This window comes from Micromonospora cremea, from assembly GCF_900143515.1.
Lineage (GTDB): Bacteria > Actinomycetota > Actinomycetes > Mycobacteriales > Micromonosporaceae > Micromonospora > Micromonospora cremea.
Window position 1 is genome coordinate 4,599,953 of record NZ_FSQT01000002.1, and the last position, 57,671, is coordinate 4,657,623.

Annotated in this window: 43 protein-coding genes, 3 rRNA genes and 4 pseudogenes (1 of these 50 cut by a window edge); 31 read left to right on the top strand and 19 right to left on the bottom strand. The window is 70.0% G+C overall.

Going from position 1 to position 57,671, the window contains the following annotated elements:
* Positions 1 to 427 (bottom strand): annotated as a pseudogene (locus BUS84_RS36890) (universal stress protein); its annotated part reaches 67 nt to the left of the window's first position; the annotation flags it as partial.
* 212 nt (positions 428 to 639) lie between these two features.
* Between BUS84_RS36890 and BUS84_RS35070 the strand changes: the two are divergent.
* Positions 640 to 1,119 carry a GNAT family N-acetyltransferase gene (locus BUS84_RS35070; protein ID WP_074318612.1) on the top strand — a complete coding sequence of 160 codons (480 nt, stop codon included), beginning with the start codon at positions 640 to 642 and terminating at the stop codon, positions 1,117 to 1,119.
* 175 nt (positions 1,120 to 1,294) lie between these two features.
* Here the strand turns inward: BUS84_RS35070 and BUS84_RS35075 are convergent.
* The 4 genes and pseudogenes from BUS84_RS35075 to rfbA all read right to left on the bottom strand — a co-directional run.
* A pseudogene (locus BUS84_RS35075) lies at positions 1,295 to 1,981 on the bottom strand (SDR family oxidoreductase); the annotation flags it as partial.
* A gap of 134 nt (positions 1,982 to 2,115) precedes the next feature.
* Positions 2,116 to 2,530: pseudogene (locus BUS84_RS36895) on the bottom strand (GDP-mannose 4,6-dehydratase); the annotation flags it as partial.
* A 55-nt stretch (positions 2,531 to 2,585) separates the two neighbouring features.
* Positions 2,586 to 3,155 (bottom strand): annotated as a pseudogene (locus tag BUS84_RS35090) (dTDP-4-dehydrorhamnose 3,5-epimerase family protein); the annotation flags it as partial.
* Positions 3,152 to 4,039 carry a glucose-1-phosphate thymidylyltransferase RfbA gene (gene rfbA / locus BUS84_RS35095; protein ID WP_074318615.1) on the bottom strand — a complete coding sequence of 296 codons (888 nt, stop codon included), beginning with the start codon at positions 4,037 to 4,039 and terminating at the stop codon, positions 3,152 to 3,154. The pseudogene BUS84_RS35090 and the gene rfbA, both read right to left, overlap by 4 nt.
* A gap of 481 nt (positions 4,040 to 4,520) precedes the next feature.
* Here rfbA and BUS84_RS35100 point away from each other — a divergent pair, with 481 nt between their 5' ends.
* From BUS84_RS35100 to BUS84_RS35115, 4 genes are all read left to right on the top strand, one after another.
* Positions 4,521 to 5,915, top strand: coding sequence for a sugar transferase (locus BUS84_RS35100; protein WP_342199403.1), 1,395 nt, complete (start codon positions 4,521 to 4,523; stop codon positions 5,913 to 5,915).
* Positions 5,916 to 5,986: 71 nt separating this feature from the next.
* Positions 5,987 to 7,339 (top strand): UDP-glucose dehydrogenase family protein, encoded by a 1,353-nt coding sequence (locus BUS84_RS35105; RefSeq protein ID WP_074318616.1) that lies wholly within the window; start codon positions 5,987 to 5,989, stop codon positions 7,337 to 7,339.
* A 170-nt stretch (positions 7,340 to 7,509) separates the two neighbouring features.
* Positions 7,510 to 8,586: a GNAT family N-acetyltransferase gene (locus BUS84_RS35110; protein ID WP_074318617.1), complete on the top strand. Its 1,077-nt coding sequence runs from the start codon at positions 7,510 to 7,512 to the stop codon at positions 8,584 to 8,586.
* A gap of 30 nt (positions 8,587 to 8,616) precedes the next feature.
* Positions 8,617 to 9,549 (top strand): glycosyltransferase, encoded by a 933-nt coding sequence (locus BUS84_RS35115; RefSeq protein WP_074318618.1) that lies wholly within the window; start codon positions 8,617 to 8,619, stop codon positions 9,547 to 9,549.
* Between the two features lie 5 nt (positions 9,550 to 9,554).
* Here BUS84_RS35115 and BUS84_RS35120 read toward each other — a convergent pair whose 3' ends face one another.
* From BUS84_RS35120 to BUS84_RS35135, 4 genes are all read right to left on the bottom strand, one after another.
* Positions 9,555 to 10,247: a polysaccharide deacetylase family protein gene (locus tag BUS84_RS35120; protein WP_074318619.1), complete on the bottom strand. Its 693-nt coding sequence runs from the start codon at positions 10,245 to 10,247 to the stop codon at positions 9,555 to 9,557.
* On the bottom strand, positions 10,228 to 11,094 hold the full coding sequence (locus BUS84_RS35125; protein WP_074318620.1) for a glycosyltransferase family 2 protein: 867 nt from the start codon (positions 11,092 to 11,094) through the stop codon (positions 10,228 to 10,230). The genes BUS84_RS35120 and BUS84_RS35125 overlap by 20 nt, the downstream gene beginning before the upstream one ends.
* A complete protein-coding gene (locus BUS84_RS35130) occupies positions 11,091 to 12,422 on the bottom strand; it encodes a glycosyltransferase family 4 protein (protein ID WP_244298824.1) in 1,332 nt (443 codons plus the stop codon). Before BUS84_RS35130 ends, BUS84_RS35125 begins: the two co-directional genes overlap by 4 nt.
* A gap of 183 nt (positions 12,423 to 12,605) precedes the next feature.
* Entirely contained in the window at positions 12,606 to 13,238 is a 633-nt protein-coding gene (locus tag BUS84_RS35135; RefSeq protein WP_143728609.1) for a hypothetical protein, read from the bottom strand.
* A gap of 241 nt (positions 13,239 to 13,479) precedes the next feature.
* Here BUS84_RS35135 and BUS84_RS35140 point away from each other — a divergent pair, with 241 nt between their 5' ends.
* The 7 genes from BUS84_RS35140 to BUS84_RS35170 all read left to right on the top strand — a co-directional run bounded on the left by BUS84_RS35140 (position 13,480) and on the right by BUS84_RS35170 (position 23,823).
* Positions 13,480 to 14,460: a YveK family protein gene (locus BUS84_RS35140; RefSeq protein ID WP_074318622.1), complete on the top strand. Its 981-nt coding sequence runs from the start codon at positions 13,480 to 13,482 to the stop codon at positions 14,458 to 14,460.
* A complete protein-coding gene (locus tag BUS84_RS35145) occupies positions 14,435 to 15,802 on the top strand; it encodes an O-antigen ligase family protein (protein WP_143728610.1) in 1,368 nt (455 codons plus the stop codon). The genes BUS84_RS35140 and BUS84_RS35145 overlap by 26 nt, the downstream gene beginning before the upstream one ends.
* Positions 15,799 to 17,274 carry an oligosaccharide flippase family protein gene (locus BUS84_RS35150; RefSeq protein WP_074318624.1) on the top strand — a complete coding sequence of 492 codons (1,476 nt, stop codon included), beginning with the start codon at positions 15,799 to 15,801 and terminating at the stop codon, positions 17,272 to 17,274. Before BUS84_RS35145 ends, BUS84_RS35150 begins: the two co-directional genes overlap by 4 nt.
* Before the next feature lie 14 nt (positions 17,275 to 17,288).
* Complete coding sequence (locus BUS84_RS35155) at positions 17,289 to 18,092, top strand: glycosyltransferase family 2 protein (protein WP_074318625.1); 804 nt, start codon at positions 17,289 to 17,291, stop codon at positions 18,090 to 18,092.
* Positions 18,093 to 18,118: 26 nt separating this feature from the next.
* The gene (locus tag BUS84_RS35160) at positions 18,119 to 19,309 is read left to right on the top strand and encodes a hypothetical protein (protein WP_074318626.1); all 1,191 of its coding nucleotides are present in this window, start codon (positions 18,119 to 18,121) and stop codon (positions 19,307 to 19,309) included.
* A 399-nt stretch (positions 19,310 to 19,708) separates the two neighbouring features.
* Positions 19,709 to 22,702: a N,N-dimethylformamidase beta subunit family domain-containing protein gene (locus BUS84_RS35165; RefSeq protein ID WP_244298825.1), complete on the top strand. Its 2,994-nt coding sequence runs from the start codon at positions 19,709 to 19,711 to the stop codon at positions 22,700 to 22,702.
* Between the two features lie 89 nt (positions 22,703 to 22,791).
* Entirely contained in the window at positions 22,792 to 23,823 is a 1,032-nt protein-coding gene (locus BUS84_RS35170; RefSeq protein ID WP_208869980.1) for a glycosyltransferase, read from the top strand.
* Positions 23,824 to 23,846: 23 nt separating this feature from the next.
* Here BUS84_RS35170 and BUS84_RS35175 read toward each other — a convergent pair whose 3' ends face one another.
* From BUS84_RS35175 to BUS84_RS35185, 3 genes are read right to left on the bottom strand one after another with little or no spacing between them, the layout of a single operon-like run.
* Positions 23,847 to 24,971: a biotin/lipoyl-containing protein gene (locus tag BUS84_RS35175; RefSeq protein WP_074318628.1), complete on the bottom strand. Its 1,125-nt coding sequence runs from the start codon at positions 24,969 to 24,971 to the stop codon at positions 23,847 to 23,849.
* Between the two features lie 25 nt (positions 24,972 to 24,996).
* The gene (locus tag BUS84_RS35180; protein ID WP_074318629.1) at positions 24,997 to 26,007 is read right to left on the bottom strand and encodes an alpha-ketoacid dehydrogenase subunit beta; all 1,011 of its coding nucleotides are present in this window, start codon (positions 26,005 to 26,007) and stop codon (positions 24,997 to 24,999) included.
* Positions 26,004 to 26,846, bottom strand: coding sequence for a thiamine pyrophosphate-dependent dehydrogenase E1 component subunit alpha (locus tag BUS84_RS35185; RefSeq protein ID WP_244298827.1), 843 nt, complete (start codon positions 26,844 to 26,846; stop codon positions 26,004 to 26,006). Before BUS84_RS35185 ends, BUS84_RS35180 begins: the two co-directional genes overlap by 4 nt.
* 616 nt (positions 26,847 to 27,462) lie before the next feature.
* Between BUS84_RS35185 and BUS84_RS35190 the strand changes: the two genes are divergently transcribed.
* Genes BUS84_RS35190 through BUS84_RS35200 form a run of 3 tightly spaced genes read left to right on the top strand, consistent with a single transcriptional unit; the run spans position 27,463 to position 30,884 of the window.
* Entirely contained in the window at positions 27,463 to 28,578 is a 1,116-nt protein-coding gene (locus BUS84_RS35190) for a DegT/DnrJ/EryC1/StrS family aminotransferase (protein WP_074318630.1), read from the top strand.
* A gap of 12 nt (positions 28,579 to 28,590) precedes the next feature.
* Positions 28,591 to 29,871 carry an MFS transporter gene (locus BUS84_RS35195; RefSeq protein WP_208869804.1) on the top strand — a complete coding sequence of 427 codons (1,281 nt, stop codon included), beginning with the start codon at positions 28,591 to 28,593 and terminating at the stop codon, positions 29,869 to 29,871.
* Positions 29,868 to 30,884, top strand: coding sequence for a TolB-like translocation protein (locus BUS84_RS35200; protein WP_074318631.1), 1,017 nt, complete (start codon positions 29,868 to 29,870; stop codon positions 30,882 to 30,884). The genes BUS84_RS35195 and BUS84_RS35200 overlap by 4 nt, the downstream gene beginning before the upstream one ends.
* Here BUS84_RS35200 and BUS84_RS35205 read toward each other — a convergent pair.
* Positions 30,847 to 32,103 (bottom strand): acyltransferase family protein, encoded by a 1,257-nt coding sequence (locus BUS84_RS35205; RefSeq protein ID WP_074318632.1) that lies wholly within the window; start codon positions 32,101 to 32,103, stop codon positions 30,847 to 30,849. The two genes, BUS84_RS35200 and BUS84_RS35205, sit on opposite strands and share 38 nt — an antisense overlap.
* Positions 32,104 to 32,300: 197 nt before the next feature.
* On the opposite strand from BUS84_RS35205, the gene BUS84_RS35210 reads away from it, so the two are divergent.
* A complete protein-coding gene (locus tag BUS84_RS35210) occupies positions 32,301 to 34,091 on the top strand; it encodes an asparagine synthase-related protein (protein WP_074318633.1) in 1,791 nt (596 codons plus the stop codon).
* Between the two features lie 429 nt (positions 34,092 to 34,520).
* Positions 34,521 to 36,236: a DUF4082 domain-containing protein gene (locus BUS84_RS36900; RefSeq protein WP_084757733.1), complete on the top strand. Its 1,716-nt coding sequence runs from the start codon at positions 34,521 to 34,523 to the stop codon at positions 36,234 to 36,236.
* A 75-nt stretch (positions 36,237 to 36,311) separates the two neighbouring features.
* Here the strand turns inward: BUS84_RS36900 and BUS84_RS35225 are convergent, their stop codons facing one another.
* The 3 genes from BUS84_RS35225 to BUS84_RS35235 are packed head-to-tail and all read right to left on the bottom strand — an operon-like array spanning position 36,312 to position 39,549.
* The gene (locus BUS84_RS35225) at positions 36,312 to 37,451 is read right to left on the bottom strand and encodes a DegT/DnrJ/EryC1/StrS family aminotransferase (protein WP_244298828.1); all 1,140 of its coding nucleotides are present in this window, start codon (positions 37,449 to 37,451) and stop codon (positions 36,312 to 36,314) included.
* Positions 37,448 to 38,413, bottom strand: coding sequence for an NAD-dependent epimerase/dehydratase family protein (locus tag BUS84_RS35230; protein WP_074318634.1), 966 nt, complete (start codon positions 38,411 to 38,413; stop codon positions 37,448 to 37,450). The genes BUS84_RS35225 and BUS84_RS35230 overlap by 4 nt, the downstream gene beginning before the upstream one ends.
* Positions 38,410 to 39,549, bottom strand: coding sequence for a Gfo/Idh/MocA family protein (locus BUS84_RS35235; protein ID WP_084757734.1), 1,140 nt, complete (start codon positions 39,547 to 39,549; stop codon positions 38,410 to 38,412). The genes BUS84_RS35230 and BUS84_RS35235 overlap by 4 nt, the downstream gene beginning before the upstream one ends.
* Positions 39,550 to 39,826: 277 nt before the next feature.
* Between BUS84_RS35235 and BUS84_RS40385 the strand changes: the two genes are divergently transcribed.
* From BUS84_RS40385 to BUS84_RS35250, 4 genes are all read left to right on the top strand, one after another.
* Positions 39,827 to 40,147 carry an LbetaH domain-containing protein gene (locus tag BUS84_RS40385; protein WP_244298830.1) on the top strand — a complete coding sequence of 107 codons (321 nt, stop codon included), beginning with the start codon at positions 39,827 to 39,829 and terminating at the stop codon, positions 40,145 to 40,147.
* The gene (locus BUS84_RS40390) at positions 40,096 to 40,248 is read left to right on the top strand and encodes an LbetaH domain-containing protein (protein ID WP_244298941.1); all 153 of its coding nucleotides are present in this window, start codon (positions 40,096 to 40,098) and stop codon (positions 40,246 to 40,248) included. The genes BUS84_RS40385 and BUS84_RS40390 overlap by 52 nt, the downstream gene beginning before the upstream one ends.
* A gap of 283 nt (positions 40,249 to 40,531) precedes the next feature.
* Entirely contained in the window at positions 40,532 to 41,158 is a 627-nt protein-coding gene (locus BUS84_RS35245) for a hypothetical protein (protein ID WP_074318635.1), read from the top strand.
* 127 nt (positions 41,159 to 41,285) lie between these two features.
* Positions 41,286 to 42,611 carry a hemolysin family protein gene (locus tag BUS84_RS35250; RefSeq protein WP_074318636.1) on the top strand — a complete coding sequence of 442 codons (1,326 nt, stop codon included), beginning with the start codon at positions 41,286 to 41,288 and terminating at the stop codon, positions 42,609 to 42,611.
* A 32-nt stretch (positions 42,612 to 42,643) separates the two neighbouring features.
* On the opposite strand, the gene BUS84_RS35255 is transcribed toward BUS84_RS35250, so the two are convergent.
* A complete protein-coding gene (locus tag BUS84_RS35255; protein ID WP_208869982.1) occupies positions 42,644 to 43,027 on the bottom strand; it encodes a PaaI family thioesterase in 384 nt (127 codons plus the stop codon).
* 105 nt (positions 43,028 to 43,132) lie between these two features.
* Here BUS84_RS35255 and tyrS point away from each other — a divergent pair, with 105 nt between their 5' ends.
* The 4 genes from tyrS to rrf all read left to right on the top strand — a co-directional run bounded on the left by tyrS (position 43,133) and on the right by rrf (position 50,272).
* Positions 43,133 to 44,425 (top strand): tyrosine--tRNA ligase, encoded by a 1,293-nt coding sequence (gene tyrS / locus BUS84_RS35260; RefSeq protein ID WP_074319357.1) that lies wholly within the window; start codon positions 43,133 to 43,135, stop codon positions 44,423 to 44,425.
* A 641-nt stretch (positions 44,426 to 45,066) separates the two neighbouring features.
* Positions 45,067 to 46,583 (top strand): 16S ribosomal RNA (locus BUS84_RS35265).
* 378 nt (positions 46,584 to 46,961) lie between these two features.
* Positions 46,962 to 50,070: ribosomal RNA gene (locus BUS84_RS35270) — 23S ribosomal RNA — on the top strand.
* An 85-nt stretch (positions 50,071 to 50,155) separates the two neighbouring features.
* A 5S ribosomal RNA gene (gene rrf, locus BUS84_RS35275) occupies positions 50,156 to 50,272 on the top strand.
* The 16S, 23S and 5S rRNA genes sit together here, the layout of an rRNA operon.
* Before the next feature lie 90 nt (positions 50,273 to 50,362).
* Here rrf and BUS84_RS39205 read toward each other — a convergent pair.
* Positions 50,363 to 52,378: a hypothetical protein gene (locus BUS84_RS39205; protein WP_208869806.1), complete on the bottom strand. Its 2,016-nt coding sequence runs from the start codon at positions 52,376 to 52,378 to the stop codon at positions 50,363 to 50,365.
* On the opposite strand from BUS84_RS39205, the gene BUS84_RS35280 reads away from it, so the two are divergent.
* Both BUS84_RS35280 and BUS84_RS35285 read left to right on the top strand, forming a co-directional pair.
* A complete protein-coding gene (locus BUS84_RS35280) occupies positions 52,313 to 53,320 on the top strand; it encodes a hypothetical protein (RefSeq protein WP_244298831.1) in 1,008 nt (335 codons plus the stop codon). The genes BUS84_RS39205 and BUS84_RS35280 overlap by 66 nt on opposite strands.
* On the top strand, positions 53,317 to 54,342 hold the full coding sequence (locus BUS84_RS35285) for an HAD-IIA family hydrolase (RefSeq protein WP_074318638.1): 1,026 nt from the start codon (positions 53,317 to 53,319) through the stop codon (positions 54,340 to 54,342). The genes BUS84_RS35280 and BUS84_RS35285 overlap by 4 nt, the downstream gene beginning before the upstream one ends.
* Before the next feature lie 27 nt (positions 54,343 to 54,369).
* Here BUS84_RS35285 and BUS84_RS35290 read toward each other — a convergent pair whose 3' ends face one another.
* On the bottom strand, positions 54,370 to 54,708 hold the full coding sequence (locus tag BUS84_RS35290; protein WP_074318639.1) for an SCP2 sterol-binding domain-containing protein: 339 nt from the start codon (positions 54,706 to 54,708) through the stop codon (positions 54,370 to 54,372).
* 111 nt (positions 54,709 to 54,819) lie between these two features.
* Here BUS84_RS35290 and BUS84_RS35295 point away from each other — a divergent pair, with 111 nt between their 5' ends.
* The 4 genes from BUS84_RS35295 (at position 54,820) to BUS84_RS35310 (ending at position 57,625) form a co-directional block, all read left to right on the top strand.
* On the top strand, positions 54,820 to 55,434 hold the full coding sequence (locus tag BUS84_RS35295; RefSeq protein WP_074318640.1) for a phasin family protein: 615 nt from the start codon (positions 54,820 to 54,822) through the stop codon (positions 55,432 to 55,434).
* Between the two features lie 40 nt (positions 55,435 to 55,474).
* Positions 55,475 to 55,735: a hypothetical protein gene (locus tag BUS84_RS35300; RefSeq protein ID WP_074319359.1), complete on the top strand. Its 261-nt coding sequence runs from the start codon at positions 55,475 to 55,477 to the stop codon at positions 55,733 to 55,735.
* Between the two features lie 38 nt (positions 55,736 to 55,773).
* Positions 55,774 to 56,634, top strand: coding sequence for a TlyA family RNA methyltransferase (locus BUS84_RS35305; RefSeq protein ID WP_074318641.1), 861 nt, complete (start codon positions 55,774 to 55,776; stop codon positions 56,632 to 56,634).
* Between the two features lie 106 nt (positions 56,635 to 56,740).
* Positions 56,741 to 57,625: an NAD kinase gene (locus tag BUS84_RS35310; protein ID WP_074319360.1), complete on the top strand. Its 885-nt coding sequence runs from the start codon at positions 56,741 to 56,743 to the stop codon at positions 57,623 to 57,625.
* The last annotated feature ends 46 nt before the right edge of the window (positions 57,626 to 57,671 follow it).

Here is a 57,671-nt window from a genome sequence, read left to right on the forward strand (position 1 = left end):
GCGTGGCTGACCGAGCCGAGCAGCAGCCCGCCCAGGCTGCCCCGGCCGTGCGCGCCAACCACGGCCAGCCGCGCGTCGGCGGACTCCGGGACCAGCGCCGCCACCGGGGCGGCGGCGACCAGCCTCCGCCGTACCCGGACCTCGGGGTGGCGCTCGGCCCAGCCGGCGACCTCGGGGTGGCGCTCGGCCCAGCCGGCGACCGCCTCGGCGAGCACCCACTCCTCCTCCGCGCGCAACTGCTCCGGGTCGTACGCCAGCGGCACGATGTCGCCGTGCCGACCGGGGCCGGGTAGCGCCAGGCGTGCACCGCCACCAGGTCGGCGCCGCGCTGCGCTGCCGCGGCGAACGCGAAGCCGATCGCCTCGGTGGAGAGCGTGGAACCGTCCACCCCGACCACGACCGGGCCGTCGGCGGGCGGTGCCGCTCGCGTGCGCCCCGGTGGCGGAGGCGGCCAGGGCGCGTGCCGGCGGACGGGACCGGCGACGGGTCCGGGGAAGGGTCATCTCCCGATGGTCCAACCTGGCACGCCCGCCCGGGCCGCTCCGGGCAACATGTCCACCGCCCGGGTGAAGCCCGGACCGCCGCCGCGGCGATCCGGCGACCGCGCCCGACGTCGGTGGGCGCGCGTATCCTCCGGCGGTGACCAGTGAGGTGCGGCTCCGCCCGGTACGCGACGATGACCTGCCCGCGTTCTTCGCTTACGAGCAGGATCCGCAGGCCAACTGGATGGCCGCCTTCGGCCCGGAGGACCCGGCCGACCGGGCCGCCTTCGACGCCCACTGGGCGCGCATCCGGGCCGACCCGCGCATCGTTCCCCGCACTGTGACGGTCGGCGGCGAGGTGGTCGGGCACGTGATCGCCTTCCCGGTCGGAGAGCGCACCGAGGTCAGCTACTGGATCGACCCGCGCCGCTGGGGCCGGGGACACGCGACCGCCGCGCTCGGCGCGCTGCTGCGCGAGCTGCCGCAGCGGCCGGTGCACGCCCGCGCCGCCAAGGACAACGCCGCATCCCTCGCCGTGCTGCGCAAGTGCGGCTTCGTGGTGGTCGGCGAGGACTACGGGTACGCCAACGGCCGCGGCGCCGAGGTCGAGGAGTATTTGCTGGAGTTGCCCGCCTAACAGGTCCGACCGGTGGCCAATGCCTCAGCCAGGGCCGATCGCCAGTCCGCCAGCGGCCGCAGATTCGCCGCACCCCCGCGGCCGTGGCCCAGGACGCTGTACGCCGGACGTGGCGCGGCCGCCGGTAACCGTCGCTAGCTGTCGGCCCGATGCGGTCCGGGTCGAGGCCGCGTACGGCGAACACGGCGCGTGCCAGGCCGTACCAGGTCGTCTCGCCCGAGGCGGTGCCGTGGTAGACGCCGGGGGCGGCGTGGCCGGCCAGCGCCGCGCCGGTCAGCGCGACGAGCTACTCTGCCAGCCGGTATGACCAGGTGTGCTGCCCCCGCTGGTCGTTCACCACGTCGAGCCGCTCGCGTTCGCCGGCGAGCCGCAGCATGGTCGCGACGAAGTTAGGCCCGTGCGCGCCGTAGAGCCAGGCGGTGGCACGACATAGCCGGCGTCGGGGAGCAACCAGGTCACGGCGAGCTCTCCAACGGGTTTGGTGCGCCGTACGCGTTGACCGGACAGGTCGGGGCGTCCTCCGGGTACGGCTCGGTGGCGTCGCCCGGAAGACGTAGTCGGTGGAGATGTGGATCATCCGCGCCCCGGTCGCGGCGCAGGCGCTGGCCAGGTTGGCGACCGCGTCGCCGTTGACGGCGGTGGCGGCCTGCTCCCGGGCCTCGGCTCCGTCGACGTCGGTCCACGCCGCAGTGTTGATCACGAGGTCGTGCCCGGCGACGGCGTCCCGCACCGCGTCCGGGTCGATGATGTCGAGGTCGGCGCGGGTGGTGGCGGTGACCGACAGGTCGTCCCGCGACCGCAGCACGGCCAGCAGATCCCGCCCCAGCACGCCGCCGGCGTCGGTGACCAGCAGGCGACTCACGCGGCGACGGCCGGTCCGTTGGCCGCTTCAGCGGCTCCCACCAGGCCCCTTTGTCCCGGTACCAGCGCACCGTCTGCGCCAGACCGCGCTCGAGGTCGACGCTGGGGGCGTACCCTAACTCGGCGCTGATCTTGGCCGTACACCTCGTCGATGGAGACGTGCACGAACCGCTGCGTGCCGTGCCGCAGTGCGGTGTCGAGCAGGGTCTGGGTGCCCAGCACGTTGGTGACGACGAACGGCGCGGCGCCCGCGATGGGCCGGTCTACATGGGACTTGGCGGCGAATTGGACGATCACGTCATGGTCGGCGACGATCGTCGTCGACGAGGGCACTGTCGCAGATGTCACCCGGCACGAGCCGCGGCCGTCGGCCATCCCGCACCGGCGCCAGGTTCTGCGGCTTTCCGGAGTAGGCCAGCTCATCCAGCACCGTGACGGCGGTCGCCTCAACCTGCGGGCCCCTCGGACCGGTGCTGCCCGGGCCGGCCAACCGCATGCGCACGTACTCCGACCCGATGAGTCCGACTCCGCCGGTGACCAGGATTCTCATCAGTGACTACCTTCCGTCGAGGCGGGGGTCGTACCGGGTTCCGGCCGGCCAGCTGGGACCGGCAGGTCGGGTAGTCCGGGATCTGGCCCGCTGCCCGAGCTTCGGCCACGGTCGGCGCCGCGGTGTCCCGCGCCGACAGCAGCGGCGGCTCGGTCGGCCAGCTGATCGCCAGCTCCGGGTCGAGCGGGTGCATGGCGTGCTCGGCGGCCGGGTTGTACCTGGTGGAGCAGAGGCAGCTGAGGGTGGCACCGTAGGTCAGCGCGCAGAAGCCGACCCCAAGCCCTCGCTCAGGTAGACCGCGCGACGGTCGTCGTCGTCGAGATGGACCGCCTCCCACCGCCGGAACGTCGGAGAGCCCAACCGGACGTCCACCACCACGTCGATGACCGCCCCCGGACGCACGTCACGTACTTGGCCTGGCCGGGGGCACGTCGGCGAGGTGGATGCCACAGACGACGCCGTGCGCGGAGATCGAGAGGCTGGCCTGAGCGAGCCGCAGCGGATGGCCGACCACGGCGGCGAGCCGGCCGAAGTGGTACCACTCCAGGAACAACCCGCGCGGATAGCCGTGCTGCTGCGGGCTGATCTCCCAGGCCCCGTCGATGCTCAACGGCCGGATCTTCATCGTCGCACCTCCCGGCCGTGCTGCTGGTCCAGCAGGCCGAGCAGGTAGTCGCCGTATCCACTCCTGGACAGTGGCTCGGCCAACGTCCGCAGCTGGTCGTCGTCGATCAGCCCTGCCCGCCAGACGACCTCCTCGACGCACCCGATCTTCATGCCCTGGCGCTCCTCGACGACCCGAACGAACTCGGCGGCCTGCATCATCGACGTGAAGGTGCCGGTGTCCAGCCAGGCGGTGCCCCGGTCCAGCACTGTCACGGACAGCTCGCCCAGCTCCCGGTAGATCTCGTTCACCGCTGTGATCTCCAGCTCGCCACGTGCGCTGGGCGTGAGCTTGCGGGCGAAGTCGACCACCCGGTTGTCGTAGAAGTACAGCCCGGGCACGGCGTAGCGGGACTTCGGCCCCGCCGGCTTCTCCTCGATCGAGAGCACTCTGCCGTCGGCGTCGAAGTCAACCACTCCGTACGCCCCGGGGTCAGCCACCTGGTAGGCGAAGATTCGACCGCCGACGAGGTCTGCGTGACCGGCGAGCTGCCGGCCGAGCCCGACGCCGTGGAAGATGTTGTCGCCGAGCACCAGGGCCACGGATTCGGCGCCGATGAAGTCGGCGCCGACGAGGAAGGCCTGCGCGATTCCCTCCGGGCGTGGCTGTACGGCGTACTCCAGCCGCAGCCCCAGTTGGGCCCCGTCACCGAACACGCGGCGGAACTGGTCCTGATCCTCGGGTGTGGTGATCATCAAGATCTCGCGTACGCCCGCCATGATCAATGTGGACAGGGGGTAGTAGATCATCGGCTTGTCGAAGATTGGCATGAGTTGCTTGGACACTGCACGGGTGATCGGCCACAGCCGCGTTCCGGTGCCGCCGGCGAGAAGTATTCCGCGCATGGCGCGAGGCTACCGGCCGCGAAGGGTCACCTGGGGACCGAAAACCGAACGATTCTGACAACGTCCGAAAGTGTCACCGCCGCCTCGTTCGGTTGACCAGGGCAACTGGACGGCCATTGTGAAACGCCGGTTCGGTATGCGGCCGGCCGCCAGTCAGCGCGTGCGTAGTCGGCAATTCGACTTTGGCTCAGAAATGCCGAACACGATGCTGGCGCATTGAGTCCGTGGTCAGCATGCTCACCTCAGTCGGTCCCGCTTACGCCTCTGGGAAGGGGATCCCGGACGCACAGTCTTCGCGGGTACCACCAACTCGAGCCGGACGACGAGCCGCAGGGGTGTGGCTGGTCGGCCCGTGTACGTGGGGCGGTGTGCATTGGTAGAAATCGCGCAAGTCATTGACGACACGACTAGGCGGCAGGGTGAGTGGGCGCCGATAGGCCATTCGGTCAATCCACTGCGGACTGGCTGGCAGTCCCGTTACGTGGCCAAACTCTGCCTCGTCGACCTCGCGGCAAGTGCCGGGTCGGCCGGGGTGGCGCTGAGCCTTAGATTCGGCCCGGCGACGGCGGAGCCGTACAACCGTGGCCATCTCTGGCTCACCCTTGCGCTGCCGTTCGCCTGGGTGCTGGCGCTCACCCTCAACCGAGCGTATGAATCGCGCCATCTATTCGTAGGAAATGATGAGTACGTCCGGGTCTTCCAAACCGGTCTCGCCGTTACCGCCACGTTGGCGGTCGTCTCCCTCGCGTTCGACTTCCGACTCGCCAGAGGCTACGTGATCATCGCGATGCCACTGGTCACCGTCGCCGGCGTCGCGATGCGCTACCTGGTCCGCCAGCAGCTCCACCGGTCGTGGGCCCGCGGTGAGCGGCTGCACCGGGTGATCCTGGTCGGGCACGAAACCGCCGTCGCGGAGATGACCAGGAGGCTGCGCCGCGAGTGCTACCACGGGCTCGGCGTGGTCGGCGCCTGTCTCCCGCATCTGCCGGTGGGAACCGCGGAGCCACGCGCCAGCGGGCTGCCGCCGATCCTCGGCACCTTCGCGGACGTTCCGGCGGCCGTCACGGGCGCGGGCGCGGACACGATCGTCGTGCTCTCCTGTCCCGAGATGGCGGGATCCGCCCTGCGCCGGTTGGGATGGCAACTCGAACGCGACGAGGTCGACCTGATCGTCGCCAGCAACCTCGTGGACGTGGCCGGCGACCGCACCACCGTCCGACCCGTCGACGGCCTGCCGATGCTGCACGTCGAGCACCCTCGGTTGAAGGGCGGCCGGCGGGTCGTCAAGGCGGTCTTCGACCGGGTGTCGGCGCTCCTGCTGCTGATCGTCGCCGCCCCGGTGCTGCTCGCGATCGCCGTGCTGGTCCGGATGAGCCCGGGTGCCGGTGGGCCCGCCATCTTCCGTCAGGTGCGGGTGGGCAAGAACGGCCGGCCGTTCCGCATCTACAAGTTCCGGACCATGTACGTGAACGCCGAGGAACGCCTGGCGGAACTGCTCGACCGCAACGAGACCGACGGGGAGCTGTTCAAGATGCGCCAGGACCCCCGGGTGACCCGGGTCGGGCGCTGGCTGCGCCGGCTCTCGCTGGACGAGGTCCCGCAGCTCGTCAACGTGCTCAGGGGCGACATGTCGCTGGTCGGACCGCGGCCGCCGCTGCCGCGCGAGGTGGCCAACTATCCGTCGGACATGCGCCGGCGTCTGGTCGTCAAGCCCGGCCTGACCGGGCTGTGGCAGGTTTCCGGCCGGTCCGACCTGTCCTGGGAGGAGTCCATCCGACTCGACCTGTCGTACGTGGAGAACTGGTCGCTGACCATGGACCTGGTGATCCTGGTCCGCACGCTGAGCGCCGTCGTCCGCAGTTCCGGAGCCTACTGACCGCCCGCACCCCGTCATCGCACGACTGGCGCACGCGCTGTCGGTCGCGTCCTGATCCGTCTGGAGGAACCATGAACACCGGGTGTACCGAACCGGTGGATGGCGCTGCCCACAGGCTCACCGTCATCGGCACCGGCTACCTGGGGGCCACCCACGCGGTGTGCATGGCCGCGCTCGGCTACCAGGTGCTCGGCGTCGACGTCGACGCGAACAAGATCGAGCGGCTGGCCGCGGGCGAGGTGCCCTTCTTCGAACCCGGGCTGCCCGAGTTGCTGGCGAAGGCGCTGGATTCGGGGCGGTTGCGCTTCACCACGTCCTTGGCCGAGGCGGCCGACTTCGGCGACGTCCATTTCCTCTGCGTGGGGACCCCGCAGCGGGCCGGTTCGTACGCGGCTGACCTGCGGCATGTCGAGGCAGCGCTGATCACGTTGGCCCGTGGCCTGCACCGACGTGCGCTGGTCGTCGGCAAGTCCACGGTTCCGGTCGGCACCGCCGCCCGGCTCACCGACCTGATGCACGCCGTCTCGCCGGCCGGCGACGCCGTGGAGCTGGCCTGGAACCCCGAGTTCCTCCGGGAGGGCTTCGCCGTCGACGACACGATGCGTCCCGACCGGTTGGTGTTCGGCGTTTCCTCCCGGTGGGCCGAGCGACGCCTGCGCGAGGTGTTCGCTCCGGTGGTCGACCAAGGCTGCCCGGTGCTGGTGACGGATCCGCAGACCGCGGAGCTGGTCAAGGTCGCGGCGAACGGCTTCTTGGCCACCAAGATCTCGTACATCAACGCCATGGCAGAGGTGTGCGAGGCCAGCGGCGCGGACGTCCACGACCTGGCCACGGCCCTGGGACTCGACGAGCGGATTGGCAGCCGGTTCCTGCGGCCGGGGCTGGGCTTCGGTGGCGGGTGCCTGCCCAAGGACATCCGCGCGTTCATGCACCGGGCCGAGGAGTTGGGCGTGGGGCGGGCGGTGGCCTTCCTGGGCGAGGTGGACGGGATCAACCAGCGCAGCCGGGAACGCATGGTGGACCTGGTACGCGATCTTGCCGGCGGGGACCTGCGCGGGGTCCGGGTGGCGGCCCTGGGCGCGGCGTTCAAGCCGAACTCTGACGACATCCGGGACGCGCCCGCGCTCGACGTCGCGAGCGCCCTGCACCGGGCGGGGGCACGGGTGTGGGTCTTCGACCCGGTGGCCATGGCCAACGCGCGCCGGGCGTATCCGGCGCTCGAATACGGTGACAGCGCCTTCGATGTGGCGACCGGCGCGGACGTGGTGGTGCTGCTGACCGAGTGGTCGCAGTTCCGGGAAATCGACCCGGCGGCGCTGCGTACGGTGGTGGCGAGGCCGCGTATCGCCGACGGCCGGCACGCCCTGGACCCGGCCCGATGGCAAGCGGCGGGTTGGGAGTACCGGGCCCTTGGCCGCCCGTGAAGCGCCGGAGCGTACCGACGGCTGGGCCCGGCCGTCCGAACGGTGCCGACGGGCCACCACAGGTCCACATGCACAGACGGCTAACCGACACCGGCCCCGGTTCACCTTTGCTTCGGAAGCGGGCACGATGAACCGCGGCGAAAACAGCGTTGTCCCGGGAAAGGCGACCGATGCAGATCTCCGTTGTCCGTCCGAGTGACCTCGGCCCGGCCGAGGTCACCGAGTGGCGGCAGATGCAGGAGTCCCAGCCGAGGCTGCAGAATCCCTTCCTCGCCCCGGAATTCGCCCTCGCGGTCGGTCGTAGCCGCCCCACTGCCCGGGTGGCGGTGCTGCAGGACGGCCCGAAGATCGTCGGCTTCTTCCCGTATGAGGTGAGGCATCGGGTCATCGGAGTGCCGATCGGCTCCGGCATCTCCGACTGCCAGGGCCTGGTGCACCGTCCCGGCCTGGACTGGGACCCGGTCCGGCTGTTGAAGGCGTGCGGGCTGGCCGTGTGGGAGTTCGACCATCTGCTGGCCGATCAGGCACCCTTCGCGCCGTACCAGGCTCGGGTGGCCGGGTCTCCCATCATCGACCTGTCGAAGGGCTACCAGAGCTACGTCGACGACCGGATGACCGACGGGAACCTGATCCGGCAGGCGCTGCGCAAGCAGCGCCGCATGGTGCGCGAGCTCGGCGAGGAGCGGTTCGAGTGGGAGGACCGCAGCGAGGGCGTGATGCTCGCGCTGCGGCGCTGGAAGTCGGACCAGTACCGCCGGACGCAGCAGTACGACCGGTTCCGAACGCCGTGGATCCAGGCGGTGCTTACGGAGTTGTCCCAGTCGTCCGCAGCCGACTGCCGGGCCGTGGTCTCCACGCTCTACGCCGGAGACCAGCCCGTCGCCGCCCATCTCGGGCTGCGGAGCCGGTCGGTGCTCGCCTACTGGTTCCCCGCGTACGACGTCGACCTGGCGCGGCACTCCGCCGGCATCCTGCTCTGCCTCCGCATGGCCGAGGCCGGTGCGGCCGATGGGATCGAGCACATCGACCTCGGCAAGTCTGAGGCGCTCTACAAGAGCCGGCTGACAAATGACGAGGTGCCGGTGGCCGAGGGACGCGTTGGCCGATCGTGGGCGGTGGCCGGCGCCCGGCGGGCACAATTCGCGCTGGCGCGCTCGGTGCGCACCGGCGCCGTCGGGGCTCGACTCCGCAGCGGCGGGACGGGCCGAGTCCTGCGCGGTATTCGCGCCCGGCTGCACGAGCGGTGACAGGCGGCATTTCATGGCTGGGAGCACCTGATGAGCGTTACCGAGGTGAGGGTTGCCGTCGTTGTGGTGACCTACAACAGCGAGCGGCTGCTGCCTGATCTCCTCGCGGCACTGGGCCCGGGGCTGGGCGCGTTGTCCTGGCACCTGACGGTCGCCGACAACGCCTCCGCCGACGGCACCGTGGCCGCCTTGCGTCGCCTGGCGCCCGAGGCGACCGTGGTCGAGATGGGACGCAACGCGGGCTACGCCGCCGGTATCAACGCGGCCGTGGCCGTAGCGCCGCCGCACGCGGCGGTGCTCGTGCTCAACCCCGACGTCCGGCTCCGGCCGGGCTGCGTCGAGACCCTGCTGGCCGCCCTCGGCACGAACGGCACCGGCATCGCGGTGCCGCACATCGTGGATGATGCAGGCGCGCTCATCCCGACCCTGCGCCGCGAACCCACCATCCTCCGTGCCCTCGGGGACGCCATTCTCGGGGCCCGGAGAGCCGGCCGTTACGCCGTGATCGGCGAGGTGGTGACCGACGATCGCCGGTACGCCCGGGAGTCGGTCACCGACTGGGCCGAGGGTTCCACGCTGCTGATCAGTCGAGAGTGTTGGCAGCGATGTGGCCCCTGGGACGAGTCCTTCTTCCTCTACTCAGAGGAGACCGACTTCGCCCTGCGGGCCCGGGACGCGGGTCTCGTTACGCGCTTTGTACCCGGTGCCCACGCCGTGCACCTGGAGGGTGACTCCCGGCACTCACCGAAGCTGTGGGCGCTGCTCACCCTCAATCGGGTACGCCTCTACCGCCGCCGGCACGGCCTGGCGTGTACCGCGGCCTACTGGTTCGTGCTCCTGGCTCGTGAGGGCAGCCGCGCCCTGCTCGGCCGGCAGACCAGCCGGGCAGCAGTGCGGGACCTGCTCAGGCCCGCGAAGATCCGGGAGGTGCCGGGGCCGGCGACCGTGCACTCCGCCAGGTGAGCCAGCTACCGCCAGCGCTTGGCCACACTCACCAGCTCGCCCCGGATTCGTCGGGGCCAGCCTCGGCTGGCCTCGACGGCAGCCCGCAGGGTGGCGGGCGTGTCGTCGCGGCGGACGCTGAACCTCGGCTGGAGCCACGCCGTTCGCTTGGCCGGCCGGCGGTCACTGGTGAAGACTGCGGTGTAGCCCAGCCGCCGGAGCTCGCCGAGCGCCCTGCGGTCGTACTGCCCAAGCGGGCAGGCGGCCGTCGTGACGTCCTGCTGGACCACCTCGACGAGACGGTACCGGGCCGCGACGAGCTCGTCGTACGTGGTCTGCTCGTCCATTCCGCGCCACGAGCGGTGGTGCATTCCGTGCGTGCCGATCGTCATGCCGTGACCCTGCAGTTCCCGTACGTCGTCTGCGTCCAGGCTGCCGGCCGTCCCGAGGCGCCCCGCCAGGACGAAGAACTCGGCCGACAGGCCGCGGGTGGTGAGCCCGGGCAGACCGATCCGCACGTCGGAGAGGTTGCCGTCGTCGAAGCTGATCCGCGCCGCCGGCCAGCTGAGCAGGTCGTCCAGGATGGCGTGGAACTGGTCCGGCCGGATCCAGTAGCGCTCCTCGCCGGGCTCGAGGTCCCGGCGCGGCTCGCCGATGCCGTGGAAGCAGATGTTGACGGTGGTGCCGGTCGGCACGTGCCTACCGTCGGACTCGGGCATGCGCCTCTTCCTGTCGGGACGAGTCGTCGCGCCCCCAACCGGCCGCGCCTTCAGCGTGGCTCCGGGCGGACAGCGCGGCGAGGACCGTGATCGCCACATAGCAGAGCGCCGCCGGGGCGAGCCAGGGCCGGGGGAGGACCACGTCACGGAGCCAGGAGAGGCGGGCCGCGGGGTGGACGCGCGCCCCGACCTGGCCCTGGCCGGCGGCGGCACGCATGGCCGAGTTGCCTCTGCGGACCCGGCTTAGCCGGCGCACCAGGTCCCCGGTGCGCCGCGGGGTCGCCACCCGTGAGCTCACCGTGTCGACCTGCCGTTTCTCGGCCGCCCCGAACAAGGAGTCGAGGAAGAGGTCGTCGGCCACGAGCGCCGGGAACCGGTCAAAGCGATGCCGACCGGCCTCGGACAGTCCGATCACGCCGCGCCCGAAGAGACCGTCCCGGAAGACCGGCAGACGGCGGTGGACGCTGAAGTAGGCGCGCACCAGTATCGGCCGGCCGGTCAGGTCGAGCTCCCGGCGGACCGTCGCGGCCAGGTGCGGTCCGTCAAGCGCCGCGGCGACGGCCCGTACCCCCTGTGTGGAGAGCACGATGTCGGCGTCGAGATAGATGCGCGGGAATCCGCGCGTGGCCTCGTCCCCCGCGTTCAGGGCGGCCGGCTTGCCGGCCTCGGCGAGTTCGACGACCCGTACCCCCGGTCGCTCGGCGGCGACGGCGGCGGTCTCATCGGTGCAGCCGTTGGCGACGACGGTGACCTCGAACTCGCCGGGCGCGGCCTCGGCCAGCAGGGCATCGAGGCAGCGGCCGATGACGGCGCGCTCGTTGTGGGCGGCGATGACGATGCTGGTCACCGCGCCGTTACCCGGTCCTCGGTCGCCGCCGACGGGTGGTGCTCGGCCGGCGCCGCGTCGCCCGCCCGCGTGGCCGGTCCGGCGACCGCGCCGGCGGGGGAGACGGGCGTGGCAACGCCGTCGGGGAGTCGCTTGGCGAGGAGCCGGCGCCACACCGCGACGTAGGCGTCGGCCTGGTGCTCCCAGGCGAGGGTCTCCCGGAAGCGGGCCAGCCCGACGGCCCGCATCTGCGCCCGGCGAGCCGGATCGTCCAGCAGTTCGTCGATGGCCTCGGCGAACTCCTCCGGTGCACCGGAGGGGACGTAGGCGCCGGCCTCACCCACGCTGCGACGGGTCTCGAGGAGGTCCACCGCCACGACCGGCACACCACGGCCGAGGTACTCGACGGTCTTGGCCATGGTGGACAGTTCGTTCATCCGGGTCGGCAGGTCGGGCTGGATCGCGACCGTCGCGGTGCGCAGCAGTTCGTCGACGGCCACGCCGTCGAGCCAACCGGTGAACTCCACGACGTCCGTCAGGCCCCGGTCCGTGGCGAGCCTGGTCAGCGCCGGCATGCTCTCGCCGTCGCCGGCGAGCACCATGCGCCAGCCGGTACGCCCGCGGCGACGGATCAACTGCTCGGCGGTCAGCACGGCTCCCTCTACATTGTCCTGTGGTCCGAAGACACCGAGATAGACCACCTTCTGGTCGGCCTGGCGGCCATCCGCCGGGTCGGTGGTTTCGCCCGGCTCGGCGACCTCCCCCCGGGTCGGACCGTTGCGGACCACCGTCACCCGTGCCGGCGAGACGCCACGCCGTACGGCGTTGTCCCTGAACGACTCGTTGGTGGCCACGACCTCGGTGGCCGTATGCAGGGTCAGCCACTCGAAGGCCCGGAGAACCCGGAAGGCCCACTTGTTCGGGGTGCCGACGCGGGACGCGTAGACCTCGGGGCATAGGTCGTGGTGGTCGAAGACCCAAGGGCGGCCCAGGGCCCGCAGCAGCAGCGCCAGCGGCCAGTAGACATCGGGCGGGTTGCACACCTGCACCGCGTGCGCCCGTCCACCGAGCACCTCGGCCAGCAGGCGGACGGCGATCCAGAGGAACGACCAGGCGAATTCGACGCCGTACGAAAGTACCCCGTGGCCGTAGACAAAGGTTGGATAGGGGCGTAGCCGAGTGTTCCGACTGCCCGGCAAAGTGCGCAGGCTTTTGTCGCCACGTGGCGCGATGACGGTGACGTCGAAGCCATTTGCCTCGAGGCTCAGGCATTCCCTGATGACTCGGCGATCGCGTTCGGCGGGAAGGTTGGCCACGAGGATGGTGATGTGGGGCCGGGAATTGATCACGTCCGGGTCACCTCGGTTCACGTTCGAGCTGATTCCCTGCGTACGCTCCCCGCCGCTGATTGAGTAAACAATCAACCGTTGGGTCGCCCGGCGTGTCGGGATGTTTACAGAGGACTCACCGAATGTGCCCGTTTCCTGGCCCTGACCTGCGGCAACGTCGGCAACTCTGATGCGGACGATCGGTCACCGGGTCACGTTCACCGATCGGCGCGTGCCGCGGCGGCGGAAAAATTCGTCGGTCCAGAGGGTCACCGCCAGGGTCGCGATGACGCCGAGCAGCCCGGCGCCGACCAGGGCCCGTGACGGCGAGTGGGGCTGCAACGTCGCGCTCGGCGGGACGAGGACGGCGGTGGTGATACGCAGTTGCCGAGCCACCTTCCACCGGTCCTGCAAGCTCTTGAGCTCCTGCTCGAAGGCGTCCCTGAGGACGGCGAGCGCGCGTAGCCCACTCTCCTCGTCGGATGCGATCGTCGTCATGGTCATCGAGCCGATCACGTACCGGGGCTCCTGGTTGGTGCCGGTGTTGCGGGGCTGGAAGGCGTACGGACCGGTCACTCCCGCCGTCCGCAGGCGCGCCTTCGCGTCGGGCGTGCTCAGCCGCTCCGCCACCGCCGCTCCGGTGATCGAAATGGACGGGTAGAGCCCGGTCATCGGGTTGGGCGCGTAGGGCGAGACCGGCGGCTGCATCACGACGACCTCGGAGGCGAGGTAACGCGGCGTGACCTGGGGCGCGCCCAGGCCGGCCAGCGCGGTGACCACCAGGCCGGTGGCGGCGAGATACCACCGCCGACGCAGCGTCGCCAAGACATCAGACATATACACGCCCTTCGGGTCCTTTCTGGTCCGCTCGCCGCTTATGCTGTGTGACGACTCAGGCGTGGAGGATGCCACGGGGCATGGACGAATGCAGCAAGCAACTCGACCGGATCGGCGGTAGCCGTCGTGCCTCCGGTCTGTATAGCTTGACTTCGACCTTCGGCGCGGAACCGTCCCCGGTGTCGAGGAATGCTCTTTCAATTACCGACGACTGACGTCCTAGAGAAGTTGGAGGGGCGTCGTGGACCTAGGCGAGATCCTCTCGGTGGCTCGCGCCCGCTGGTACATCCTCCTGCCAATGATGGTCCTGGCGGTCGGGCTCGGCATTGCCGCCTTCGTGCTGGTGCCGACCTCGTACCAGTCGACCACCACCGTCAGCCTGCTCAGCTCGCCGGTCGCGACCGATGCAGCCACGCCGGGCGAGCACAACGACAACCCGTTCCTCAACTTCAACGGTTCCCTGGTAGCCACCGCCGACTTCCTCGGTCGCAGCCTCCAGTCCACCGATGCCCAGGCGGAGCTACTTAAGATGGGGGTGACCGAGGACTTCGAGGTCGGGCTGGCTGAGGGCGCGCAGGGACCCTTCCTGACCTTCACCGTCACCGGCACGGACCAGGCCCATCTGCTTGCCTCGACCGCGACGATCGCGCGGTACGCCGAGGCCAAGCTGGCGAAGATCCAGTCGAAGAACGACGTCAAGGAGCGGGACATGGTCCGGATGACCGAGATCATCCCGCCGCAGAAGCCCGAGCCGCAGCTCAAGGACAAGCTCAAGTTGGTGATCGCGGCCGGTGGCGGCACCGCCGCGTTCGCCCTGCTGCTGACGTTCGTGGTGGAGAGCCTGGCGCGGTCCCGCCAGCGACGTCAGGAGCTGGCCACCGCTGCCGCCGCGCCCGCCCCGGTCGCTGCCGGCGGCTCCGCCAACGTGCCCGGCCGACCGGCCCCGGCCCGGCGCCCGCAGCCGCCGCCGAACCCGGAGCGGGACGACCGTGCCGTCCTGGGAAAGCCCGCGGTGGTCACGAACGGCGTCGAGGGTCGCGGCAGTCGCGGCGGAGCCGAGGAGACGGTGATCCTCAGCGTGCGGCCCGGGACGGGTCCGGCTCCGCGGCAGGAGAGCGGGGCGTGGAAAGCCTCGCCGTCGGGGGCGCCGTCCACCACGTACCGGTCCTCTGAGAGGTCCCACCACAGAGGCCAGAATGTCGACCGACGTAACGGAAGCTAGCCTTCCCCCCGCGGTCCCGGCGCTGCGGCGAGCCAGCCGGGTCTATCTCTCCCAGCAGCGCATCGCCAGCCTCGGACCCCATTCACTGCTGACCTTCTACGTCGTTTTCCTGATGCTCGTGCCGTCCCGGTTGGTCTTCCCGGGCATCGGGGCAACCGGGACGGTGGCGAGTCTGTTCGTTCTCGTCGGCCTGGTGTGGTTTCTGGCCAGTTGGCTGATGCGGCGGGCTCGGCCGGCGCCGTTCACCCGGGCGCCGCGGCTCGCTCTCTTCGGCGTCGCGGTGGCCGTGCTGCTCAGCTACGTCGCCGCCGCCCGACGGGACGCGGAGCCGCTGGAGGTGAGCGCGGCCGACCGGGGGCTGATCCAGCTCCTGGTGTGGACGTCCATAGTGCTTCTCGCCACGTCGGTCCGGAACTACGACCACCTCGACCGGCTCTTGCGGGTCTTCGTGCGGTGCTGCACCGTCATCGCGGTCGTCGCCCTGGGCGAGTTCGTGCTGGGGACGAGCCTGACCGCCTGGATCCAGATCCCGGGGATGTCGAGCGGCGCCCAGGAACTGGTCACCAGGGGTGCCTTCGTCCGGCCCACCGCGACCGCCGCGAACACCCTGGAACTCGCCGCCGTCATGGCCCTGGCGCTGCCGTTCGCCCTCCAGCAGGCGTTCCACGGCGGTGAGCGCAAGGCAATGCGCCGCTGGTTGCCGGTCGTGCTGATCGCGATGGGCGCCATCACCACCGTCTCCCGGACCTCCGTGGTGGGTCTGGGCGTGGTGCTGCTCGTGCTCCTGCCGACCTGGAACGCGCGGCGGATCGGGTGGACGTTCGCCACCGTGCTGCCGTCGCTGGCCGTGGCGAGGCTGGCGCTGCCGGGCCTCTTCGTGACGATCATGGGCCTTTTCACCGCGATGTTGAACGGCGGCGACAACAGCACCCAGTCCCGCACCGCGACGAGCGCGAGCGTCAACGCCTACATCGTCGAGCGGCTCTGGACGGGCCGGGGCTTCGGCACCTTCCTGCCGCTGATGTACCGCTACACCGACAACCAGTATCTGCTTGCCTTGTTGGAGATGGGCGTCGTCGGCGTGGTGAGCATCGTCCTCGTCTATGTCACCACGCTGCACTGTGGCGGCGCCGGCCGGCGGCGGTTCACCGATCCGGCCCGCCGGGAGACCGGCCAGGCCTTCGTAGCTGTCGGATTCGTGATGCTGGTGGTGACCTTCACCTTCGACACGCTTAGCTTTCCAATGGTGGCCGGGACGTCGTTCCTGTTTCTCGGTCTTTCGGGCGCGTACCTCGGCATCGCCCGCTCCGAGGAGCTCCAGAGGGGAGATCCGGCTCTGTGACGGACCTGAACCAGAAGGTCGCCGCGGCGGCCCGATGGAGCATGATCAACACCGTCATACGTCGAGTGGGCACGTTCGCCACGGGTGTCGTGCTGGCGCGGCTGTTCTTCGGGCCGTACGAGTGGGGGCTGTACGCCGTCGGGTTGCTGGTCCTGGCGATGCTGCTCTCCCTGAACGAGATGGGCGTCAGCCTGGCCCTCGTGCGCTGGGACGGCGACATCAAGCGGTTCGCGCCGACCGTCCTGACGCTGTCGACCCTCTCCAGCAGCGCCTTCTATCTCGTGCTCTTCGTCACGGCGCCGGCGGTGGCGCGCCTGCTGGGGTCGCCAGAGGCGACGGAAATGCTGCGGCTGCTCTGCCTCACCGTGGTCATCGACGGCATCGCCTGCGTGCCGATTGGCAAGCTGAACCGGGAGTTCCAGCAGTTCCGGCGCACCGTTGTCGACGTCGCCAACTTCCTCGTGAACACCGCCGTCACGATCGCCCTGGCCGCCGCCGGGATGGGGGCGATGGCCTTCGCGTGGGGCTCGCTCGCGGGCAACATCGTGGCGCTGGTCGGGTTCGCGCTCTGTGCCCCCGACATGCTTCGGTTCGGCTGGGACCGGACGCAGGCCGCCCGGTTGCTGCGGTTCGGGCTTCCCCTGGCGTCGGCGAGTCTGCTCACTCTCGGCATCGTCAACGTCGACTCGGTCGTCGTCAGCTCGGTGCTCGGTCCGGCCGCGCTCGGTCTGTACGCGATGGCCTTTAACATGTCGAGCTGGCCGGTCCGGATCGTGTCGGACACCGTGCGCCGGGTGTCGTACGCCGGTTTCTCCCGCCTAGCGGATTCGCCGGAGGCGTTCGCCGCCGGCTTCCAGCGGGCGCTGGCCGTGGTGCTGGCCGCCGCTGTGCCCTGCTGCGTGCTGCTGGGGGTGCTCGCCGACCCGGTCATCCGCCTGGTGTACGGCGACCATTGGGCCGGGGCGGCGGTGGCCCTGCAGTTCCTGGTGGGGCTGGGCCTGATCCGGGTCGCCGTCGACCTGGCGTACGACTGCCTGGCCACCCGGGTGCGCAAGACCCTGATGCTGATGCAGGCCTGGTGGCTGTTCAGCCTGACTCCGGTGCTCCTGTTGTTCGCCCACCGGTTCGGCATCGCGGGCGTGGCCGCCGGGCAGGTGGTGGTGGCCGGTCTGCTCGTCGCACCGGTCTTCGTCGTGGTGCTGTCCCGGTTGGGCATCCGGCCCGCGCTGATGCTGCGCGCCTGCGTCCGGCCGGCGCTCGGCGGGGTGGCAGTGGGCGTCCTGGCCTGGGGGTTGCACCTCGTCCTCGGCGGCGGCTTCCTTTCGCTGGCAATCATCGGGCTGGCCGCAGTGGCGGTCTATCTGCCCTTCGTCCGGCCGCTGCTGCGCAGCGGCCGGACGGACCGGTCGCAAACGGACCACGAGGCGGAGCCTGACGGTGATAAGCCGTTGGCGACGGCCGCACAGAGCTGAGTGGAGACTCATAGATGAGTTGGGTGAAGCGGCGCTTGCGCGCGACCTTCGGCTGGCTGCCTCTCGAGGAGCTGCGCAACAAGGTGCTGCTCGGGCACACCGCGGTAGGGCTCTACCGGTTCGAACGGTCCGAGATCGCCCGGTTGCTGGCCACGCTGCCCGGCGGCGTCAAGCCCCGTGCCCTGGTGGCGACGATCGTGTTGACCTACAAACGGCCGGACGGATTGCGGCGGGCGGTGGAGTCGGTGCTGGCCCAGACCGTGACCGACCACGTCGTCATCGTGATCGACGACGGCGGCGGCCAGATCCCCGAGCTGCCCACCGACCCCCGCCTGCACGTGGTCAGCCTGCGCCGCAACATCAACGTGCTGGGGATCAGCCGCAACATCGGGATGGGCCTGGCGGATTCCCGGTTCGTGGCGTTCCTCGACGACGACAACGCCTGGCATCCGCATCACCTGCAGACCGCGCTCACCCGGCTGCAGGACGACGACCCGTCGCGCCCACGGCCGGACGGGGTCTACACCGCGATGCGCCGGGTGACGCCGGACGGGCTCCAGCGCGACATCCTCTCCGTGGCGTTCGACCGCAAGCTCGCCTGGGAGAGGTGCTTCCTGGATTCCAACCCCTTCGTGGCGAGGCGGTCGTCGGACCTGGTGTTCAGCCGGCTGCGCCGCAGTTCCACGGTGGCGCCGAAGGAGGACTGGGAGCTGATCTACCGGTTCAGCCGGCGCCACCGGGTGGAGCACATCCCCGAGCCGACGGTCGACTACGTGATCAACCCGAATAGCTACTGGACGACCTGGGAACGGATGTAGGTCGGGCGGGACCGGAAGGAGGTCGGGTGTCGATGCCCGGGAAGAGGCGTAGCACCGGCAGGCGATGGCCGGTCCTGGCGGCGGCCGGCGCGCTCCTGGTCGGGGCCGCCGTCACGGTGGTGGCACTGGACCGAGGCGCGGCCGAGCCGACCGGCTGCGCGACCCCGGCGCGGTGCCAGGCGGCCACCACGGCCGGGGCCACGCCCACGCCGGCCACTCCCGCGCCGACCCCCACCGCGGCGGGCTCCGCACCTGCCTCCGCCACGGCGCGGGCCGCCGACTCCACCGGTGGCGGCCGCTATCCCGCTCGCTTCTCGATCGGCGCACCGGGCGTCGGGCGCTACCGGCAGTCGGACGCCCAGCTGCCCGTGCCACCCGGCTACCGGGTGTACGAACCGCACGACCGGGCCAGCAAGGAATGGGACCTGTACGACTGCAAGGGCACGGTCAACCTGGACCGGATCTACTTCCGTGCCTTCATCTACATCGGCACCGACTGCCACGGCACGGTCAACATCACGAACTCGATAATCGCCCCGCCGCCGGGCTCGGCCAACCGGGCCATCCTGGTCAACGCCAACTCCGCCGGCCGCCTCACGCTGAACATCAGGAACACGACCATCCGGCCGGAGCCGGTCGCTGGCGGGCAGCAGAACGCCGCGCTGACCGATCACGCCATCAACGACTGTGCCACCTGCACGATCCGGATCAGCGGCGTGGACGTGGCGAACACCGGCGGCATGTGCCTGTGCGGAGCCAACGTCACCATCGAGCGGAGCTGGCTCCACGACAACTACATCGCCCACCTCACCGACCCGTCCCAGGCGCACACCGGGGGCGTCTTCCCCTACGGCGGCAGTGGACCGGTGACCATCAGTAACAGCCGCCTGGAACCGGGGGTCGACGCCTTCACCGGAAAGGAGGTGCCGGGCTACTGGAAGGCGATTACCGCAGTGTTGTTTACGCAGAGTGAGGGAACCTCCACTTTGCGCGATTACCTGGTTCGGGATAGCTTCATCTCGCTCGGCGCATTCGGCCTGTACGCCCAGGACGGGATCGGCCTGCGGCTGCGCGACAATGTCTTCGGCCCCACTCATTGGGGGCACACCAGCCAATGCGGTTCGGACTGCTCGGTCACCTATGCGGAGTGGTCCAACAATGTCGTGGGCTCGATTGACGGTACGCCCACCGGTAAGGCAGTGCCCCGACCGTCCTGACCGGACTCCGCCCGGTCGGCTGTGCGTAGCGAGCCGAGTGGCTGCGCGTCGGGAACGATCATCGGGCGATACCCGGCGCGATACTGACCGAATGGTGTCGCGGCGCGACACCTGCAGATCTGGTATCTCCCCGGCGCTTAAGTACGCTCAGTAGCGTCCGGCGGCCCTCCTTTAAGAAGCAGGCGATCTGTAATGAGGTCTCGGGTGTTTCGGGCCGCGGTAGCGGCCGCCACGGGAGCAGCCTTGGTGCTGATTCCCGCGTCAGCGAGTTCAGCCGTGTCCGATCCTTGTGGCACCGGCTCCAACCCCGTCGTCTGTGAGAACTCGAAACCGGGCACACCGCTTGACGACTGGTACGGCGAAAGTGCCTGGGGCGATATCGAAGGATTCTCCACCCGGATGAGTATTCAGCCGGGCGAGACGCTCCAGTTGAAGGTACAGTCCCCGACCACCTTCGAGGTCGACATCTACCGGCTTGGCTACTACGGCGGTGACGGTGCGCGGAGGATGCCGACCTCACCGACGAGTAGTTTCCCCGCCCGGACCCAGCCGGCGTGCCTGCACGACGCGGGCACCGGACTGGTGGACTGCGGCAACTGGACCACCAACGTGACCTGGACGGTGCCGTCCGACGCCGTCTCCGGGGTCTATCTCGCGACGCTCGACCAGCCCAACGGCGCCGGCTTCGCGCACGTGCCGTTCGTCGTCCTGGATCCGGCGAACCACTCCGACATCCTGGTGCAGACCTCGGACCAGACCTGGCAGGCGTACAACGACTGGGGCGGCCAGGACCTCTACGGTGGGGGCGGGCCAGCGTACGACGGCCGGGCCTACAAGGTGAGCTACAACCGTCCCATGCGGATCGCCGGCGACAACGGCATCCTCTCGGCCGAGTACCCGATGATTTACTGGCTCGAGCGCAACGGGTACGACGTCAGTTACACCTCGAGCATCGACGTGAGCACCAAGCCGTCAAGCCTGCTCGACCACAAGGTCTTCATGTCCTCCGGGCATGACGAGTACTGGAACCAGGCCCAGTGGAACAACGTGGTCGCCGCCCGCGAGGCGGGCGTGAACCTGGCCTTCTTCAGCGGCAACGAGGTCTTCTGGCGCACCCGGCTGGAGCCCTCCGTCGCCAGCGGTGGCGGCGACAACCGCACCCTCGTCTGCTACAAAATGACCAAGATGCGGCAGAACCCGCCGAACGGGATCGCCGACCCGAGCGGGCAGTGGACCGGCACCTGGGTCGACTCGGTGGGTGCCGGCTCGGGCGGTGCCAGCCCGCCCAACCAGCTAACCGGGACCATCTTCACCGTCAACGGCTACCGCAACGACGCGATCACCGTCCCGGCCGCGTACCGGAACCTTCGCCTCTGGCGGAACATCCCGTCGATCAACAACCTGGCGTCCGGGCAGGTGGCCACGTTCCCCGTAGGCACGCTCGGCTACGAGTGGGACTCCGACGTCGAGAACTCGGTCCGCCCGCCGGGCGCGGTGGCCTTCTCGTCGACGACGCTGGCCATCACCGACGGCACGCTGCTGCTCGACGAGGGGAACAACTACGGGAACGGCACGGCCACGCACAGCCTGGTCGCCTATCGCGACCAGTCCTCCGGGGCCCTGGTCTTCGGCGCCGGCACGGTGCAGTGGTCGTGGGGGCTCAGCAGCCTGCACACGATGCTGCCCAGCACCGAGGACCAGCGCATGCAGCAGGCGACCGTCAACCTGCTCGCCGACATGGGCGCCCAGCCGCTGACCCGGCAGGCCAACCTGGTCGCCGCCACCAGATCCACCGACACCACGGGACCGGCGGTGACCATGACCGCGCCGGCGGCCGGTAGCACCCTGGCGGTCCTCACGCCGGTGACCGTCACCGGGACCGCGACGGAGGTCGGTGGCGGCCAGCTGGGCCGCGTCGAGGTCTCCACGGACGGCGGCACCACCTGGGCGGCGGCCACCGGGCAGGGGAACTGGTCCTACACCTGGACCCCGAGCGTCCAGGGCCCCGCGCAGATCAAGGTGCGGGCCTCCGACGACAGCCTGAACATCGGGGCGGTCACCACCCGGAGCGTGACCGTCGGACCGCAGCAGTGCCCCTGCACGGCCTTTCCGGCCACCGCCGTGCCGACCGGAATCGACTCCTTCGATGCCTCACCGAACGAGCTCGGGGTGAAGTTCCGGGTCGGCGCGCCAAGCCTGGTGACCGGTGTCAAGTTCTACAAGGCCGGCACGAACACCGGCACGCACGTCGGGAAGCTGTGGACCGCGTCGGGCCAACCGCTCGCATCCGGTACGTTCACCAACGAAACCGCGAGCGGTTGGCAGATGCTGACCTTCGCCAATCCCGTGCCGGTCGCCGCCAACACCACCTATGTGGCGTCGTACTACACGCCCACCGGGCACTACTCGTACACCAGCAACTACTTCGCCAACCAGGGCGCGGGGCTGTCGGCCGTACGGCTGCTGCAGTCGGGGGTGGACGGCGCGAACGGCGTCTACCGGTACGGCTCGGGCGGGGGCTTCCCGAACCAGAGCTGGAACAACACGAACTACTGGGTCGACGTCCTCGTCGACACGGTGGGGGCCGAGACCGAGCCACCGACGATCACCGCGAAGACCCCGGCGGCGGGCGCGTCCGATGTCGGGCTCAATGCCACGCCGACCGCGACCTTCAGCCACGACGTTGACCCGCAGAGCATCGAGTACTCGCTCACCTCGAGTGGCGGTTCCGTCCCGGCGGGCTTCCGCTACGACAACACCACGCGCAAGCTGACCGTCCAGCCGCAGCACGCCCTGACCCCGTCGACCACCTACACCGCCTCGGTGCGGGCGACCGACGCCTGGGGCAACACAATGGCGGCGCCGTACACCTGGACCTTTACCACCGGCACGTCGGTCAGCTGCCCCTGCTCGGTCTGGAACGACTCCGTGGTACCGGCGATCCCCAACGCCTCCGAGGTGAACTCCCTGGAGCTGGGCATGCGGATCACCTCGGCACTCGACGGCTACGTGACGGGCGTGCGGTTCTACAAGGGCAGTGCCAACACCGGTACGCACACCGGCACCCTCTGGTCGAACACCGGCGCGCAGCTCGCCACCGGGACCTTCACGAACGAGAGCAGCACCGGCTGGCAGACGCTGCTGTTCAACCAGCCGGTCGCCATCACGGCCAACACACCGTACGTGGTCTCGTACCACACGGATGTGGGTCGCTACGCCTACACGGGTAACCAGTTCACCCAACCGACGGTGTCCTACCCGCTGACGGCGATCGCCGACTCACCGAACGGCGGGAACGGCCTCTTCCGAGCCGGTTCCGGTGTCGCCTTCCCGACCTCCAGCTGGAATGCGGCGAACTACTGGGTTGATGTGGTTTTCACGACGACTCCGTGAACGGCCGCAGGCCCGCACCGGTACCGGTGCGGGCCCGCGGCACCGGGCGCGGACGGGCCAACGGAAGGGTGTCAGTGAGTACGGTCAGTGTGGTCATTCCGTGCTACCGGTACGGGGACTATCTCCCGGCATGCGTGAGCAGTGTGCTCGACAACCAGCCTGACGTCGACGTACGCGTGCTCATCATCGATGACGCCTCGCCGGACGACTCGGCGAAGAAGGCGCGTGCCATCGCGGCGGCGGACCCACGGGTCGAGGTCCGGGTCCACGAGACCAACCGTGGCCACATCGCCACCTACAACGAGGGCTTGCTGGAGTGGGCCGACGGCGACTACGCCGTGCTGCTCTCCGCCGACGACCTCCTGACGCCGGGCGCCCTGACTCGGGCGGCAGGCGTGCTGGACGCCAACCCGAACGTCGGCTTCGTCTACGGGCACCCGGTGCATTTCACCCACCCCGGTCCGCCGCCGCCTGCCCGCACCCGGGACCGGGGCCACACCGTCTGGCCGGGGCACTGGTGGCTGGAGCGACGGTTTCGCGAGGCCACCGGCTGCATCACCTCACCCGAAGTCGTGGTGCGTACGGATCTGCAGCGCAAGGTGGGCGGCTACGATCCCGAACTGCCGCACGCCGGCGACATCGAGATGTGGATGCGGCTGGCCGCGCACGCCGACGTCGGCTATGTGCGCGGGGCGGACCAGGCGTACTACCGCCTGCACGGCGCGAACATGTCGCAGACGGACTACGCCGGCCAACTGGACGACCTGCGACAGCGTAGGACCGCGTACGACGCGGTGATGCGGCGCTGCGGCGATCTGCTGCCCGACGCCCACCGGCTCGACGCGATGGTGCGCCGGCGCCTTGCCCGCCACGCCCTGCGGCGCGCGGTGCGGGCCTACGACCGGGGGCGCACCGCGAGCGTGCCGGAGGGCGAGCTGATCGCGTTCGCCGCGGATTGCTGGCCGGAGTACCGCGCGCTGCCGGAGTACCGCGGCCTGCGCCTGCGGAAGCGGATCGGGCCGGCCGTCATGCCGTACCTTCAGCCGCTGGTGCTCACCGCGGTCGCCGCCAGGGGCCGGGAGTGGCTCTGGTGGCAGTCGTGGAAGCGGCGCGGCATCTGACGGACCACCTCGCCCGGGCGGTGCTACCGGCCGGACCGTCGCTGCGGCACCACTGTCGTCGTGACGACCTTCGTCTTGACGGCGTGCTCGGCCGGCACCGATCGGACGATGACCGCGCCGGAGGCGACCACCACCCCGTCACCCAGGACGACGTTCGGCTCGATGAAGATGCCGGTGCCGAGCCGCACCCGGTCGCCCACCGTCACCTTGCCCGACGAGACACAGGACGGGCCGGTCGCGTTGTCGGAGCCGATCCGGCTGTGGTGGTCGAACGAGTTGTAGGCGGAGAGGAAGTTGTTGTCTCCCATCCGCACCCCGGTGCCGAGGTGCGCGAAGGCGCAGATAATGTTCCCATGCCCGAGGACCACGTCGGTGGCGATCTTGGCGGTGGGATCGATGGCGTTCGCCAGGGGGATTCTGGCCTCCGCGCAGACCTCCCGGAAGCGACGCCGAGTCTCCACTGAGGTGCCGATGGCGATGATCGCGGCGTCGTAGGCGCCCTCGGCGAAGAGCGCGCCGAGCCGGTCCGTTCCGCCGACGATCGGCACGCCGTGCACGTCGGCGCCCCACCGCTGCCGGTCGTCGTCCACGATGGCGACGGCCCGCTGCGTCGCGGACCCGGCCAGGATGTCGAGGACCTGGGTGGCGCCCAGCGCCCCGCCGATGAGCAGGATGCGCTGCACCCCGGGCTCGGCCGCCAGTGGCGCCGGGAGGTCGTCGTGCCCGCCGGTCTCCCGGGCGGCCGCCTCCACATCCTTGACGGTGATCAGCCTTCCGAGCTGGAGGGTGGCCAGGTCGACGCCGACTTCCGCGGCCCGCTGCACGGCCTTGACGCTCGCTCGGACGGGCGCCGGAGCCGCCGCCGCGGCCGCCGCCCGGGTCTCCCGCTCCCGCACGTACTCGGCGAGGTCGGCCGACGTCTCGAAGAGCATGGCGATCGGCTCGGCGAGGGGGACCTCCTGCAGTCGCTCGGCGAGCTGCAGGACGATGCCGGCCTCGGGGGCGACGACCTCGAGCACCGCCTTGCTGGTCTCGATCTCGGCGAGCAGGGTGTCCGCCTCCACCTTGGCCCCGTCGTCGACGAACCAGGCCACGAGCACCCCGTGCTCACTGTTGACGTCGCTGGTCGGAACGATTACCGGCTTCACACTCTCTCCTCAACGGGCCCTGGACTCAGGCGGCCGCGGCGCGCAGCGCCGCCTCGATCCGGCCCTCGCCGACCAGGACCCGGCTCTCCTTGGCCTTGGCTGACGGGATGACGGTGGGCTCGCTGGCCACGACGTCGACGGGGGAACGCAGCTCCCGGAACAGCCGGTGGGAGATCGTCGCGGCCGCCTCGGTGCCCCACGACCAACCGCCGCTGCCCTCCTCCACGGTGACCAGCCGTCCGGTGACGCCGACGGAGCGCTCGACCGGCGCCCAGTCCATCGGTGCGAGCTGCGCGGGCACCAGCAGCTCGACGAAGATCTCTTCCTCGACGGCGAGCCGTTCGACCACTTTCGCGGCGAGCATGGCCTGGTATCCGTAGGCCAGCACGGTCACCGCGCACTCCTCGCGGGGCACTGCGGAGAGGCAGACCGTCGGCAGCATGCCGGGGCTGGCGTCCCGCGTCGCCAGCAGGTCGCCCCACCGACCGTTCTCGGGCACGGTCAGGTGCTGCGGGTAGAGCAGCTTGTGCTCCACGTAGAGGACCGGGCTGTCCTGGCTGAGGAACTCGTCGAAGACCGCCCGGGGATCGTGCAGCAGCGACGCGGCGACCACCCGCAGATGCGGCACGCCGAGGAAGTGCTTTTCCAGGCTCTGGCTGTGCGTCGGACCGTATCCTCGGTGGCCACCGGAGGGGGCGCGCATGATGACCGGGCAGGCCGCCTGGCCGGCGTACATCGCCTGGTACTTGGCGATGTGGTTGACCACCTGATCGAAGACGAGGGTGAGGAAGTCCCCGAACATGATCTCGGCGATGGGCCGGTAGCCGGCCAGCGCCAGCCCGGCGGAGATCCCGGCAATTGCCCCCTCACTGATCGGCGTCGTGCGGACCCGGTCCGGGAAGGCGGTGGAGAGCCCGCGGGTCACCTTGAACGCTCCGCCGTACGGGTCGGCGATGTCCTCACCGAGCACGAGCACCCGGGGGTCGGCGGTGAGGCAGGCGCGCAACGTCTCGTTCAACTCCTTGGCGAAGATCACCGCAGCGCCCTCGCGGTCGCGACCACCTGGGCCAGCGCGGTCTCCACCTCGCCGTCGACGATCCGCCGTTCGTCGTCGCGCAGCCGGCGACCGTGGACCAGCAACGGCTCGACGGCCCACCGGGCGGCGATCTCCTCGGCGGGACGTTCGTCGTCGCTCTTGGAGTGGTGGCACAGCCGGTAGGTGTGGATCAGCAGGACCCGGGGACCGGCTCCGCCGCGGACCAAGTCGACCTCCGCCCCGGCGGCCGCGCGCAACTCCAGCACGTCGGTGCTGTCGATCTCGCGTACCGGGATGCCGAAGGCCTCGAACCGGCCCGGCATGCTGCCCGCCAGGTTGGCCTCGATCGGCGTGCTCTGCGCCCACTGGTTGTCCTCGCAGACCACGAGGAGCGGCAGCCGCCAGAGCGCGGCGATGTTCAACGTCTCGTAGAGCAACCCCTCGCCCAGGGTGCCGTCGCCGATGAACACAACGCTCACCCGGCGGCTGCCGTCGAGCTGGCCGGCGAGGGCGATCCCGGCGGCGGCCGGGACGATGCCGCCCTGGACGCCGTTGGACTTGAAGCCGGGCGCGCAGATGTGCTGGCTACCGCCGATGCCCCGACACATCCCGGCCTCCTTGCCCATGATCTCGGCGAGCAGCCCGAGCGCGTCGCCGGTGCGGGCGAGGTAGTGACCGTGGCACCGGTGGTTGCTGAACACGTGGTCCTCCTCGACCAGGTGCTCCATCACCGCCACCGCGTCGGCCTCCTGACCGATGCACGCGTGTGTCGTGCCATTTAGGACGCCCTCTTCAAAGAGTGAGAGCAGGGTTTCCTCGAAGCGGCGGATAAAGCGCATGCGCCGGTAGAGCCGACGCTCGTCGGATTCGCCGGGTAATCCGCTGAGCCGTTCGTCGACAGGACCAGGAACGTACGGAGAGGCGATGCCATCAGCACCAGCCGCCGGCCGGAGATCAGGTTCGGCGAGATTCACGCCGCGCCATGTGGTTGCCGTCGACACTGTCCGCCTTCCTTTTCCGCACGGCACGCTCCGTGCCATGGGGCGCAATGACCCGGGCCTGCCGCGGCCACGTTACCGGGCTTCGTCCATTCGACAGGAGAAACCTTTATCCATCCCGTGTCGACGGGGATCTCGGGAATCCGACTGAATGGACAACTGCCCGTGGCCGTGCGGCGGCTTCGCCGCGCCGCCGTCGCTGGCACACTAGCCCAGTCGGTACGGCCTGGGGCGTGACGAGAACCGTTCTGCCGGATACCCGTCACGGTCCTTCCGCCGCCCGCATCGCTTGGTAGCTTGCCTGCCGGGTCGGCCGGTACGACCGCCAGCCGCACCGATCGTCACCCGCACCGACCGGTTGCCGATCGAGGCTCCGGGCCGTCCGGTCACCGTCGGGTCCGCCCGGTCGCTGATCGACCCCTGCCCGCCGCGATCGCGGCAGATGGAGTAGCGCCAGATGATTCCACTCGTCGACCTGCGGGCCGCCCACGTCGAAGTGGCCGAGGAGGTCAGCACCGGCTTCAAGCGCGTCATCGAGAACACGGCGTTCGTCGGCGGCGAGGAGGTCGCGGCCTTCGAGCGGGAGTTCGCTACGTTCTCGGGCGTCCAGCATTGCGTCGGGGTTGCCAACGGCACGGACGCGCTCGAGCTGGCCCTGCGGGCGACCGGCGTGCGGGCCGGGGACGAGGTGGTGCTGCCGGCGAACACGTTCGTCGCGACCGCCGAGGCCGTGGCCCGGATCGGGGCCCGCGTCGTGCTCGTCGACATCGACCCGGTGACCTACCTCGTCGACGTCGACGCCGCCCTGGCCGCCGTCGGCCCGGCCACCCGGGCGGTGGTCCCCGTCCACCTCTACGGGCAGCTCGCCCCGGTCGAGCGGCTCCGCGCCGGACTCGCCGGCCGCGGCGTCGCGATCGTGGAGGACGCCGCGCAGTGCCAGGGTGCCACCCGCACCGGCGCCGGAGCCGGCACCGGCGGCGTCGCGGCCACCAGCTTCTACCCGGGCAAGAATCTGGGGGCGTACGGTGATGCCGGGGCCGTGCTGACGGACGACGCCGGCCTGGCGACGGTGGTACGCACCCTGGGCAGTCACGGCGGCCTGGCGAAGTACGTCCACGAGTTGATCGGGGTCAACAGCCGGCTCGACGCGCTGCAGGCGGTGGTGCTGCGGGCCAAGCTGACCCGCCTGGCCGCGTGGAACGACGCCCGCCGGGCCGCGGCTGCTCGCTACGACGAACTGCTCGCGTCCCTTGACGTGACGCGTCCCGTCGTTCTCGCCGGGAACGAGCACGTGTGGCACCTCTACGTGGTGCGGATTCCCGGGGGCGCCGGGCGCCGCGACGAGGTCCTGCGGCGGCTGAACGAGGCCGGCGTGGGCGCGGGCATCCACTACCCCTGTCCGGTCCACCTGACGCCGGCGTTCGCGGACCTGCCGTACGGTCCGGGCAGCTTCCCGCATGCCGAGCGGGCGGCCACCGAGATCCTGTCCCTGCCGCTGTTCCCGCAGATCACCGCCGACCAGCAGGCAACCGTCGCGCGCGCGCTCGCGGCCGCGCTGCGGTCGGTGGCCTGACGCGACCCCGCCATGTACGTATCGGTCCGGGACCGCCCAGGCGCGGATCCGGCCGGCGAGCGCGGCAGCAGGCTGCCCCGGGTCGGCGCCACCGTGGTGCTGCTCGGCGTCGTCAGCCTGCTCACCGACGTCTCGTCGGAGATGGTCGCTGCGGTGCTGCCGGTCTATCTCACCGCCGAGCTCGGGCTCGGTGTGCTGGCGTACGGCCTGGTCGACGGGCTCTACCAGGGCGCCAGCGCGCTGGTCAGAATCCTCGGCGGGTATGTCGGCGACCGGTCCGACCGGCCGAAGTGGGTCGCCACCGCCGGCTACGTCCTCTCGGCGGCGAGCCGGCTGGCCATGCTGCCCGCGCACGGGCTCGGCGCGGTCACCGCGGTGGTGACCGCGGACCGGCTGGGCAAGGGGCTGCGTACGGCGCCAAGGGACGCGCTCATCGCGGATGCGTCGGATCCGCGCACGCTGGGCCGCTCGTTCGGCGTCCACCGGACCCTGGACACCATCGGAGCGGCCGCCGGCCCATTGGTGGCGTTCTCGCTGCTGTGGTTCCTGCCAGGGGGCTACTCGGCGGTATTCGTCGCGTCGTTCGCGTTCGCCGTGCTGGGCGTCGCCGTCATGGTCCTCTTCGTGCCGGACCGGCGCCGCCGACCGACGGCGGCCCTGCCGGTACGGCGGGTGCTCCGGGAACTGACCGGTCCCCGGCTCCGGCGTCCGCTGATCGCCGCCGGCGTGCTGGGCGTGTTCACGATCGGCGACGGGTTCGTCTACCTGTCCCTGCAGGATCGCGACCAGTTCGCGGCGAGCTATTTCCCGCTGCTGTTCGTCGGCACGAACGTCGCCTATCTCGCCTTGGCGATCCCGCTGGGCCGCCTCGCCGACCGGGTCGGGCGCTCGCGCGTCTTCGTCGGGGGCCACCTGGCGCTGCTCGTCGCGTACCTGGTCGCCGCCGCGCCGCTGGGCGGCCTGGGGGTGACGGCTACGGCCCTGGTCCTGCTGGGTACGTTCTACGCCGCGACCGACGGCGTGCTCGCCGCGCTGGTCAGCCGCAGAGTGGCCAGCGACGCGCGGGGGAGCGGTATCGCCGCCGCCCAGACCGTCGTCGTGATCGCACGGTTCGCCGGCGCGCTCGCCTTCGGCAGTCTGTGGCAGCTGTTGGGCCGCCAGGCGGCTCTCTGTCTGTTGGCCGGCCTGTTGATGACGGGAGTGGTGATGGCCGCTTTGCTGCTGTCGGGGCAGGACCGCCTCGATCCCGTGGCGGTGCCCGGCGTCGACGCGGCGGCGGAGGATCAGCGATGAGCGGGCGGGTACGGGTCTGGACCCTGGTCGTCATCGTCCTGGTCACCCTGCTCGGCACGGTCGGCTACATCTACTCCGTCCGTCGGGAGCAGACCCAGGTCGTGGCGACGGCGCCGCAGATGCCCACCGGTCCGGACCTCACGGCGGTGACCGCCGACGACCATGTCGCTTTCCGCAGCACCGCGGCCGGTAACGACTACGGCCGGGTGGCGGTGGTCCCGCTCAGCGACCCGGCCGGGCCCCGAACGTTCACCCCGGCCGCCTGCGACCGCGTCTACGCCCGGCGCGGCGAGGCGGTGTGCCTGTACGCCAGGCCCGGCCTGGTCACCACGTACCGCGCCCAGGTTCTCGGTCCCGACTGGAGGGTCATCCGCGAGCTGCCGCTCTCCGGCGTGCCGAGCCGCACCCGGCTGTCGCGTGACGGGTCGCTCGTGGCGACGACCACCTTCGTCGCGGGGCACAGCTACTCCACCCCCGGCCAGTTCTCCACCGAGACTCTCGTGACCAGGGTTGCCGACGGGCATTCCACCAACATCGAGCACTTCCAGCTGATCGTCGACGGCAGGCGGGTGACGACCGCGGACCGCAATCTCTGGGGGGTCACGTTCGCCGACGGGGACACCTTCTACGCGACGGCGGCGTCGGGCGGCCGGACCTGGCTGGTCCGGGGCAGCCTTCGCGAACAGCGACTCGTCGCGCTTCGAAAGGACGCGGAGTGCCCCTCGCTCTCGCCGGACGGCACCCGGATCGCGGTCAAGACGCGGGCCGGCCAGGCGCCGGGGCACTGGCGGATCGCGGTGTACGACCTCGCCACCGCCAGGTCGACCATCCTGTCCGAGCAGCGCAGCGTGGACGACCAGATCGAGTGGCTCGACGACCGCCGGGTGATCTACGGCCTGCCGCGCAGCGGGGAGGGACCGTCGACGAGCGACCTCTGGGTCGTGCGCGCGGACGGCGGTGGGATTGCCGAGTTGTTCATCCGCGATGCCTGGTCGCCGGCGGTCGTGCGGTAGTCGCCTCCTCCGCACCGACCGCGGCGGGGACCTTCCCGGTCGCCGGCTCCGGCGCTCGTCGGGGGACCTCCGTCGTGGTGTCACGACGGCGTGGCGACCAGGCCTTCAGCGCCATCGCCGGCCGCTCCACCAGGTGCCAGGATCCAACGGCGAGCGCGACCGTGGCGACGGTGCAGATCGCGACGTAGGGAACCAGGCCGAGCCGCGGCACGCCCACCAGGGCCAGGAGTTGCTGGACCGGGAAGGCGTAGATGTAGCAGCCGTAGGAGTAGTCGTGCCGGCGGCCGACCCGGCGGGTCCAGCGCGGCAGGCGGACCGCCAGCCACAGGACGAGGTAGGCGAAGGCGGGGTAGCCCAGCACCGCGAACGCGCCGAACTGGGTGGTGGCGAGCACGACCGCGGCGGCGGCGACGGCGAGGCCGTCGTGCAGGACGAGCCGCTCCCGGTAGAGCTGGCACACGGCGCCCAGGAGGAAGACGTAGGTCAGGTAGACGAGGGAGTAGCTGTCCAGCCCGCTGACCCCGAAGACCGGGCCGTGCACGCCCTGCGGCCCCGGGATCTCCGGTGCCCGGAGCAGGTCGTGCAGCAGGACGCCGGCCCCGGCCAGCGCGAGGATCGTCACGAGCCACCGGGCCCGGCGCAGCACACCGACGGCCGCCAACCCGGCGACCAGGAGGTAGCAGAGCACTTCGTAGATGAGGCTCCAGAGCGAGCCGTCGAAGACCGACGTGCCGGTGCGCTGCCCGTACGGGGTGTCCAGCAGCAGGCCGGAGATGCCGTACTGCCCGATCGCGATGAAGGCGTTGCTGACGACGTACTGGAACGGTCCGTCGGAGGCGGCGAAGAGGCCGTGGAGCGTGCCGCGCTCCCACAGGGACACGATCGGGGCGAAGACGAAGGCCGTCACCACGAGGCACACCCACAGGCCCGGAAGGATCCGGAGGCCACGGTGCCAGAGGTATCGAAGCACCGGAACCCGGGTGCCGCTGCGGGTGATGAGGAAGCCGGAGATGACGAAGAAGCCCAGGATTCCGATCTCGCCGAGCGCCGTCTGGCCGTTCGTGAGGCCGGCGCCCGGGTCGTCCGCGCCGAAGCCGAGCGGCAGTGAATGGGACACGAGCACGGCGAAGGCGAACATCAGCCGGAGAAAGCCGAAGCTGTTGTCCGCCGACGCACAGGCAGCGGCGAGGGTCTGCCTCGCCCGGATTCCGGCCACCACGGCGAAAGTCAACCACGGCGGGGGAGCAGGGTAGCTGTTTTCCTTGGTCGGGAAGTCGACACCGACATGCCGGAAATCTGTTACCCCATATGGCCTTTGCCGTATTGGGACTGCTTTCCTTGGGTGTTGGCGGAGATTACGCTGGCCGCCATGTCTGCCCAAGGTGAGATCGCAACGCCGCCCACGGTGCTGCCGAGATGAAGTCGTTCCTCGCCGTCTCGTACGCCCCGGGCAGGCTGACCGCGACCGAGGAGGCGTCCCGGGCCGAGGCTCTCACCCGCCTCGGTGCCGATGCGCAGATGCTGTCCACCGAGGACGGCTGGCTCGCCTTTCAGGGCGCGGACCCGGGCGATCGGGTCGACGACAGCGGCAACGCCTTCACACTGCGCCTGGGCCGGGCGGCTCGTACCCGGACCGCCGATGTCGCCACCGCCGAGTTGGCCGAGCAGTTGGGCCGGGGCACGAAGGCGGACGGCGCCGCGCTCGCCGCGCTGGTGCCGCCGTTCGCCGCGGCGCACCGCTCCGGGCCCGGCGAGCCGATCGTGGCGGCCACGGACTGGCTCGGCTTCCGGCAGCTCTTCTGGTGGCAGGGCGATGGTGTGGCCGCGGTGTCGACGAGTGCGCTCGCGCTCGGCGCGCTGGCCGGGGCGGGGCTGGACCACGGGGCGCTCGGCCTGCAGGGCCTGGTGGGCTGGCAGGTGGGGCTCGGCACGGTCTTCGCGCAGGTCGAGAAGGTGCCCGCCGGATGCTTGGCGGTGCTGGACGCGGGTCGGGTCGAGACGCACCGCTACGTGGAGCAGTCGCTCGCCCTGGACGGCCCGGCACCGTCCCTGCCCGAGGTCGCCGACGAGATGGCCGGGATGCTGCGGGAGTTCCTCGGGGCCTACCTCGCTGACCATCCCAGCACCGTGCTCCAGTTGACCGGTGGCCAGGACACGCGCGTCCTGCTCGCGGCGCTGTCCCCGGAGACTCGCCGAGGGCTGCGCGCGCTCACCCTGGATGTGCGGGGCGGCTCGGACGCCACGCTGGCCCAGCGGCTGAGCGCGCTGGGTGGGCTGGATCTGCATGTCCACTGGCTGGACGAGCAGCCACCGGTCACGCCGGCCGCGGCGCACTCCGCGGCGCTACAAGCGGCGGCGGCGCTGGACTGCATGGCCAGCCCGCTGGCCCTGGCCCCGTTGCTCCTCGCCGAGGGCCACCTCGAGCAGGGGCATCGCCTCTCCGGCCTCGGCGGGGAAGCCTGCCGCGGGTTCTACTACTTCGGCCAGCCCCGCGACGCGACCACCTCGCCCCACCTGATCGGCCAGTTGGCGAACTGGCGCCTCTACGCGAACGAGGCCGTCGACGCCCGCGCACTCGAACCGGGCTTCGTGGCCGCCGCCCGCAGCGACGCGCTCGAACGGATCACGGCATCCTTCGACGGCGCTCCGCCGCAATGGCTGCAGGCCACCGACTACTTCTATCTCTACCAGCGCATGCAGCGATGGGCGGGAGCGCATGGCTCGGTCGCGGCCGTCAACCGCTTCTTCATCAACCCGATGTTCGATCGCCGCTTCATCCAGTTGGCGCACTCCGTGTCGCCCGACCAGAAGGGGAGCGGCCTGCTGACCGGGCAGCTCATCCACCGGCTCGATGCCGAACTGGCCGCGGTGCCGCTGGATTCCGGGCTGGTTCCCGCCCGGTTGGGGCAACGCGGCATCCGTGACCGCGCGGCGGCGGCCCGGGTCACCGCGCGGAAGCTGTCCGGCAAGGTACGGCAGCGGCTGCGCCATTCCGGCCGGGCGCAGCTGGGCGCGGCCGAGGTGGCGGCGCTCGTGGTCGAGCACTGGCGCAGCGAGCCGGACGTCCTCGCACCGCTGCGGACCACCGGCATCGTCCGGGACGCATGGCTGGACGAGTTGCTGGCGGGGCGGCGGGAGTGCGCCCCGGCCACGGTGGCCTTCCTGACCAACCTCGTGGTCGCCACCGCGCCGCAGCCCGTCACCTGAGGTCACCTGCCCGCCGACGTGCGGCGCACCGTGACCCGACAGCGGAGCCCGCTCCTCCCGACACCGGAAGGAGTCCCTCGCTCACGCCGTCCGCGCAGGTCACCCATGGTTCAACGTCGATACCGGTGACTTAGCGGCATTTCGATCGTTGTGTTGGTGTGTCCCGTGCAGGGGTCAGGCGAGCATCCTCCCGGGTCGCCCGGCGAACGCGGTGCTGAGCCCAACGCCTTCGCCGCCCCCGTGAACCGTGCGGCGGGCCCCCGCGCGCGTCCGCCGCTGGCCAGGGCAGACGACGCGAGGAGTCTCACCTGGGGCTGTGGCTGGATCGCGTCGGACGCACCAGCCGTCGACGTCCGCGACACCGCATCTTCCGTACCGGCGTTCGCCCGCCCCGGGTCGAGTGACACCACTTGTGGAGAAGGGAACCACATGGTCAGGAATTCGCGAGCGGTCATCGTGCTAGCCGTTGCCGGCGCGGTGGCGATCTCTGGGACGGCGCTGGCTGGTCGCTACGCGACCAGCCCGGGCGGCGCGGAGCCCGCGGCGGCACCCTCCGGAACGTACTCGCTGTGGAGCAGCTCAGCAGTACCGGGCACGGTTACCGACCCGGACAGACAGGCCGTGGAACTGGGGGTGAAATTCACCGCGACCCAGGACGGCAGCGTCCTCGGCGTCCGGTTCTACAAGTCGAGGAGGAACACCGGCGTGCACACGGGCAGCCTCTGGGCGATCAACGGCACCAGGCTCGCCACCGTGCGGTTCACCAACGAGAGCCCGTCCGGATGGCAGTACGCCGCCTTCTCGGCCTCGGTGGCCGTCAAGGCCAATGCGCTGTACGTGGTGTCATACCACACCAACGTGGGGCAGTACTCGGCCGACGACCGTTACTTCGCCGCAGATCGCAGCCGGGGCCCGTTGCGCGCGCCGGCCGACGGGTCGCAGGGCGCCAACGGCGTGTACCGGTACGGCGCGGGCGGGTTCCCGAACCGGGGCTACCGGGCCACCAACTACTGGGTCGACGTCGTCTTCAATCCCGGCGCTCCCGCCACGTCCAGTCCTACCCCTCGACCCACGACGGCATCCCCCCGCCCCACCTCGCCGAGTCCCACCCCGACCGCGGCGCCGACGCCCAGCTCCACCCCACCCGCAGCGCCGACGCCCAGCTCCACCCCGCCCGCACCGACTCCGACCGTCACCGGGAACCCCGACAGCACCGGTGGCGGCAGGTACCCCCAGCGCTTCTCGGTGGGCGCACCCGGGGTCGGCAGGTACCGCCAGTCCGATGCCCGCCTGCCGGTGCCGGCCGGCTACCAGGAGGTGTTCCCGCACGACACCGGGAGCAAGGAGTGGGACCTGTACGAGTGCAACGGCACCGTGAATCTCGACCACAAGTACTTCCATGCCTTCATCTACATCGGCACGAACTGTCACGGCACCGTCAACATCACGAACTCCATCATCGCGCCGCCACCGGGTTCCGCCAATCGGGCCATCCTGGTCAACGCGAATTCCTCGGGCAGCCTTCGCCTCAACATCAGCAACACGACCATCCGGCCCGAACCGGTGGGCCTGGGCATGAAGAGTGCACCGTTGACCGATCACGCGATCAACGACTGCCCCACCTGCACGATCCAGCTCAGCCGCGTCGACGTGGCGAACACCGGCGGCATGTGCCTCTGCGGGGCGGATACCACCATCGAGTACAGCTGGCTCCACGACAACTACATCGCCCACCTGGCCGACCCCTCCCAGGCCCACACCGGGGGCGTCTTCCCCTATGGCGGCACCGGTCCGCTGGAGATCAGCCACAGCCGGCTCGAGCCGGGCGTCAACGCCTACACCGGCGCGGAGATCCCCAACTACTGGCAGGCCATCACCGCCGTGCTGTTCACCCAGAGTTCGGGCGGCTCCCGGCTGCGCAACTACCAGGTCCACGACAGTTTCATCTCGCTCGGCGCCTTCGGGCTGTACGCCCAGGACGGTGAGGGGCTGCGACTGCGCGACAACGTATTCGGGCCGACGCACTGGGGCTACACGAGCCGGTGCGGGTCCGGATGCTCCGTCACCTTCACCGACTGGACGAACAACGTCGTGGGCACGATCGACGGCGCCCCGACGGCGCAGCTGGTCCCCAGACCCGCATAGGTGGTGACCACCCGGGGCGGGCGTGGTGGTACGCGCCCGCCTGCCCCGGGTTCGGTCGCCCCGTGACGGCCCGACCTAGCGGGCGGCCAGCTTGCGGAGCACGGCGACGATGTGGTCCTGGTCGTCCTCGGTCAGCGCGTGGTGCAGCGGCAGGATGAGCGAGTCGCGGGTCAGCCGCTCGGTCACCGGCAGCGGCGCGGGCGACACGTCGGCGTAGGCCGGCTCCAGGTGGGCGGCCATGATGCCGCGTCGGGCCGACACTCCGGCGGCGGCCAGCTCGGCGAGCACCTCGTCGCGGCCGGTCCCGTACTCCGGGTCGATCAGCAGCCAGAACGACTGGAAGTTGGTCTCGCCGTACTCGGGGTCGCGGACCGGGGCCAGACCCTTGAGGTCCGCCAGCAGCTCGTGGTAGCGGGCCGCCAGCGCGCGCCGGTGAGCCACCAGATCCGCGAGGCGGCCGAGCTGCACGAGACCGATCGCCGCCTGGATGTCGGTCATCCGGTAGTTGAAGGCGGTCTCCAGGTAGGCCTCGATGACCGGCTGGGAGCTGGCGTGGCGGTCGGCCGCGGAGACGTTCATGCCGTGTTCCCGCAACCGGCGCAGCCGGGCCGCCCACTCCGGATCGTCCACCGTGACCATGCCGCCCTCGCCGGTCGTCAGCAACTTGCGGGGATGGAACGACCAGGCCGAGATCGTCGCGCCGGCGCCGACCGGCCGTCCGTACGCCGTCGACCCGGCGGCGCAGGCCGCGTCCTCGATCAGCGGCAGCCCCCAGCGGCCGGTGGCGTTCCGCAGCGCGGCGACGTCGAACGGCACGCCGCCCTGGTGCACCGCGATCACCGCCCGGGTCCGGGCGGTGCGCACCGCGTCGATCGTCGCAACCGTCAGGTTGCCGGTGCGGACGTCGACGTCGGCGAAGACCGGGGTGGCACCGACGTAGCGCACCGCGTTGGCGGTGGCGATGAACGAGAACGATGGCACGATCACCTCGTCGCCCGGGCCGATCTCCAGCACCACCAGCGCCAGATGAAGTGCGGTCGTGCACGAGCTGACGGCCACGCCGTGGCCGGCGCCCACCAGGGCTGCGAACTCCTGCTCGAACCGGGCCACCCGGGGCCCCTGGGCCACCCAGCCCGACCGTACGGCGTCGGCGGCGGCCTGCGCCTCCTCCTCACCGAGGCGGGGGATCATCACCGGGATCCGGGTGCTGCTCACTTCTCGGCCCGCCACCAGTCGACCAGCCCCTGAAGCCCCTCGTGCAGGCCGATCTCGGCGCGGAAGCTCAGCTTCTCCGCGGCGGCGGCGGTGTCGGCCAGTCGGCGGGTGACGCCGTTGACCGCGCGGGCCGGACCGTGCTCGGGTGCGAGGTCGGACTTCATCACGTCGCTGAGCGCCTGGGCCAGCTCCTTGAGACTGGTCTCGGTGCCGCTGGCGATGTTGAACACCTCGTCGGTGACGTCCGCCCGGGCGGCCAGGATGTTGGCCCGGGCGATGTCGGCGACGTGCACGAAGTCCATCGTCTGCAGGCCGTCACCGAGGATCAGCGGGGGCACACCCGATTCGATCCGCTCCATCCACCGGATCAGGACCTCGGTGTAGAGGCCGTGGATGTCCATCCGGGGGCCATAGACGTTGAAGTAGCGCAGCGCGACGTAGTCCAGGCCGTACATGCTGTGGTAGCTGCGCAGCATGCCCTCGTTGAACGCCTTGGCGGCGCCGTAGAACGTGTCGTTGTGGTACGGGTGGTGCCGCTCGGTGGTCGGGAACTCGTCGGCGAGCCCGTACACGGAGGCCGACGAGGACAGGATGACCTTGCGGACCCGGGCGGCGGCGGCCGCCTCCAGCACGTTGAACGTGCCGTCGACCAGCACCTCGTTGGCCAGCCGCGGCTCCTCGGCGCACTGGGTGATGCGGATGGCGGCGAGGTGGAAGACCAGGTCCTTGCCGCGGGTCAGCTCGTGCACCAGCCCGACGTCGCGGATGTCTCCCTCGACCAGGCGGACACCGGCGTGCGGCAGGGCCCGGGCGAGGTTCTCCCGGCAGCCCCGGACGAAGTTGTCCAGGACGACGACCTCAGCCGCGCCGCCGGCGACCAGCTGGTCGACGACGTGGGAACCGATCGTGCCCGCTCCACCGGTGACCAGGGCCCGTGTCCCGGCGGTCTCCACCGCGCTCATGCCGTTGCTCCGCTTCGCTCCGCGCCGGACTGAGCAATTGCCCTACTGGTTTCGACGATTTGCCCGTGCACGTTTGTCCAATCCTTGAGATTGACCACTGATCCGCCACTGGCGAGGCTGCGCGAGGCGGCCTCCAGGATGGCCATCACCCGCAGGCCGGACCGGCCGTCGGTCAGGGCGGGCGTGCCGGTGCGGATCGACCGGGCGAACTCCTCGACCATGGTCCGCAGCGCCTCCCGCTCCGTCAGGGCCGGCGCCACCATGTCGCCCGAGCGGTACGAGACCAGCATGTCCCGGCGCTGCTCGTCGCCGAGCTCCTCCGCCGACGCCACGTCGACCCCGCGGTCGAAGATCGAGAGTCGCTGGCTCGGGTTGAGGTCGTCCCAGACCAAGGTCCGCTTCGACCCACCGATGATCGCGGTCCGGATCTTCACCGGGGAGAGCCAATTGACGTGGATGTGCGCGATCGCGCCGGTGTTGAGATGCAGCGTCAGGTAGGCGACGCAGGCCCGCCCCGCCCCGATCCGGTCCGCGCCGTGCGCGGCCACCGAGACCGGCGCCACCCCGGACGGGAGGATGAAGTCGAGAATCGACAGGTCGTGCGGCGCCAGGTCCCACATCACGTCGATGTCGCGCTGGACCAGCCCGAGGTTGATTCGTACCGAGTCGAGGTACTGCAGCTCGCCCAGTTCCCCGCCGTGCAGCAGCTCACGGATGCGCAGCACAGCGGGCGTGTAGCAGTAGGTGTGGTCGCACATCAGCGACAGTCCCCGGCCCTCCGCCTCCGCCACCAGCGCGCGCCCCTGTTCGACGTCGGCCGCCAGCGGCTTCTCCACGAGCACGTGCTTGCCGGCCCGTAGCGCCGCCATCGCCACCTCGAGGTGGGTGCCGGCCGGGGTGGCGATGGCCACCGCGTGTACGTCGTCGTCGGCCAGCACCGTGGCCAGGTCGTCGGTCGCCTGGACTGTCGAGTAGTCACCGAGCGCGCGTCGGGCCCGGGTCATATCGAGGTCGCAGAGCCAGCGCAACCGGAATGCGTCAGAGGTCTGGAAGTTACGCACGAGATTCGGCCCCCAGTAACCGGCACCGATGACGGCAACGCCGATTGGTTCGACGGCAGCGGGCGATGAGTTCACTGATACCCGTTTCGCTAGTCAGGACAGGAAAATCCGCTGAGGGGGGAGTTGGTGGCGACGTCCATTCGGCAAGCTACCGAGGTCGTCCTCGCCAGCGCCAGCACCGACCGGGAATTCCGGCGGTGCCGCCGGGGTCATCCGGTCCGTTTGGTCTGCCCGCGCACTTCGAATGGCCCGTTCTGCGGCCACTGGGTCGGCTTTTTGACATTGCCCTTGTTGCCGAACGTCTACCGTTTCCACCCCACAGAAGATCGCCGCACCGCGGAGGGAACGAGAGATGACGGACGTCCACTGGGCATCGCACGACGGTGCGCAGATCGCCGCGTCGGCCGATGTGGACGAACGTGCCACCATCCGTCCCGGCACGCGCGTCTGGCACCTGGCTCAGGTCCGCGAGCATGCCTCGGCCGGCCGGAACTGCGTCATCGGCCGCGGCGCGTACGTCGGGCCGGGCGTCCGCTTGGGCGACAACGTCAAGCTGCAGAACCACGCCCTGGTGTACGAGCCAGCGGAACTGGCCGACGGGTCTTCATCGGGCCGGCCGCGGTGCTCACGAACGACGAGTACCCGCGCTCGGTCACCCCGGAGGGGCGGCTGAAGAGCGGCGACGACTGGACAGCGGCCGGCGTGGTGGTCGGCGAGGGCGCGGCGATCGGAGCGCGGGCCGTCTGCGTGGCGCCGGTCTCGATCGGCCTGTAGGCCCTGATCGCGGCCGGCGCGGTGGTCACCCGGGATGTTCCCGACTTCGCGCTCATGGTCGGAGTTCCCGCCCGCCGGGCGGGCTGGGTGGGCCGGGCGGGCGAGCCGCTCGTGGCGAAGGACGACGGCCGGTGGATCTGTCCGCGCACCGAGCCGAGTACCGCGAGTGCGAGGGGCGGCTGACCGAACTGCCGTCGGCCTGACGGCCGCGCCCGGGTCGACCTCCCCGGTCGAACGCGTCCCGCCGACCGGCCCGAGCCGGCGGGGGGCTACCCTCGCCGGGGTGAACTGGCTGGAACTCGTCGGCTGGGCCGGCTCCGCGCTGCTGGTCTGGTCGCTGCTGCAGACCCGCATCCTGCGGCTGCGCGCGCTCAACCTGCTCGGCTGCCTCATCCTGATCGGCTACAACTCCGCCGTGCACGTGTGGCCCATGGTCGGGCTGAACGTGGTGCTCACGGTGATCAACGTCTGGTACCTGCGGAAGATGCTGGCCACCCGGCACGACGCGCAGACCTACGAAGTGGTCGAGGTGGGCACCGGCGACGCATTCCTGGCCCACACCCTGCGGGTGCACGCCGCCGACATCGCCCGATTCAACCCGGACTTCCGCTGGGACCCGGCCGCCGCCGACCGGTCGGCGTTCCTGGTGGTCCGCGCCGACGAAGTGGTCGGCGTGGTGGTCTCGCACGCCGAGGCCGGCGGGGTGGCTCAGATCGACCTGGACTACGTGACCCCGCCGTTCCGCGACTTCACCCCCGGCGAGTTCGTCTACCGGCGCAGCCGCCTGTTCACCGACCGCGGCTTCCGCCGGGTGGTCAGCCCGCCCGGCATGGTCGCCCCCTACTACCACCGGCTCGGCTTCCGCCCAGAGGGCGACGCGTACGTGCTGGAACTGCCCGCGCCCGCCTGACCCGCCGGCAACGAGGATTGCGCGGCCCGCCCGCGGGGCACAGAGGGGCGACGCCGCCCGGGCCACGGTCGGCGGCGGGCCGGCCACCGCGGCCGGCCGGGTCGGGGTCGAGGGGAGAGAACCGGGCGTGCAGAGCTACTGGAGCCAGCTGGCCCTGGTCGGAGTTCTGGTGATCGTCAACGCGGCCTTCGCCGGCAGCGAGATGGCCCTAGTCTCGCTGCGCGACAGCCAGCTCCAGCGGCTGGAACGCGGCAGCCGCGCCGGCCGCACCCTGGCACGGCTGGCCAAGGACCCCAACCGGTTCCTGGCCACCATCCAGATCGGCATCACCCTGGCCGGCTTCCTGGCCTCCGCCGCTGCGGCGGTCTCGCTCGCCAAGCCCCTCGTACCGCTGCTCGGGGTGTTCGGGGGCGCCGCCGAGACGGTGGCGATCGTGGTGGTCACCCTCGCGCTGACCTTCGTCACCCTGGTCTTCGGCGAGCTGGCCCCCAAGCGGATCGCCATGCAGTCCGCCGAGCGGTGGGCGCTGCTGGTGGCCCGTCCGCTCGACCTGCTCGCCACCGTGACCCGACCGGCCGTCTGGGCCCTCGGCGCCACCAGCGACCTCGTGGTCCGGCTGGTCGGGCTCAACCCGAAGCACCAGCCGGACGAGATCGGCCCGGACGAGCTGCGCGACATCGTCGCCGGCAACCATGGCTTCACCAAGGAGCAGCGCACCATCATCGCCGGCGTCGTGGAGATCGCCGACCGGCGGTTGCGGGCCGTCCTCGTACCCCGGTTGCGGGTCTTCACGCTCGACAGCGGGACCACCGCGGAGTCCGCGCGACTGGTGCTGGCCGCCACCGGGCACTCCCGGGCACCGGTGGTGCGCCACGGCGGCCTGGACGACACGCTCGGCGTGATCCATCTGCGTGACCTGGTGGGGGTGCCGGACGACCGGCCGGTCGACGAGATCGCCCGCCCTCCGATGCTGCTGCCCGACTCGCTGCCGGTGGTGGACGCGCTGCGCCAGTTCAAGGCCGAACGCCAGCACATCGCTCTGGTGGTGGACGAGCGCGGCGCCGTCGACGGCATCGTCACGCTGGAGGACATCCTGGAGGAGATCGTCGGGGAGATCTACGACGAGACCGACCGGGACGGCTACTCGGTGCGTCGCGACCCCGACGGCGCGCTGGTGCTGCCCGGCACCTTCCCGGTGCACGACCTGCCGGACATCGGCGTCGAGCTGCCGTCCCGGCCGGCCGGCGACTACACCACCGTCGCCGGGCTGGTGCTGGCCCGCCTCGGTCACATCCCCACCGTCGTGGGGGAGGACGTCACCCTGGACGGCTGGGTGCTGGTGGTGGCGGGCATCGACCACCGGGCGATCACCGAGGTACGGCTGAGCCGGGTCCCGGACGAGGCGGACGTCGACCAGGACGCCGAGCCGGTGCTGGACGAGGCCCGCAGCTGAGCGGGCGCGCCGCGACGCGTGGGTGCGTCGGGTCAGGCGGGGGAGAGGTTCTGCAGCCTGACCTGGCCGCGGGCGACCAGCCGCTGGTCGGCGTCGGTGATCTCCACCTGCCAGAGCTGCTGGCTGCGACCCCGGTGCACCGGCGTGCCGACCGCCGTCAGCTCGCCCTCCCGGACCGCCCGCAGGAAGTCCGTCTGGTTGCTGACGCCGACGACGGTGCCCCGGTCGCCCAGCCAGAGCGAGCCGCCCACGCTGGCCGCGGTCTCCACCACCGAGCAGTACACCCCGCCGTGCTGGATGCCGAACGGCTGGTGCAGCTCGGGCCGGACGCGCCAGCCGATGACGACCCGGTCGGCGGTCGCCTCCTCGAACTTCAGGCCGAGCAGGGCGACGAAGCCACCCGTCAGGTCCGGCATCTCCACGGCAAACCCTCCTCGATCAACGGGGCGCAAGCCTAACCGGGGCGGCTTGCGGCAAACCCGGTACGGGTCGCTGCCGATGATGGGGGAGAATTGGCGACCGTGACCGACAGCAGCCTTCCGCCGCCCGGGCGGGACTCCCTGACCGACGACCTGCTCTGGCGTGGCCTGATTCAGGACTCGACCGGCCTCGACGAGCTGCGCGAGCTGCTCGACGGTGCGGACGCCGCCACCTTCTACGTGGGCTTCGACCCCACCGCGCCGAGCCTGCACGTCGGCCACCTCATGCAGGTCACCATGGCCCGCCGGCTGCAACTCGCGGGCCACCGCCCGTTGTTGCTGGTTGGCGGGGCGACCGGGCAGATCGGTGACCCGAAGGAGAGCGCCGAGCGGACGCTCAACCCGCCCGAGGTGATCGCCGGCTGGGTCGCGCGGATCCGCGAGCAGTTGGCGCCGTTCGTGTCGTACACCGGCGACAACGCGGCGCGACTGGTGAACAACCTGGACTGGACCGGCGAGATGTCGGTGGTCGAGTTCCTCCGCGATGTGGGCAAGCACTTCCCGGTGAACAAGATGCTGGCGCGGGAGGTGGTGCGGGCCCGGTTGGAAACGGGGATCAGCTTCACCGAGTTCAGCTACCAGCTGTTGCAGGCCAACGACTTCTTCGAGCTGCACCGCCGGCATGGCTGCCAGCTCCAGTTCGGCGGCTCCGACCAGTGGGGCAACATCACCGCCGGCGTCGACTACGTACGCCGGCGCGGGGCCGGGCCGGTGGAGGCGTTCACCACGCCACTGGTCACGAAGTCCGACGGCACGAAGTTCGGCAAGACCGAGGGCGGCGCCGTCTGGCTCGACCCCATGTTGACCAGCCCGTACGCGTTTTACCAGTTCTGGCTGAACGTCGAGGACCGGGAGGTCGACCGCTACCTGCGGTACTTCAGCTTCCGGTCGCGTGACGAGCTGGAGGAACTGGCGAAGGCGACCGCCGAACGGCCGGCGGCCCGGCTGGCACAGCGGGCGCTCGCCGAGGAGCTGACGACCCTGGTGCACGGGCCGGAGGAGACCCGGCAGGCCATCGCCGCCAGCCAGGCGTTGTTCGGTCGGGGCTCACTGGATGAGCTGGCCCCGGGGACGCTGCGCGCGGCGCTGACCGAGGCCGGCCTGGTGCAGCTCGCCGGCGAGTTGCCGGACGTGGCGGGCCTGCTGCGCGACTCCGGCCTGGTGCCCAGCCACAAGGAGGGCCGTCGCGTGATCGCCGAGGGCGGCGCCTACGTCAACAACAACCGGGTGGCCGAGGTGGACGCCACGGTGTCACCGGCCGACCTGCTGCACGGTCGGTACCTGGTGCTGCGCCGCGGCAAGCGCTCCTTCGCGGGCGTTGAGCTGCGCGAATAGGTACCTGTCAACGGTGTGACGGGGGACGCGTCCGGCGGATTTGACGATCATCCCGCCGGACGCGTAACTTTCTCTCTGCCAGCGCGGAACGGACGAAACAGGCGAAAGCCTGAAAGGCCGGAGCGCGGGAATGACCGCCGGGTTGGAGGGGTTGCACCTCTCAGACCCGGTACCGGGAGGGGCCCCAGAGTCGCCGTGAGGCGGATTTGGTGAGGCGGAACCGACCGGGTAAGGTTGACGACCGGCAGGGCACCGGGCGAGTTCGCGGGAAACCGCGGCGGCCGGCCTGCCGAATCCATGACCAGAGCGGCGCAAGCCGGTCGATACATGGTGCCCGCATGACGGGGTGACGCACGACGGGCCGCGAAAACAGCGGTTTGACACGGCGGAAACCGGCGGGTAACGTAGTAAAAGTGCCTGACGCCAGTTAGCGTCAGGGACGAGGACGGAAAGCCCCGAGATGGGGTCCCACTGGTTGGGGCTTTTGATCGGTGTGTGGTTGTTCTTTGAGAACTCAACAGGGTGCTTGAAAAGCCAGTGCCAATTATGATTTATACCCCGGACTGGTAATCCGTTTGGATTGCTGGTTGGGATTCCTTTGGCAACATTTGTTTGTTGTCAGGATGCTGTTCGACAATTTTTTGTTGGAGAGTTTGATCCTGGCTCAGGACGAACGCTGGCGGCGTGCTTAACACATGCAAGTCGAGCGGAAAGGCCCTTCGGGGTACTCGAGCGGCGAACGGGTGAGTAACACGTGAGCAACCTGCCCCAAGCTTTGGGATAACCCCGGGAAACCGGGGCTAATACCGAATAGGACCTGGCCTCGCATGAGGTTTGGTGGAAAGTTTTTCGGCTTGGGATGGGCTCGCGGCCTATCAGCTTGTTGGTGGGGTGATGGCCTACCAAGGCGACGACGGGTAGCCGGCCTGAGAGGGCGACCGGCCACACTGGGACTGAGACACGGCCCAGACTCCTACGGGAGGCAGCAGTGGGGAATATTGCACAATGGGCGGAAGCCTGATGCAGCGACGCCGCGTGAGGGATGACGGCCTTCGGGTTGTAAACCTCTTTCAGCAGGGACGAAGCGAGAGTGACGGTACCTGCAGAAGAAGCACCGGCCAACTACGTGCCAGCAGCCGCGGTAAGACGTAGGGTGCGAGCGTTGTCCGGATTTATTGGGCGTAAAGAGCTCGTAGGCGGCTTGTCGCGTCGACTGTGAAAACCCGCAGCTCAACTGCGGGCCTGCAGTCGATACGGGCAGGCTAGAGTTCGGTAGGGGAGACTGGAATTCCTGGTGTAGCGGTGAAATGCGCAGATATCAGGAGGAACACCGATGGCGAAGGCAGGTCTCTGGGCCGATACTGACGCTGAGGAGCGAAAGCGTGGGGAGCGAACAGGATTAGATACCCTGGTAGTCCACGCTGTAAACGTTGGGCGCTAGGTGTGGGGGGCCTCTCCGGTTCCCTGTGCCGCAGCTAACGCATTAAGCGCCCCGCCTGGGGAGTACGGCCGCAAGGCTAAAACTCAAAGGAATTGACGGGGGCCCGCACAAGCGGCGGAGCATGCGGATTAATTCGATGCAACGCGAAGAACCTTACCTGGGTTTGACATGGCCGCAAAACTCACAGAGATGTGAGGTCCTTCGGGGGCGGTCACAGGTGGTGCATGGCTGTCGTCAGCTCGTGTCGTGAGATGTTGGGTTAAGTCCCGCAACGAGCGCAACCCTCGTTCGATGTTGCCAGCGCGTTATGGCGGGGACTCATCGAAGACTGCCGGGGTCAACTCGGAGGAAGGTGGGGATGACGTCAAGTCATCATGCCCCTTATGTCCAGGGCTTCACGCATGCTACAATGGCCGGTACAATGGGCTGCGATACCGTGAGGTGGAGCGAATCCCAAAAAGCCGGTCTCAGTTCGGATCGGGGTCTGCAACTCGACCCCGTGAAGTCGGAGTCGCTAGTAATCGCAGATCAGCAACGCTGCGGTGAATACGTTCCCGGGCCTTGTACACACCGCCCGTCACGTCACGAAAGTCGGCAACACCCGAAGCCGGTGGCCCAACCCCTTGTGGGAGGGAGCCGTCGAAGGTGGGGCTGGCGATTGGGACGAAGTCGTAACAAGGTAGCCGTACCGGAAGGTGCGGCTGGATCACCTCCTTTCTAAGGAGCACCTTCACCTGAAAGGGTGCAAGGAGCCCGCGGCCCGCGGATGTCGGGTCGGGGTGCTCAGATGGCGGAGACACTGGTGAGTTTTCTGCTGGCAACGGCCGGGACGCCTAGTACAGCCACCTTTGCGGTGGTGGGAACGGTTGGTTCTTCGGTGCGGCTGGGAGATGGCGTAGAGCACCCTGTTGGGTCCTGAAAGAACAACCATGGGTTGTTTCTTTCGGAAAGCCTTCAGCGGAACGAGTGTTTCGCGGGCTGCCAGGCATGGCCTGGTTCCACATACCGCCGGCGGTTGTCGGGTCTGGTGTGGGGCTGTTGGGTTGTGGGTTGGTCGTTTGTTGAGAATTGCACAGTGGACGCGAGCATCTTTGTGGTCAAGTTGTCAAGGGCGAACGGTGAATGCCTTGGCACCAGGAGCCGATGAAGGACGTGGGAGGCCGCGATAGGCCTGGGGGAGCTGTCAACCAAGCTGTGATCCCAGGGTGTCCGAATGGGGAAACCTGGCACCAGTCATGTGGTGTCACCCACACCTGAACACATAGGGTGTGTGGAGGGAACGCGGGGAAGTGAAACATCTCAGTACCCGTAGGAAGAGAAAACAATTTAGTGATTCCGTGAGTAGTGGCGAGCGAAAGCGGATTGAGGCTAAACCGGCTGCGTGTGATACCTGTCAGGGGTTGCGTGGTCGGGGTTGTGGGACCCTGCTGAACAAGCTGACACTTGTTCGAGAAGTTACAAAGTCAGTGGCTAGTCGAACAGTCTGGAATGGCTGACCGTAGACGGTGAAAGTCCGGTAGGTGAAAGTTGCTGACCTTCTGTGGGTGTTCCCGAGTAGCGGCGGACCCCTGAAATCTGCCGTGAATCTGCCAGGACCACCTGGTAAGCCTAAATACTTCCTGGTGACCGATAGCGGACGAGTACCGTGAGGGAATGGTGAAAAGTACCCCGGGAGGGGAGTGAAATAGTACCTGAAACCGTTCGCCTACAATCCGTCGGAGCCTTACGGGGTGACGGCGTGCCTTTTGAAGAATGAGCCTGCGAGTTAGTGGCATGTGGCGAGGTTAACCCGTGAGGGGGAGCCGTAGCGAAAGCGAGTCTGAATAGGGCGATTCAGTCGCGTGTCCTAGACCCGAAGCGGAGTGATCTAGCCATGGGCAGGCTGAAGCGCGGGTAAGACCGCGTGGAGGGCCGAACCCACCAACGTTGAAAAGTTGGGGGATGACCTGTGGTTAGGGGTGAAAGGCCAATCAAACTCCGTGATAGCTGGTTCTCCCCGAAATGCATTTAGGTGCAGCGTCGCGTGTTTCTTGCCGGAGGTAGAGCACTGGATGGTCTAGGGGGCCCACAAGCTTACCGAAATCAGCCAAACTCCGAATGCCGGTAAGTGAGAGCGCGGCAGTGAGACTGCGGGGGATAAGCTTCGTAGTCGAGAGGGAAACAGCCCAGATCACCAGCTAAGGCCCCTAAGCGTGTGCTAAGTGGAAAAGGATGTGGGGTCGCATAGACAACCAGGAGGTTGGCTTAGAAGCAGCCACCCTTTAAAGAGTGCGTAATAGCTCACTGGTCAAGTGGTCCCGCGCCGACAATGTAGCGGGGCTCAAGCACACCGCCGAAGCTGTGGCATTCACATTTTAACCTCGCTTGGACTTGATTCCTTGTGCAGGTGTGTGGATGGGTAGGGGAGCGTCGTGCCGCGAGTGAAGCAGCGGGGTGACCCAGTTGTGGACGCGGCACGAGTGAGAATGCAGGCATGAGTAGCGAAAGAAGGGTGAGAAACCCTTCCGCCGGATGACCAAGGGTTCCAGGGCCAGGCTAATCCGCCCTGGGTGAGTCGGGACCTAAGGCGAGGCCGAGAGGCGTAGTCGATGGACAACGGGTTGATATTCCCGTACCCGCGAAAGAGCGTCCCTGACGAACCTCGTTGTGCTAACCACCCGAACTGTCTGATGCCTTCGGGCTGATGGTGGGGAGCGTGGGAACCTGATGGGTAGTAGTCAAGCGATGGGGTGACGCAGGAAGGTAGCTGAGCCCGGCCGGTGGTTGTGCCGGGGTAAGCGTGTAGGCCGTGTTGTAGGCAAATCCGCAACACATGAAGGCTGAGACGTGATGCCGAGCCGATTCAGGTGAAGTCAGTGATCCTATGCTGCCGAGAAAAGCCTCTAGCGAGTTCTTAGCGGCCCGTACCCCAAACCGACACAGGTGGTCAGGTAGAGAATACCGAGGCGATCGGGCGAACTGTGGTTAAGGAACTCGGCAAATTGCCCCCGTAACTTAGGGAGAAGGGGGGCCGGAGACGTGAAGCCCCATGCGGGTGGAGCGTTGTATGGCCGCAGAGAGCAGGGGGAAGCGACTGTTTACTAAAAACACAGGTCCATGCGAAGAAGTAATTCGATGTATATGGACTGACGCCTGCCCGGTGCTGGAACGTTAAGGGGACCTGTTAGCTCTTCGGGGCGAAGCGGAGAACTTAAGCGCCAGTAAACGGCGGTGGTAACTATAACCATCCTAAGGTAGCGAAATTCCTTGTCGGGTAAGTTCCGACCTGCACGAATGGCGTAACGACTTCCCCACTGTCTCAACCACAGGCCCGGCGAAATTGCAGTACGAGTAAAGATGCTCGTTACGCGCGGCAGGACGGAAAGACCCCGGGACCTTTACTATAGCTTGACATTGGTACTCGAATTAGCTTGTGTAGGATAGGTGGGAGCCGGTGAAGTCCATACGCCAGTATGGGTGGAGGCAATCTTGAAATACCACTCTGGTTGATTTGGGTATCTAACTTCGGACCGTTATCCGGTTCAGGGACAGTGTCTGGTGGGTAGTTTAACTGGGGCGGTTGCCTCCTAAAAGGTAACGGAGGCGCCCAAAGGTTCCCTCAGCCTGGTTGGCAATCAGGTGTTGAGTGCAAGTACACAAGGGAGCTTGACTGTGAGACTGACAGGTCGAGCAGGGACGAAAGTCGGGACTAGTGATCCGGCACTTGCGAGTGGAAGCGGTGTCGCTCAACGGATAAAAGGTACCCCGGGGATAACAGGCTGATCTTCCCCAAGAGTCCATATCGACGGGATGGTTTGGCACCTCGATGTCGGCTCGTCGCATCCTGGGGCTGTAGCAGGTCCCAAGGGTTGGGCTGTTCGCCCATTAAAGCGGTACGCGAGCTGGGTTTAGAACGTCGTGAGACAGTTCGGTCCCTATCCGCCGTGCGCGTAGGATACTTGAGAAGGGCTGTCCCTAGTACGAGAGGACCGGGACGGACGAACCTCTGGTGTGCCAGTTGTCCCGCCAGGGGCACGGCTGGTTAGCTACGTTCGGAAGGGATAACCGCTGAAAGCATCTAAGCGGGAAGCCTGCTTCAAGATGAGGTATCCCACCCACTTTGTGGGGTAAGGCCCCCAGCTAGACGACTGGGTTGATAGGCCGGAAATGTAAGCCCGGTAACGGGTTCAGTTGACCGGTACTAATAGGCCGAGGACTTGACTACTAAGCTGCTACGCGTCCACTGTGCAACTCTCGATAAACGAACAACAGACCACACTGTGTGGTGTTGTTTGACATGTCGATAGAGTTACGGCGGTCATGGCGGAGGGGAAACGCCCGGTCACATTCCGAACCCGGAAGCTAAGCCCTCCAGCGCCGATGGTACTGCACTCGTGAGGGTGTGGGAGAGTAGGACGCCGCCGGACAATCTTCCAGTCGAGGGCCGCCCCATCCGGGTCGGCCCTCGACTGCGTAGCGCCATTGGTGGCGCAATGAGGAAGGATGTACCTGTGAGTTCAGGACCGCAGGGCGGAGACCGTCCCCGTCGTTACGAAGACCGTACTGACGGCCAGGGCGGCCGCGACCGCGGCCCGCGCCGCGACGACCGTCCCCCGTACCGGGGAGACCGTGACAGCGCCGGCGGCGCCCGAGGCGGATACGCCGGCGGCCGCGACGCCGGTTCCCGTGGTGGTGACCGGGACGGTTCGCGCTCGGGTGCACCTCGCGAGGGCGGTTTCCGTGGCGGCGACCGTCGTGAAGGCGGCTTCCGTGGCGGCGACCGCGATGGCTCGCGGTCCGGCGCTCCCCGCGAGGGTGGTTTCCGTGGTGGCGACCGCGACGGCTCGCGCTCGGGTGGCCCCCGTGAGGGCGGTTTCCGTGGCGGCGACCGTCGTGAAGGCGGCTTCCGTGGTGGTGACCGGGACGGTTCGCGTTCGGGCGCTCCCCGCGAGGGTGGTTTCCGTGGCGGCGACCGGGACGGTTCGCGTTCGGGCGCTCCCCGCGAGGGTGGCTTCCGAGGTGGCGACCGTCGCGAGGGTGGTTTCCGTGGTGGCGACCGTCGCGAGGGTGGTTTCCGTGGTGGCGACCGCGATGGTTCGCGTTCGGGCACTCCCCGCGAGGGTGGTTTCCGTGGCGGCGACCGCGACGGTTCGCGTTCGGGCGCACCCCGTGAGGGTGGCTACCGTGGCGGCGACCGCGAGGGCGGCGGCTTCCGTGGAGGCGATCGTCGTGAGGGCGGTTACCAGGGCGGCGACCGCAGCCGCTCCGGCCCGTCCCGCGAGGGTGGTTTCCGCGGCGGTGACCGCGAGGGTGGCTTCCGGGGCGGCGAGCGCCGTGAGGGTGGCTTCCGGGGCGGCGAGCGCCGTGAGGGTGGCTTCCGGGGCGGCGAGCGCCGCGAAGGTGGCTTCCGCGGTGGTGACCGGGAGGGCGGCTTCCGCGGTGGTGACCGTCGTGAGGGCGGCGCGCCCCGCGAGGGCGGTTTCCGTGGTGGCGAGCGTGGCGGCTCGCGTCCGGGCGCGCCCCGTGAGGGTGGCTTCCGTGGCGGCGAGCGTCGTGAGGGCGGCGGTTTCCGTGGCGGCGACCGTGAGGGTGGCTTCCGTGGTGGTGACCGTCGTGAGGGCGGTGCGCCCCGTGAGGGTGGCTTCCGTGGTGGTGACCGTGAGGGTGGCTTCCGTGGTGGTGACCGTCGTGAGGGCGGTGCGCCCCGTGAGGGTGGCTTCCGTGGTGGTGACCGTGAGGGTGGCTTCCGTGGTGGTGACCGCCGTGAAAGCGGCGCGCCCCGTGAGGGTGGCTTCCGCGGCGGCGAGCGTCGTGAGGGCGGCTTCCGCGGTGGTGACCGTGAGGGTGGCTTCCGTGGTGGTGACCGCCGTGAGGGCGGTGCGCCCCGTGAGGGTGGCTTCCGTGGTGGTGACCGCCGTGAGGGCGGTGCGCCCCGTGAGGGTGGCTTCCGTGGTGGTGACCGCCGTGAGGGCGGTGCGCCCCGTGAGGGTGGCTTCCGTGGTGGTGACCGCCGTGAGGGCGGTGCGCCCCGTGAGGGTGGCTTCCGTGGCGGTGACCGCCGTGAGGGCGGTGCGCCCCGTGAGGGTGGCTTCCGTGGCGGTGACCGCCGTGAGGGCGGTGCGCCCCGTGAGGGTGGCTTCCGTGGCGGCGAGCGCCGTGAAGGCGGCGGCTTCCGTGGTGGTGACCGCGAGGGTGGCTTCCGCGGCGGTGACCGTCGTGAGGGCGGCTTCCGCGGCGGCGAGCGCCGTGAAGGTGGCTACCGTGGTGGCGACCGTGAAGGTGGCTTCCGGGCCGACGAGCGGCCGCGTCGCGAGGGCGAGTTCCGCCGGGATGACCGTGCGGGCTCCGCTTCGTCCGAGGGCGGGCGCAGCCTGGCCCCGGCGTTGCCGGACGACATCCTCGCGACCGATCTCGACAAGGACGTTCGCGCCGAGCTGCTCTCGCTGAACAAGCCGGTCGCCGAGACGGTGGCGCGGCACCTGGTGGCCACCGGCCAGCTGATCGACGAGGATCCGGCCGAGGCGCTGGCGCACGCGCTGGCCGCCCGGCGGCTCGCGTCGCGCATCTCCGCCGTCCGTGAGGCGGTGGGCCTGGCTGCGTACCACGCCGGGGAGTGGCAGACGGCGATCGCCGAGCTGCGCACGTACCACCGGATGAGCGGATTGCAGAGCCACCTGGCCGTGCTCGCGGACTGTGAGCGCGCCCTGGGCCGGCCGGAGCGGGCCATCGACCTGTTCCGCGGCGCCGACCGGGAGAAGCTGGACCAGGCCGTGGCGATCGAGCTGCTGATCGTCGCCGCCGGCGCCCGGGGCGACCTCGGGCAGAAGGACGCCGCCGTGGCGATGCTCCAGGTCCCGGACCTCACCAGTGAGGCCACCGTGCCGTGGACGGCTCGGCTGCGGTACGCGTACGCCGACGCGCTGCTCGCGGTGGGTCGGCGTGAGGAGGCCCGCGAGTGGTTCTCCCGCGCCGCTGACGTGGACACCGAGGGCGAGACCGATGCCGCGGAGCGGCTGCTGGAACTCGACGGTGTGGTCATCGAGGGCGACGAGGAGGACGAGACCGCCGAGGAGATCGCCGCAGGCCCGGGTGCTCCCGGTTCGGTGCCGGCTCGACCGGACACCGAGCTCGCCGCCGGTGACGACGACGACGAGGACGACCTCGACGAGGACGACGACGAGGACGACCTCGACGACGAGGACGACGAGGACGAGGACGACCTCGACGACGACGAGGACGACGACGACCGCGACGACGAGGACGAGGACTTCGACGACGACGAGGAGGACGGCGTTGCCGGCCCTTCCGGCGAAGGCGAGGACCTTGATGGCGAGGACGAGGATCGCCACCCGAGCGGGAACGTTGAGTCGGACACCGCTGCCGACCGGACCGATGCGGTTGGCGACGGCGACGCGGTGAACACCGACGGGAACGCTCCGGGCCGGGGCGACGAGTCGGGGTCGACGCAGCGGTGAGCGTGGACGCCGGGGGGCGGCTGATCGACGGGTACACCCTGGTCGTCTTCGACCTGGACGGGGTGATCTACCTGATCGACCGGCCGATCCCCGGCGCCGTCGAGGCGGTGGCCCGGCTGCACGCCGAGGGGCGGGGGGTGGCGTACGCCACCAACAACGCCTCGCGCCGGTCCAGCGAGGTCGCCGACCTGCTGACCCGGATGGGCGTGCCAGCCCGGCCGGAGGAGGTGCTCACCTCCGCTGCGGCCTCGGCGGAGCTGCTGCGCGACCGGCTGCCCGCCGGCGCGCCGGTGCTGGTGGTCGGCGCGGAGGCTTTGCGCGCCGAGCTGCGCGCTGTCGGGCTGACCCCGGTCTCCCGGGCGGACGAGAAGCCGGCCGCGGTGGTGCAGGGCTACGGTCCGCAGGTCGGCTGGGCCGAGCTGGCCGAGGCGTCGCTCGCGGTGCGGGCCGGCGCGATCTGGATCGCCACCAACACCGACCGGACGCTGCCCAGTGGCCGGGGACCACTGCCCGGCAACGGCGCGCTGGTCGCCGTGCTGCGTACGGCGCTGGAGCGGGACCCTGACGTGGTGGTCGGCAAGCCGGAGGCGGCGCTGTTCGAGACTGCTGCCCGGCGCAGCGACGGCGGCCGGGCGCTGATCGTCGGCGACCGGTTGGACACCGACATCGAGGGCGCACGCCGGGCCGGGCTGGACAGTCTGCTCGTGCTCACCGGCGTCAGCCGCGTACCCGAACTGCTCGCCGCCGAGCCGGGGCGCCGTCCCACGTACGTCGCGCAGGACCTGGCGGGGCTCTTCGACCCGGCGGCGGTGGTGCGGGTCCCGGGCCCGGCGGACGCCGGCGGCTGGTCGGTGACGGCCCGCGATGGCGGGCTGGAGCTGGCCGGCTCGGGTCGGGCGCTGGACGCGCTGGCCGCGCTCTGCGCGGCGGCCTGGTCGGCCCCGGCGGTGCCGCAGATCCGCCCGGCGGGTCCGGATGCGGCCCGCGTGTTGGAGAGCTTCGGTCTGCCAGCGGGAGGATGACCCGGTCTCGAGCGGCGTCGGCGCTCGTCAGAGCAGCTTGCGCAGCTTCATCAGGTCGAACGGGTTGGCCTTGATCGACACCCGGCGGGAGGCCACCGCGCCGGTGACGTCCAGGTCGCCGCGGACCAGGGCGAGCAGGTCGTCGCTGGAGGTGCTCAGCGCGATCTTGGCCTTGGGGTCGTCGCCGTCGGTCAGCTCGACCAGCCGCCCGCCGCTGATCCGGCCGTGGAAGGCGGTGTCCAGGTCGGTGATCCGGCAGGCCAGCGTGCGGTCCAGATCGATCCGTTCGCGGACCGTCTCGGCGTTGCGATCCAGCCGGGCGGCCAGCTCCTGTAATGCCTGCCGGCACTCGTCCACGCTGGCCACGTCTCCCCCTCGCTGATCGCCACGCCGTCCTCGGCACCGTACCGCACAGGACAGTCCGGGGTGCCCGGTAGCGTGACACCTGCACACCTCGCCCCGCGGAAGGATTCAGGCATGCAGGACGCGTGGCGCGCCTACCTCGAATTGGCCATGGGCCTGGCGGAGGCGCCCCGGAAGAAGGCCCAGGACGTGGCGCGTCGCCTCGTCGGCTCCGGCGGCGCGACCGCCGCCCAACTCCAGGCCCTCGGCGAGGAGCTGGTGACCACCGGCGCCGCCAACCGGGAGGCGCTGACCAAGCTGGTCCGTTTCGAGGTCGATCGGGCGCTGGGCGCGGTCGGCCTGGCGACCGCGGACGAGGTGGCCGAGCTGACCCGACGGGTGCGCGACCTGGAACGGCAGTTGCGCGAGGCGCGGGCTGCCGAGCCGGCCAGCGGGCCGCCCGCCGGTCCCGCCCCGGAGCCCGAGGCGCCCCGGGCCCCGCGGCCCGACGCCGGTCTGGTGCCGTCGGACGGCCCGGCGGGCGCGCCGGTCTCCGCGCCGGTGGCCAAGAAGGCCGTGGCGAAGAAGGCGGTCGCGAAGAAGGCCGTGGCGAAGAAGGCGGTCGTCAAGAAGGCCATCGCGCGAAAGCCACCGGCGACGATCAGCCGGACCAGCGACGAGGCCCCGACTCCGTCGGACATGCCGGCCAAGAAGGCGGTCGGTGAGCAGCGGCCGGACGACGCGCGGTGAGCGCCGCGCCGACCGACCGGAGCCACCGGTGAGCGGCGACATGCGTCCGGGCCCGCCGCCCGGCGCGCGTCCGGGCCCGCCGCCGGGCATCCGGCCGGGTCCACCCGCGGGCGGGTCGTTCGGCGCGCGGCCGAGCCCGCCGCCGGATCTGGGGGACGACGAGGCGCGGCACCCGGCCGTCGACGCTGCCGTGCGGGCCATGGCCAACGCGGCGACGCTCGCCCCGGTGGACCAGATCGCGCAGTACGAGGCGGCCTACGAGACGCTGCGGGAAACCCTCGCCACCATCGACCAGACCTGAGCGGGACGACCAGGCCTGAGCAGACCGGAGAACCACCCATGGCACGTCGCAACCGGCTGGACGCCGAACTCGTCCGCCGCGGTTTGGCCCGCTCCCGCGAGCAGGCCGCCGCGCTGGTGGAGGCCGGCCGCGTCCAGCTGCGCGGGGTGCCCGCGCGCAAGGCCGCCGCGATGGTCGACCCCGCTGACCCGTTGCTGGTCACCGGCGCCGACCCGGCCGAGGAGTACGTCTCCCGGGGCGGGCACAAGCTCGCGGGCGCGTTGGCCGTGTTCGGCCCGGCCGGGCTGAGCGTCGCCGGCCGGCGTTGCCTGGACGCCGGCGCGTCGACCGGCGGCTTCACCGACGTGCTGCTGCGCGCCGGTGCCGCCGAGGTGGTGGCGGTGGACGTCGGCTACGGGCAGCTGGCCTGGTCGTTGCGCACTGACGAGCGGGTCCGGGTCCTGGAGCGCACGAACGTCCGTACGCTCGACTCTGAGGCGATTGGTGGGCCGGTCGACCTCACGGTGGCGGACCTGTCGTTCATCTCGCTGCGGTTGGTGTTGCCGGCGCTGTCCGGTTGCACCCGGGACGACGGCGACCTGGCGTTGATGGTCAAGCCGCAGTTCGAGGTGGGCAAGGATCGGGTCGGTGCCGGTGGTGTGGTCCGCGAGCCGGAGCTGCGCGCCGAGGCGGTGCTCGATGTGGCCGCTGCGGCGGCGCGGCTCGGCCTCGGGTTGGCCGATGTGGCGGCCAGCCCGCTGCCCGGGCCGAGCGGCAACGTGGAGTTCTTCGTATGGTTGCGCCGGGGCGCACTGCCGGCCGACCCGCAGCGGGTGCGGGCCGTGGTGGCGGCCGGGCCGGACGGCCTGACGACGGCCGGCGACGTGCCGGACGCAGCGGCGGAGGAGGTCGCAGGATGAACGCGTGCAGCGAGCGTTCCGGTACGGCACGCGGGACACGCGGCCGCTCCGGGGTGGCGACGGCGACGGCAGGGCGTCGTTCCGGGTTGAACGGGCGGCCGCTGCGATGAGCCGGACCGCGCTGCTGGTGACCCACACCGGTCGTCGGCGTAGTACCGAGCACGCCCGCGCCGTCGCCGCCGATCTGATCGCCGCGGGTTTCGAGGTGCGGGTGATCGCCGAGGAGGCCGACGACCTCGACCTGCCCGGCGTGGTGCCGGTCGCCGGCCCGGAGGCCGCCGAGGGCGCCGAGATCGTCTTCGCCCTCGGCGGGGACGGGACGTTCCTGCGGGCGGCCGAGGTGGCCCGGCCGGCGAAGGCGCCCCTGCTCGGCATCAACCTCGGCAAGGTGGGCTTCCTGGCCGAGGCCGAGATCGACGACCTGGACACCGCGGTCCGTGACGTCGTCGGGCGCAACTACACCGTGGACGAGCGGCTCACCCTGGACGTCACGGCCGAGTTCGACGGTGGCCCGACCATCGAGTCCTGGGCGCTCAACGAGATCAGCGTCGAGAAGGGCGAGCGAGCGCAGATGCTCGAACTCCTCGTCGACGTGGACGGTCGGCCGCTGTCGCGCTACGGCTGCGACGGCGTGGTCTGCGCCACCCCCACCGGCTCCACCGCGTACGCGTTCTCCGGCGGCGGGCCGGTGGTCTGGCCGGAGGTGGAGGCGCTGCTGCTGGTGCCGATCAGCGCGCACGCGTTGTTCAGTCGTCCGCTGGTCACCGCCCCGACGTCCACGTTCATGATCACCGTTGACCCGTTCACCACCCTCGCCGTGCTCAGCTGCGACGGCCGGCGGGTCTACGACCTGCCGCCCGGCGCCCGGGTCACGGTGCGGCGCGGCGCCCTGCCGGTGCGCATCGTCCGGCTGCGGGACCGCCCGTTCACCGACCGGCTGGTCGCCAAGTTCGGGCTGCCCGTGCACGGCTGGCGCGGCTCTCGCCGCTGACCGCCGTCCGGCACGGCACCGCCTCGGCGGGGCGACCGGATCCCGG

What these genes read in the sequence shown, in the direction of transcription:
- rfbA (WP_074318615.1), bottom strand. Translation starts at nt 4,039, where the DNA reads ATGCGCGGAATACTTCTCGCCGGCGGCACCGGAACGCGGCTGTGGCCG.
- BUS84_RS35105 (WP_074318616.1), top strand. Translation starts at nt 5,987, where the DNA reads ATGAACACCGGGTGTACCGAACCGGTGGATGGCGCTGCCCACAGGCTC.
- BUS84_RS35110 (WP_074318617.1), top strand. Translation starts at nt 7,510, where the DNA reads ATGCAGATCTCCGTTGTCCGTCCGAGTGACCTCGGCCCGGCCGAGGTC.
- BUS84_RS35115 (WP_074318618.1), top strand. Translation starts at nt 8,617, where the DNA reads ATGAGCGTTACCGAGGTGAGGGTTGCCGTCGTTGTGGTGACCTACAAC.
- BUS84_RS35120 (WP_074318619.1), bottom strand. Translation starts at nt 10,247, where the DNA reads ATGCCCGAGTCCGACGGTAGGCACGTGCCGACCGGCACCACCGTCAAC.
- BUS84_RS35135 (WP_143728609.1), bottom strand. Translation starts at nt 13,238, where the DNA reads ATGTCTGATGTCTTGGCGACGCTGCGTCGGCGGTGGTATCTCGCCGCC.
- BUS84_RS35145 (WP_143728610.1), top strand. Translation starts at nt 14,435, where the DNA reads ATGTCGACCGACGTAACGGAAGCTAGCCTTCCCCCCGCGGTCCCGGCG.
- BUS84_RS35155 (WP_074318625.1), top strand. Translation starts at nt 17,289, where the DNA reads ATGAGTTGGGTGAAGCGGCGCTTGCGCGCGACCTTCGGCTGGCTGCCT.
- BUS84_RS35165 (WP_244298825.1), top strand. Translation starts at nt 19,709, where the DNA reads ATGAGTATTCAGCCGGGCGAGACGCTCCAGTTGAAGGTACAGTCCCCG.
- BUS84_RS35185 (WP_244298827.1), bottom strand. Translation starts at nt 26,846, where the DNA reads ATGCGCTTTATCCGCCGCTTCGAGGAAACCCTGCTCTCACTCTTTGAA.
- BUS84_RS35190 (WP_074318630.1), top strand. Translation starts at nt 27,463, where the DNA reads ATGATTCCACTCGTCGACCTGCGGGCCGCCCACGTCGAAGTGGCCGAG.
- BUS84_RS35195 (WP_208869804.1), top strand. Translation starts at nt 28,591, where the DNA reads ATGTACGTATCGGTCCGGGACCGCCCAGGCGCGGATCCGGCCGGCGAG.
- BUS84_RS35200 (WP_074318631.1), top strand. Translation starts at nt 29,868, where the DNA reads ATGAGCGGGCGGGTACGGGTCTGGACCCTGGTCGTCATCGTCCTGGTC.
- BUS84_RS35210 (WP_074318633.1), top strand. Translation starts at nt 32,301, where the DNA reads ATGAAGTCGTTCCTCGCCGTCTCGTACGCCCCGGGCAGGCTGACCGCG.
- BUS84_RS36900 (WP_084757733.1), top strand. Translation starts at nt 34,521, where the DNA reads ATGGTCAGGAATTCGCGAGCGGTCATCGTGCTAGCCGTTGCCGGCGCG.
- BUS84_RS35230 (WP_074318634.1), bottom strand. Translation starts at nt 38,413, where the DNA reads ATGAGCGCGGTGGAGACCGCCGGGACACGGGCCCTGGTCACCGGTGGA.
- BUS84_RS40385 (WP_244298830.1), top strand. Translation starts at nt 39,827, where the DNA reads ATGACGGACGTCCACTGGGCATCGCACGACGGTGCGCAGATCGCCGCG.
- BUS84_RS35255 (WP_208869982.1), bottom strand. Translation starts at nt 43,027, where the DNA reads ATGCCGGACCTGACGGGTGGCTTCGTCGCCCTGCTCGGCCTGAAGTTC.
- BUS84_RS35295 (WP_074318640.1), top strand. Translation starts at nt 54,820, where the DNA reads ATGCAGGACGCGTGGCGCGCCTACCTCGAATTGGCCATGGGCCTGGCG.
- BUS84_RS35300 (WP_074319359.1), top strand. Translation starts at nt 55,475, where the DNA reads ATGCGTCCGGGCCCGCCGCCCGGCGCGCGTCCGGGCCCGCCGCCGGGC.
- BUS84_RS35305 (WP_074318641.1), top strand. Translation starts at nt 55,774, where the DNA reads ATGGCACGTCGCAACCGGCTGGACGCCGAACTCGTCCGCCGCGGTTTG.
- BUS84_RS35310 (WP_074319360.1), top strand. Translation starts at nt 56,741, where the DNA reads ATGAGCCGGACCGCGCTGCTGGTGACCCACACCGGTCGTCGGCGTAGT.